The organism is Paenibacillus sp. V4I9 (assembly GCF_030817295.1).
Taxonomy (GTDB): domain Bacteria; phylum Bacillota; class Bacilli; order Paenibacillales; family NBRC-103111; genus Paenibacillus_E.
Genome location: NZ_JAUSZE010000001.1, coordinates 5,130,564 through 5,188,234, shown reverse-complemented (window position 1 = coordinate 5,188,234; position 57,671 = coordinate 5,130,564). Strand labels below are relative to the sequence as shown.

General features: G+C 44.0%; 51 protein-coding genes (2 of these 51 cut by a window edge). 41 read left to right on the top strand and 10 right to left on the bottom strand.

Translation table 11 applies throughout. The features are described 5' to 3' along the window. The 16 genes from QFZ81_RS24105 to QFZ81_RS24030 all read left to right on the top strand — a co-directional run. Positions 1-1,345 carry the 3' portion of a spore germination protein gene (locus tag QFZ81_RS24105; protein ID WP_307605118.1) on the top strand. Its footprint begins 95 nt before the window's first position, so only the last 1,345 of its 1,440 coding nucleotides appear in the window; its start codon lies beyond the left edge, outside the window; its stop codon occupies positions 1,343-1,345. Positions 1,346-1,375: 30 nt separating this feature from the next. After that, positions 1,376-2,560 (top strand): Ger(x)C family spore germination protein, encoded by a 1,185-nt coding sequence (locus QFZ81_RS24100; RefSeq protein WP_307605116.1) that lies wholly within the window; start codon positions 1,376-1,378, stop codon positions 2,558-2,560. A 2-nt stretch (positions 2,561-2,562) separates the two neighbouring features. Beyond that, positions 2,563-3,660, top strand: coding sequence for a GerAB/ArcD/ProY family transporter (locus QFZ81_RS24095; RefSeq protein ID WP_307605114.1), 1,098 nt, complete (start codon positions 2,563-2,565; stop codon positions 3,658-3,660). Then, a complete protein-coding gene (locus QFZ81_RS24090; protein ID WP_307605112.1) occupies positions 3,657-3,869 on the top strand; it encodes a hypothetical protein in 213 nt (70 codons plus the stop codon). Before QFZ81_RS24095 ends, QFZ81_RS24090 begins: the two co-directional genes overlap by 4 nt. Positions 3,870-4,087: 218 nt before the next feature. Continuing rightward, positions 4,088-5,413, top strand: coding sequence for a GTP cyclohydrolase IIa (locus QFZ81_RS24085; protein ID WP_307605110.1), 1,326 nt, complete (start codon positions 4,088-4,090; stop codon positions 5,411-5,413). A gap of 528 nt (positions 5,414-5,941) precedes the next feature. Next, on the top strand, positions 5,942-6,760 hold the full coding sequence (locus QFZ81_RS24080) for a carbon-nitrogen hydrolase family protein (protein WP_307605108.1): 819 nt from the start codon (positions 5,942-5,944) through the stop codon (positions 6,758-6,760). Positions 6,761-6,917: 157 nt separating this feature from the next. After that, on the top strand, positions 6,918-8,528 hold the full coding sequence (locus QFZ81_RS24075; protein WP_307605106.1) for an ABC transporter substrate-binding protein: 1,611 nt from the start codon (positions 6,918-6,920) through the stop codon (positions 8,526-8,528). A 72-nt stretch (positions 8,529-8,600) separates the two neighbouring features. Continuing rightward, a complete protein-coding gene (locus QFZ81_RS24070; protein WP_307605104.1) occupies positions 8,601-9,554 on the top strand; it encodes an ABC transporter permease in 954 nt (317 codons plus the stop codon). 24 nt (positions 9,555-9,578) lie between these two features. Next, positions 9,579-10,484, top strand: a complete 906-nt coding sequence (locus QFZ81_RS24065; RefSeq protein ID WP_307605102.1) for an ABC transporter permease — start codon at positions 9,579-9,581, stop codon at positions 10,482-10,484. Positions 10,485-10,515: 31 nt separating this feature from the next. Continuing rightward, on the top strand, positions 10,516-11,520 hold the full coding sequence (locus tag QFZ81_RS24060) for an ABC transporter ATP-binding protein (protein ID WP_307605100.1): 1,005 nt from the start codon (positions 10,516-10,518) through the stop codon (positions 11,518-11,520). After that, positions 11,507-12,496, top strand: a complete 990-nt coding sequence (locus tag QFZ81_RS24055; protein ID WP_307605098.1) for an ABC transporter ATP-binding protein — start codon at positions 11,507-11,509, stop codon at positions 12,494-12,496. Before QFZ81_RS24060 ends, QFZ81_RS24055 begins: the two co-directional genes overlap by 14 nt. Before the next feature lie 31 nt (positions 12,497-12,527). Beyond that, positions 12,528-13,715 carry a M20 metallopeptidase family protein gene (locus tag QFZ81_RS24050; RefSeq protein ID WP_307605097.1) on the top strand — a complete coding sequence of 396 codons (1,188 nt, stop codon included), beginning with the start codon at positions 12,528-12,530 and terminating at the stop codon, positions 13,713-13,715. 51 nt (positions 13,716-13,766) lie between these two features. Continuing rightward, positions 13,767-14,942, top strand: coding sequence for a MalY/PatB family protein (locus QFZ81_RS24045; RefSeq protein ID WP_307605095.1), 1,176 nt, complete (start codon positions 13,767-13,769; stop codon positions 14,940-14,942). A 68-nt stretch (positions 14,943-15,010) separates the two neighbouring features. After that, positions 15,011-15,343 carry a carboxymuconolactone decarboxylase family protein gene (locus QFZ81_RS24040; RefSeq protein ID WP_307605093.1) on the top strand — a complete coding sequence of 111 codons (333 nt, stop codon included), beginning with the start codon at positions 15,011-15,013 and terminating at the stop codon, positions 15,341-15,343. A gap of 70 nt (positions 15,344-15,413) precedes the next feature. Next, positions 15,414-16,760 (top strand): CapA family protein, encoded by a 1,347-nt coding sequence (locus QFZ81_RS24035; RefSeq protein WP_307605091.1) that lies wholly within the window; start codon positions 15,414-15,416, stop codon positions 16,758-16,760. 35 nt (positions 16,761-16,795) lie between these two features. Next, positions 16,796-17,677: a DMT family transporter gene (locus tag QFZ81_RS24030; protein WP_307605089.1), complete on the top strand. Its 882-nt coding sequence runs from the start codon at positions 16,796-16,798 to the stop codon at positions 17,675-17,677. A gap of 140 nt (positions 17,678-17,817) precedes the next feature. Here the strand turns inward: QFZ81_RS24030 and QFZ81_RS24025 are convergent, their stop codons facing one another. Beyond that, positions 17,818-19,230, bottom strand: coding sequence for an amidase (locus tag QFZ81_RS24025; RefSeq protein WP_307605087.1), 1,413 nt, complete (start codon positions 19,228-19,230; stop codon positions 17,818-17,820). 970 nt (positions 19,231-20,200) lie between these two features. Between QFZ81_RS24025 and QFZ81_RS24020 the strand changes: the two genes are divergently transcribed. Further along, positions 20,201-22,174 (top strand): amidase family protein, encoded by a 1,974-nt coding sequence (locus tag QFZ81_RS24020; RefSeq protein WP_307605085.1) that lies wholly within the window; start codon positions 20,201-20,203, stop codon positions 22,172-22,174. Between the two features lie 148 nt (positions 22,175-22,322). Here QFZ81_RS24020 and QFZ81_RS24015 read toward each other — a convergent pair whose 3' ends face one another. The 4 genes from QFZ81_RS24015 to QFZ81_RS24005 are packed head-to-tail and all read right to left on the bottom strand — an operon-like array spanning position 22,323 to position 23,708. Beyond that, on the bottom strand, positions 22,323-22,730 hold the full coding sequence (locus tag QFZ81_RS24015) for a methyl-accepting chemotaxis protein (protein ID WP_483874680.1): 408 nt from the start codon (positions 22,728-22,730) through the stop codon (positions 22,323-22,325). Positions 22,731-22,750: 20 nt separating this feature from the next. Next, entirely contained in the window at positions 22,751-22,954 is a 204-nt protein-coding gene (locus QFZ81_RS37485; protein WP_373463708.1) for a methyl-accepting chemotaxis protein, read from the bottom strand. Beyond that, a complete protein-coding gene (locus QFZ81_RS24010) occupies positions 22,911-23,189 on the bottom strand; it encodes a hypothetical protein (RefSeq protein ID WP_307605083.1) in 279 nt (92 codons plus the stop codon). The genes QFZ81_RS37485 and QFZ81_RS24010 overlap by 44 nt, the downstream gene beginning before the upstream one ends. Before the next feature lie 3 nt (positions 23,190-23,192). Then, entirely contained in the window at positions 23,193-23,708 is a 516-nt protein-coding gene (locus tag QFZ81_RS24005) for an acyl-CoA thioesterase (RefSeq protein ID WP_307605081.1), read from the bottom strand. A 641-nt stretch (positions 23,709-24,349) separates the two neighbouring features. On the opposite strand from QFZ81_RS24005, the gene QFZ81_RS24000 reads away from it, so the two are divergent. From QFZ81_RS24000 to QFZ81_RS23990, 3 genes are all read left to right on the top strand, one after another. Next, positions 24,350-25,699: an ABC transporter substrate-binding protein gene (locus QFZ81_RS24000; RefSeq protein ID WP_307605079.1), complete on the top strand. Its 1,350-nt coding sequence runs from the start codon at positions 24,350-24,352 to the stop codon at positions 25,697-25,699. A 74-nt stretch (positions 25,700-25,773) separates the two neighbouring features. Next, entirely contained in the window at positions 25,774-26,664 is an 891-nt protein-coding gene (locus QFZ81_RS23995; protein ID WP_307440913.1) for a carbohydrate ABC transporter permease, read from the top strand. Positions 26,665-26,678: 14 nt separating this feature from the next. Continuing rightward, positions 26,679-27,506, top strand: coding sequence for a carbohydrate ABC transporter permease (locus tag QFZ81_RS23990; protein WP_307440914.1), 828 nt, complete (start codon positions 26,679-26,681; stop codon positions 27,504-27,506). 389 nt (positions 27,507-27,895) lie between these two features. On the opposite strand, the gene QFZ81_RS23985 is transcribed toward QFZ81_RS23990, so the two are convergent. Then, complete coding sequence (locus QFZ81_RS23985) at positions 27,896-28,606, bottom strand: FadR/GntR family transcriptional regulator (RefSeq protein ID WP_307440915.1); 711 nt, start codon at positions 28,604-28,606, stop codon at positions 27,896-27,898. A 143-nt stretch (positions 28,607-28,749) separates the two neighbouring features. Between QFZ81_RS23985 and QFZ81_RS23980 the strand changes: the two genes are divergently transcribed. From QFZ81_RS23980 to QFZ81_RS23925, 12 genes are all read left to right on the top strand, one after another. Beyond that, the gene (locus tag QFZ81_RS23980) at positions 28,750-29,901 is read left to right on the top strand and encodes an ABC transporter substrate-binding protein (RefSeq protein WP_307440916.1); all 1,152 of its coding nucleotides are present in this window, start codon (positions 28,750-28,752) and stop codon (positions 29,899-29,901) included. Beyond that, the gene (locus tag QFZ81_RS23975; RefSeq protein ID WP_307440917.1) at positions 29,901-31,058 is read left to right on the top strand and encodes a CaiB/BaiF CoA transferase family protein; all 1,158 of its coding nucleotides are present in this window, start codon (positions 29,901-29,903) and stop codon (positions 31,056-31,058) included. Before QFZ81_RS23980 ends, QFZ81_RS23975 begins: the two co-directional genes overlap by 1 nt. A gap of 11 nt (positions 31,059-31,069) precedes the next feature. Further along, complete coding sequence (locus tag QFZ81_RS23970; RefSeq protein WP_307440918.1) at positions 31,070-32,236, top strand: CaiB/BaiF CoA transferase family protein; 1,167 nt, start codon at positions 31,070-31,072, stop codon at positions 32,234-32,236. After that, positions 32,229-32,753, top strand: a complete 525-nt coding sequence (locus tag QFZ81_RS23965; protein ID WP_307440919.1) for a MaoC family dehydratase — start codon at positions 32,229-32,231, stop codon at positions 32,751-32,753. The genes QFZ81_RS23970 and QFZ81_RS23965 overlap by 8 nt, the downstream gene beginning before the upstream one ends. 6 nt (positions 32,754-32,759) lie before the next feature. Continuing rightward, positions 32,760-33,593, top strand: a complete 834-nt coding sequence (locus tag QFZ81_RS23960; protein WP_307440920.1) for an amidohydrolase family protein — start codon at positions 32,760-32,762, stop codon at positions 33,591-33,593. A gap of 22 nt (positions 33,594-33,615) precedes the next feature. After that, positions 33,616-34,056 carry a MaoC/PaaZ C-terminal domain-containing protein gene (locus QFZ81_RS23955; RefSeq protein WP_307440921.1) on the top strand — a complete coding sequence of 147 codons (441 nt, stop codon included), beginning with the start codon at positions 33,616-33,618 and terminating at the stop codon, positions 34,054-34,056. A 17-nt stretch (positions 34,057-34,073) separates the two neighbouring features. Beyond that, positions 34,074-35,201 carry a Gfo/Idh/MocA family protein gene (locus tag QFZ81_RS23950; RefSeq protein ID WP_307605077.1) on the top strand — a complete coding sequence of 376 codons (1,128 nt, stop codon included), beginning with the start codon at positions 34,074-34,076 and terminating at the stop codon, positions 35,199-35,201. A gap of 629 nt (positions 35,202-35,830) precedes the next feature. Then, complete coding sequence (locus QFZ81_RS23945; RefSeq protein WP_307605075.1) at positions 35,831-37,141, top strand: ABC transporter substrate-binding protein; 1,311 nt, start codon at positions 35,831-35,833, stop codon at positions 37,139-37,141. 72 nt (positions 37,142-37,213) lie between these two features. Continuing rightward, positions 37,214-38,098, top strand: a complete 885-nt coding sequence (locus QFZ81_RS23940; protein ID WP_307605073.1) for a carbohydrate ABC transporter permease — start codon at positions 37,214-37,216, stop codon at positions 38,096-38,098. Further along, positions 38,095-38,910, top strand: a complete 816-nt coding sequence (locus QFZ81_RS23935) for a carbohydrate ABC transporter permease (protein ID WP_307440925.1) — start codon at positions 38,095-38,097, stop codon at positions 38,908-38,910. Before QFZ81_RS23940 ends, QFZ81_RS23935 begins: the two co-directional genes overlap by 4 nt. 169 nt (positions 38,911-39,079) lie before the next feature. Continuing rightward, on the top strand, positions 39,080-40,792 hold the full coding sequence (locus QFZ81_RS23930; RefSeq protein WP_307440926.1) for a sensor histidine kinase: 1,713 nt from the start codon (positions 39,080-39,082) through the stop codon (positions 40,790-40,792). Between the two features lie 36 nt (positions 40,793-40,828). Further along, positions 40,829-42,436, top strand: coding sequence for a response regulator transcription factor (locus QFZ81_RS23925; RefSeq protein ID WP_307440927.1), 1,608 nt, complete (start codon positions 40,829-40,831; stop codon positions 42,434-42,436). A 258-nt stretch (positions 42,437-42,694) separates the two neighbouring features. On the opposite strand, the gene QFZ81_RS23920 is transcribed toward QFZ81_RS23925, so the two are convergent. Next, positions 42,695-43,036 (bottom strand): helix-turn-helix domain-containing protein, encoded by a 342-nt coding sequence (locus QFZ81_RS23920; protein ID WP_307605071.1) that lies wholly within the window; start codon positions 43,034-43,036, stop codon positions 42,695-42,697. A 1,184-nt stretch (positions 43,037-44,220) separates the two neighbouring features. Here QFZ81_RS23920 and QFZ81_RS23915 point away from each other — a divergent pair. Then, on the top strand, positions 44,221-49,752 hold the full coding sequence (locus tag QFZ81_RS23915) for a beta strand repeat-containing protein (RefSeq protein ID WP_307605069.1): 5,532 nt from the start codon (positions 44,221-44,223) through the stop codon (positions 49,750-49,752). Beyond that, positions 49,718-50,308 carry an S-layer homology domain-containing protein gene (locus QFZ81_RS23910; RefSeq protein ID WP_307607015.1) on the top strand — a complete coding sequence of 197 codons (591 nt, stop codon included), beginning with the start codon at positions 49,718-49,720 and terminating at the stop codon, positions 50,306-50,308. Before QFZ81_RS23915 ends, QFZ81_RS23910 begins: the two co-directional genes overlap by 35 nt. A 974-nt stretch (positions 50,309-51,282) precedes the next feature. Here QFZ81_RS23910 and QFZ81_RS23905 read toward each other — a convergent pair. Together QFZ81_RS23905 and QFZ81_RS23900 are read right to left on the bottom strand one after the other, a co-directional pair. Further along, positions 51,283-51,528 carry a hypothetical protein gene (locus tag QFZ81_RS23905; protein ID WP_047672745.1) on the bottom strand — a complete coding sequence of 82 codons (246 nt, stop codon included), beginning with the start codon at positions 51,526-51,528 and terminating at the stop codon, positions 51,283-51,285. After that, positions 51,515-52,279: a ParA family protein gene (locus QFZ81_RS23900; RefSeq protein ID WP_307440930.1), complete on the bottom strand. Its 765-nt coding sequence runs from the start codon at positions 52,277-52,279 to the stop codon at positions 51,515-51,517. Before QFZ81_RS23900 ends, QFZ81_RS23905 begins: the two co-directional genes overlap by 14 nt. Before the next feature lie 467 nt (positions 52,280-52,746). On the opposite strand from QFZ81_RS23900, the gene QFZ81_RS23895 reads away from it, so the two are divergent. The 4 genes from QFZ81_RS23895 to QFZ81_RS23880 all read left to right on the top strand — a co-directional run bounded on the left by QFZ81_RS23895 (position 52,747) and on the right by QFZ81_RS23880 (position 55,161). Next, a complete protein-coding gene (locus tag QFZ81_RS23895; RefSeq protein WP_307605066.1) occupies positions 52,747-52,953 on the top strand; it encodes a VOC family protein in 207 nt (68 codons plus the stop codon). A gap of 14 nt (positions 52,954-52,967) precedes the next feature. Beyond that, complete coding sequence (locus QFZ81_RS23890) at positions 52,968-53,633, top strand: VOC family protein (RefSeq protein WP_307440932.1); 666 nt, start codon at positions 52,968-52,970, stop codon at positions 53,631-53,633. Between the two features lie 28 nt (positions 53,634-53,661). Beyond that, positions 53,662-54,153, top strand: a complete 492-nt coding sequence (locus tag QFZ81_RS23885) for a lipocalin-like domain-containing protein (RefSeq protein WP_307605064.1) — start codon at positions 53,662-53,664, stop codon at positions 54,151-54,153. Between the two features lie 339 nt (positions 54,154-54,492). Next, entirely contained in the window at positions 54,493-55,161 is a 669-nt protein-coding gene (locus QFZ81_RS23880) for an NPP1 family protein (protein WP_307440934.1), read from the top strand. A gap of 122 nt (positions 55,162-55,283) precedes the next feature. On the opposite strand, the gene QFZ81_RS23875 is transcribed toward QFZ81_RS23880, so the two are convergent. After that, on the bottom strand, positions 55,284-55,937 hold the full coding sequence (locus QFZ81_RS23875; protein WP_483874670.1) for an aminotransferase-like domain-containing protein: 654 nt from the start codon (positions 55,935-55,937) through the stop codon (positions 55,284-55,286). Positions 55,938-56,252: 315 nt separating this feature from the next. Between QFZ81_RS23875 and QFZ81_RS23870 the strand changes: the two genes are divergently transcribed. The 3 genes from QFZ81_RS23870 to QFZ81_RS23860 all read left to right on the top strand — a co-directional run. After that, positions 56,253-56,759, top strand: coding sequence for a glycosyltransferase family protein (locus tag QFZ81_RS23870; protein WP_307440936.1), 507 nt, complete (start codon positions 56,253-56,255; stop codon positions 56,757-56,759). A 359-nt stretch (positions 56,760-57,118) separates the two neighbouring features. Beyond that, complete coding sequence (locus QFZ81_RS23865; RefSeq protein ID WP_307605060.1) at positions 57,119-57,541, top strand: DoxX family protein; 423 nt, start codon at positions 57,119-57,121, stop codon at positions 57,539-57,541. 80 nt (positions 57,542-57,621) lie between these two features. Further along, a protein-coding gene (locus QFZ81_RS23860) for an ArsR/SmtB family transcription factor (RefSeq protein ID WP_307440939.1) crosses the window boundary here: on the top strand, positions 57,622-57,671 show its 5' portion. The gene runs 280 nt beyond the window's last position; the window shows 50 of its 330 coding nt (coding positions 1-50); its start codon is at positions 57,622-57,624; its stop codon lies off the right edge, out of view.

Below are 57,671 nucleotides of genomic sequence, written 5' to 3'. Positions count from 1 at the left end.
ATCTTGTATGTTTATTGAAACCCTAGTGGATAGAGACAAAATTGAACGCCTTATACTACGCCCTCTTCTTTCAATAAATAAGTTAAAGGCCGAAGTATTGATACCCCATTCAGATTGGCTCAAGACGCTAATTCCAGTTCCAGGTATTACTGAGGCAAATGATCTCAATGAATGCATACAGGGACTACTTAATGGGCGTTGCTTGTTGATGTTCGAAGAATCGGAGAGCTATGGATTCTTAATAGATGTTCAAAAAGTGAATCATCGAAGTATGTCGGAACCTACATCGGAAGCAACGATTCGTGGTCCTCAGGAAGGATTTAACGAGGATTTGTCGATAAACATCTCTTTAGTACGTAAACGCATTAAAAATCGGTCTTTACGAGTCGAATCTTTTCAAGTTGGAGAAACCACATGCACAAAGGTGGTTATTGTTTATCTTCAGGATCTCACAGCAAATGAAACTGTCGTTGAAATTAGGAAAAGAATTCAATCTATAAAAACAGACAGTATCTTGGAGAGTTCTTATATTGAAGAATGGATTCAAGGCCGCATCTTTAACCCGTTTCCAACATTACTTAATACTGAAAGGCCTGATGTTGTATCTGCCAACGTTCTTGAAGGGCGTATAGCCATATTGACAGATGGTACGCCAATTGCTCTAATAGGTCCTATCACTTTTTCTCAATTATTTAGCTCTCCTGAGGATTATTACCAAAAACCAGAAATCGCTTCACTGCTTCGATTATTGCGATTTTTATCATTTATGATCGCTTGTTGTACTCCAGCGGTTTATATTTCTGTTGTTACTTTCCATCAAGCACTGCTCCCTACTTCGCTACTAATTAGCTTATCGGCACAAAGAGAAGGGGTTCCTTTTCCTGGTCTTATCGAAGCCTTGATTATGCAGATTACATTTGAAATATTACGTGAGGCTGGATTGAGAATGCCTAGAATTTCTGGACAAGCCATATCGATCGTTGGTGCTTTGGTACTAGGGGAAGCAGCAGTACAAGCGGGTTTAGTCTCTGCATCCATGGTGATCGTTGTATCTGTAACGGCTATAGCCAACTTTGTAACCCCATCTTATAGCTTTGGAATTACCCAACGATTAATCCAATTTTACCTGATGATGCTAGCAGGTTTTATGGGATTGTTTGGAATATTTTGTGGTGTCTTATTGGTGGTGATTCATTTAGTATCACTAGATTCATTTTCTATCCCTTATATGTCTCCATTTGCACCGACAGTCCTATCCGATTGGAGAGATACTTTATTTCGGGTACCTCAACAGTGGATGCGAAAGTTTCCAAAGATGTTTCATATCAAGCAGAAAAAGAGGTGACATAGTATGTGCAGTTGGAAGCGGAATGTAATGATTACCGTTTTTTCTATGGGGTGTCCCTTTCTGCTTAGCGGTTGCTGGGACCAAAAAGAGATTAATCAATTAGCCATTATTAATATGCTTGGAATTGACATGACGAAGGATAAAGCTGGTTTGGAACTTTATTATCAATCCATCAACCCTTCGGGACTTGCAGTAAAGCAAGGTGGTGGAGGGACCTCTCCAGTTTATACTTATAAAGTCGCAGGAAGCAGTACTCATGCAAGTTTTGGATATGAAGTTTCCGACATACTTCCACGCAAAGTATTTCCGGATCACTACCAAGCTTTGGTTGTCTCGGAAAAATATGCCCGTGAAGGATTATCTGTTTTACTTAACTCCTACGAACTGCAGATCAGTCGCCGAGCAAATGTAGAATTAGTAGTTACCGATTCATCGATGCACAAGGTAATGAATACGTATATCCCCTTTGAAAAAATGCCTGGTAAATCGCTCTCATCTATCATAGATATTCAATCAAAGGAGTCGTCCAGGGCGATCAAAAATTCCAGATTCAAAGACATACTTGAGAATATTGAAAGTTCGAAGGCTACGATTGTAAATTTCATACGTTTAAACGATGAGAATTCGGATAATACAACTAAAAATTTTGAGAAAATTGATGCTTATCAACGAAGCTTTGTATTAGATGGGGGAGCCGTATTTCTGCACGATAAGATGATCGGTAAAATACCTATAAACGAAATCAAATGGCATTATTTTCTAAATGGTAATGTTGAATCCTTTCTTCAATCCCTTACGGTTGGCGGTCATTCTGTGGAAATTGAGGTCGGAAAATCAAAGGTGAAAAAATCTTTGACTATTTCTAAGGGGGTTCCTATCTTATCATTCCATATTACTTCTGATTTAAGATTACGAAGCGACAATATTCCTGAAGAGACGGGAATAGATAAGCTTCACCAAATCGAGACAACATTTAATAAAGCAGCTGAAAAAGAAGCTGGGGAGTTTATTGAAGGAGCAACACGAAAAGGATGGGACCTGTTGGGGATCAAAGATCGTATTTCTTATCAAGAGAAAAAGGATTGGAAGCTTGCTATGCAAGATGATACGGAGTTATGGAAAAAAACCCGATTTGTCATACATGTGAAGTCTGTTTTATCTACTGAAGGTACATTGTTAAGTCCTTATAACTGGAATAATAAGGAGGAATAAAGGTGGAGCAAGCACGTCTTACAGGCTGGCAAACCTTTTTATTGGTGCTATCGTATACCTTGGGTACAGCATCAATTATCTATCCGGGTCGCTTGATTGCATCCGGTAGTCAGGATGCGTGGATGATACCATTGTTTGCTGGGATTTACGGAATGGTGGTGGTGGCTCTTTGGATTTATTTGTATTCCTTGCATAACGGATTAAATATTATTCAAATCAACATGAAAGTTTTTGGGAAAATAATTGGCGGCTTTTTTGCTCTAGTGTATATTTGTTATTTTATTCAGCTGTCTAGTTGGATAACTCGAAATTTGGGCGATTTTATGCATATCACTCTAATGCCAGAAACACCAATTTCCATGTTTCATATCATGTTTTTGACTATTGTCTGCTATGCTTCCTTTAAAGGCATTGTGACAATTGGAAGAGTAAATGAAATTATGACTCCATTGATCTTTTTGCTCTTTTGGGCTACTTATTTGGTAATGCTTGGAGAGTGGAACTGGGAACGGTTCATACCGTCGTTTCGATTAGACGTGATAAAGACGATGAAAGAAACATCCAGCTTTCTTGCGTTTCCATTCATGGAAACCATTTGTTTTACCATGATCTTTCCTTTTATTAAATCTAAATTAAAAACTTCTCTAATTAGTGGTATTGGGGTAGCGGCATTGTTGTTTAGCTTGATTGTATTTTTAATGATTGGACTTATTGGCGTCACAAGAGCTTCCCACCTTACATATCCGTTATTCACTCTATTTCAAGAATTACGTCTTTACTCTTTTATTGAGCACGTTGAAGCTATAGTTTCAATAGCATGGCTGTTTACAGTTTTTGTAAAACTCAGCATCTCTTACTACTGCGCTGTTTTGGGAATATGCACAATATTCAATATACAAAATAGAGCAATCATCGCGATACCCCTAATTTGGGTAGTTGCAGGGATTGCTTTATCTAATCATAGCAGTTTGATTGATGTTCTCGATTGGGACAAAAAATATATGTTTATTTATACATTATTATATGCAGTCATCATACCGCTACTACTGCTCACCGTAACTGGAATTAAGGGTTATAAGGAAAGGAAAGTGAATTCATGATTTGGTTAGTTCTTACTTATATAATAGTTATTTTAGTCCCATTTCTTTTTAAAAGTAGAATAAAGAGCACTAAAAAAGAAAATTTTTTGTATATTGTTATAGCAACTATTGGCTTATTGGTATCGCTTTCCATTGCAATAAAAAAACCTTTTAGTCCTGATCACATGATCGCTACGATGATTGATTTTATGTTGGGCAATGGGAAATAAATCTATTTTACAAGAGTGGCGTTTGGACTCAACAGCAACATAAATATTGACATGAAAAAAGGGGGATGATACTATTTCTTCATAAAGCGACATTATAACGAAATATTTAAAAATAATTATTATTGATATGTTGACGAGGAAACAAACTGAATAATGGTTGTATTTGATTGATAGCGCTAACATGGATTTAGGAAGTTGAATATTGGGGGATAAATATCATGAATATTCGTATCGCAGCCTTTGGATCGGAAAAATTAATTCATCAAGTACTTCAGTATGAAAAACAATTTAAGAACATACAAATTATACCGTATATTTATAGTAAGCCTGAAGAAAGTGCAGAGCTTGTCAAGTATGCAAAAACTTGTGATGTATTATTTTTCACAGGGCTAATTCCGTATATTATTTCTAAAGAAGAAATTAAGAATAAAAATTTACCAGCAGTGTTTATTCCTTTTAATGAGTACTCGGTAATTCTTTCTTTCTATTATGTTCGTTATGGTCTAAATCAAAACTCTGATCGTTTATCAATTGATTTGCCTTTTTCTAAGCATGCTTACAAAGTATTTGAAGAACTTGAAATTGATACAGAATCGATTTATGTAACGGATTTTCAGCAGGTTCAATCAGGGATGAGATTTGATATGGATAAACTAGTAGAATTTCATTATAATCTTTGGGAGCAAAAGAAAGTTGACTATGTCTTAACTAGTGTTTCCTCTGTTTATTCCAAGTTACTACATTTAGGTGTTAACGTTTATCGCATGTTATTTCCTGAAAAAAACATTAAAAGTGCTATTCGGAATGCGGTTGCACAAGGAGAGTTATTAGTTAGTAAAAATTCTCAAGTTGCTGTAGGCCTTGTTTCGATTGACCGATTTACAGATAGTAATGTAAGTGATATGGATTCTACTTCACAAGAAATAGTGCTAAAATTACATCAAATTTTAATTGCGTACTTCAAAAAAATAAATGCTTCTATACAGTATTTGGGCCAGGATAGATTCCTAATTTACGGAACTAGAGGAAGTGTGAATTATATTACAAATAATGGGGCTAAAATCCACGTTTTAGATGAGATTAGAGAAAAGCTAAATATTACCGTCAGTATAGGGTTTGGATTTGGATTGACAGTAAATGATGCAGAGCAGAATGCCCAAATTGCCCTCTTTCACGCTAAAAAATCAACTGGACAAGCTTATGTTGTAACTAACGAGAAAGAAGTAATCGGCCCATTAGGCGACGAACCACAAGATAAACTTCAGAGCTACAGTCTTAGAAGTGAAGATAAGAACATATTATCCATTGCAGAGAAAACAGGGATCAGTGTTGCTAATTTAAGTAAAATTATTGGATTTCTCGAAATAAGAGGCACTGATGGATTTACTTCTGGTGACCTTTCAGATTTTCTGCAAGTAGGTCGAAGAAGTGCTGAAAGAATATTAAAAAAACTTACGGATAATGATTTTGCTCGGATTATTGGAGAAGAACAGCCTTATCAAAAAGGAAGACCGCGGTCTATATATAATATTACATTTCTGTAGAGAACCGTTCCGTATTCCGGGTCGTAATCGAGATTACAAGTCCACGGGGCATATACTACTTGCTATGTTACTGCAGATCAAATTTTTCTCCTGCAAGGGGGGGCTTGCCATCTTCCCTGAAATCATGCTGTTAATAAATATTGACGAAAAAAAAAGTTAATGATATTATTCATATAAAGCGACTATATAACGAAATTGCAGTAAATAGATGATATTTATTTAGAAAGGGAGGGGAATAATGCTATGAAACTGTAATCCTTATAAATTGGACTAGAAATTCTATTTTCTAACGTAAAATTGCAAACGCTTACAAATATATTCTGCAATATTATTGTTATCCCCAGAATCTCAATAATACGAGATTAATGATACAATTCAAAGAAAATAAGTGATGTATACGCTTTAATGGAAGAATAAAGATATTGCATTGAAACCTCACATGGTATAGAGTGAAAGCTATATTCGCGTAATGAATAGTTACATAAACATGACATCAGTATAGACTTTCAAATGTCAGGAGGTGATAATATGGCTAATATTAAAAAGATCGGTATCTGTCAATTGCGTGTATCCAGCGACAAGCCCCAGAACATTATTAATGCGGAAGCTTATGTGAAGAAGGCATCGCAAGCAGGATGTCATCTAGTTATTTTACCTGAAATGTTCAATTGCCCCTATCAAACCGAGTTATTTCCAAAGTATGCAGAGTATTATCCGGATGGAGAAACTATAGCTTGGTTGTCCAAAATAGCTGCACAGGAGGGGATTGTGGTAGTTGGGGGATCAATTCCGGAACATGCAACTGACAATAAGATTTACAATACCAGTTTTATATTTGATGAAAAAGGTACTTTGGTTGGTCGGCATAGAAAAATGCACTTGTGTGATGTACATGTTGACGGGAGCCCAGCAGTTCAAGAGTCGTCAACATTGGAGCCTGGTGCTGATATAACGGTTGTTAATGCTGGTGGATTGAACTTCGGGGTAGGGATTTGCTACGATATTCGTTTTCCCGAATTGTCTCGGTCAATGGTTTTAAATGGAGCAACAGTCCTAATCTTTCCGGCGGCGTTCGGGATAGTTACCGGTTCGGCACATTGGGAGTTATTGATGAGATCGAGAGCAGTTGACAATCAGGCCTTTGTAATTGGCGCGGCTCCAGCTCGAACAAGCGGGGCGGAATATCAGACGTGGGGGCATTCAATGATTGTTGATCCATGGGGGAATATAGTTGCTACAACTGATGAAAAGGAAACGCTGCTAATTGCTGAAATTGATATTGAAATGACTAAGGATATAAGAAGCAAATTGCCTCTATTAAAGCATCGTCGTCCTCATTTTTATTGATAATTTTAATGGAATATTTTTTTGGTTATTTAACGACTATATGGCGACATTCCGAATCGAGTATGAAGGAGGTGGGAGAAATGATTGTAAATATTTACTCCCAATAAATGGTAACTGCGGTTTTAACTTAGAAAAAAATTATAAGGGAGCGATGACTTTGAAAACAAAATCTGCAATTGTCATTTTAATTATCGTTTTGTTTGCCTTGAGCGCTTGCAGTTCTAAGACAAATGATCCATCGAAAACGCCAGCGTCCAACAATGTCCAAGCTTCCCCGACGGCATCCGGCGGAACGTTAAAGATTGCAGTGGGCGCATTGCCGGCAACGCTTGACCCGCATTCTACGACCGCTGCTATCACAGGGTACAGTGCGAGACAAATTTATGAGGCGCTTGTTACGGTCAACAGCAGATTTGAAGTGGTACCTATGCTTGCGAAGTCCTATGAAATTAGTAAAGACGGCAAAATCGTTACCTTTATATTAAGGCAAGGAGTCAAGTTCCATAACGGCAAAGAAATGAAAGCGGAAGATGTTGTTGCCTCCATGCAGAAATGGCAGAAAACAGCCACTGCTGGGAAGACCAGTCTTGGAAATTCGACCTGGGAAGTGAAAGACGATTACACGGTTGTGCTTCATGTAGAGACTCCATCGTACGTTCTGATGTTTTCTCTCGCCGAAATGATACAATTTGCTGCGATCATGCCGAAGGAGGTCGTTCAGGGTGCGGATGCAACAGGAGTCAAGGAATACATTGGGACCGGTCCGTTCCAATATAAGGAATTAAAGCCGAACCAGTACCTTCTACTGACAAAATTTAAGGATTATCAGCCGCAATCGGCGACATCTGCAGAAGTGGGGACTTTTCTCGATGGATTATCAGGCAAGAAGGAAGCTCTTGTTGATGAATTATATATTTACAATGTCCCGGATAGTTCTACAGCCATTAATGGCTTGGTAAGCGGACAATACGACGTTGTTCAAAATATTAATTTGGATGCCCTTCCTCAAATTGATAATAATAAAAATATAGTCCAGGTCATATATCCAGCTGGAAACACAAACTTATTATTTAATAATAAACAAGGATTGTTTGCGAACGTCAAAGCGCGGCAAGCGGTGAATATGGCGCTCGACAAGAAGGCAATTATGGCAGCTTCCTTTACTAAACCCGAATATTATCGCCTTCATCCCGGTTTGATGGGAAAAGATCAAACCGCTTGGTATGTGGATTCAGGCAAAGAGAACTATAGCAAGTATGATGTCGGGCAAGCGAAACAACTGCTGAAGGAAGCCGGGTATAACGGGGAAGAAGTAAGAATCATAGTGCCTACTGGATACCCGGTTATATATAATACATCAGTTGCAACGCAGCAGCAGCTTCAGCAAATTGGTATGAAGGTCAAGCTTGATGTCATTGATTTTTCCACGTGGCTTGAACGTCGTGCCAAACCAGATCAATGGGAAATGTTCGTTTCGCAATACAATGTAAAATCCACTCCAGTGGAGTTTCCGTTTCTGGACTCAAAGGCGAATTATCCAGGTTGGACGAACAGCCCTGAAATCGACAAGCTCTTGACGAAGATTAGAGCCTCGACTTCACAAAGTGAAGCAAAAGTTGCCTTTACAGAATTGCAAAAAGTATTCTGGGATGAATATCCGGTTCTCGTGATAGGCGAAACCATGCAGATTGACGCTATTTCAAATAAAGTAAAGGGATACAAAAATTTTAACGGCCCTCTCTACTGGAATACGTCCATCACAAGATAATATCAAGCGATCGCCCTTCTTCATGTCTCGATATGATATGAAGGAGGCGGTCAAAAGAAAGAGGGAATTGGTTTGAAAATTTATATTTTATGGCGGCTTCTTTCCCTGATACCGGTTATGCTGATCGTGGCGGTTGTAGTTTTTTTAATCATCCATTTAACGCCAGGTGATCCCGCTGCTGTGATGCTTGGGCAGGATGCGAGCCCTGACATGGTCGAAAAACTGCGGCACGATCTTGGTTTTGACCGTCCATTATGGGAGCAATTCGTCAGCTGGTTTTTAGGTATATTTAAAGGTGATTTAGGTATGTCTATTTTTTTGAAGCAACCCGTATTGAAGCTGTTTGTGGATCATCTCGGACCTACCCTCTCTTTAGCGATTTTAGCTCAGGGTATTTCTATTCTGATTGCGATTCCTATGGGGATTACAGCGGCCAGAAAGAGAGGGACAGCCATTGACCAAGTCTTTATGATGATTTGCTTGCTCGGTATTTCCTTGCCGAGCTTCCTTTTGGCCTTGCTATTATCCTTGCTCTTTGCCGTGAACCTTGGCTGGCTTCCAGTTGCCGGATACGGATCACTAAGTGGCGGGTTGTGGATGTATTTCAAATATCTCATTCTTCCTGCCATATCCTTAGGGGTTATACAAGCTGCTTTTATAGCCCGGATGACAAGATCGTCCATGCTGGATGTATTAAATATGAATTATATGAAAACTGCATATGCCAAAGGCGTTAAAGAGTTTGTTCTTGTTTATAAACACGCATTAAGAAACGCATTTATTCCGATTTTGACCGTCATCGGGCAAACCTTTGGCGGCTTGATCGCCGGAGCTGTTGTGACCGAGACGGTGTTTAACATCCCTGGGATCGGTCAATTGCTCGTTCAAGCGATGCATCAACGGGATATTGCCATCATTCAAGGCGTTGTTCTCTTGATTGCCGCCTCATACGTGTTGATAAACCTTTTAGTCGATTTGCTTTATGGCGTGGTTGATCCAAGAGTACGGTTAAGCCGAAAATCATGATGCCGGATAGAAAGGAATGTTTGGATGGATACAAAAACAGTTTTAGATGGAACGGTCTTTCACGAGGCAAGGAGAACATTGCAAATAGAGCGGCGAGCTCTGCTGATACGGCGCTTTTTATCAAACCGCCTGTTAGTCATTGGAAGCATCATCATTGTATCGCTTTGTTTAATTGCCTTGCTTGCGCCTGTCCTAAGCTCGCATACCCCGTATGAGATGAAAACAGCTGAACGTCTTCAAGCACCGAGCGCGGAACATCTTTTTGGCACAGATAATTTTGGCAGAGATGTATTCAGCCGTGTTGTATACGGTACAAGGGTATCATTGTTCGTAGGCTTTTCAGTCTCTCTTCTCTCTATGATTGCGGGAGCGTTGATTGGTTTGTATTCATCGTATTATAAGCTTCTCGATCACATCCTCATGCGAATTTGCGACGGCTTAATGGCGTTCCCCGGTATTCTTTTGGCAATGGCTCTCACGGCAGCTTTAGGGTCGAATATCATCAATGTCATCATCGCATTATCGATAATAAGCATACCTGCCAAAGCTCGTGTTGTTCGCTCCGTCGCGATGGTTGTGAAAGAACAGGGATATATTGAAGCGTTAAAATCGCAAGGGGCCAGCTCTCTGAGGATCATCTGGCGTCACATCGTTCCCAATACGTTATCGCCTCTCATTATACAGATTACGTTTACGTTTGCTTCATCTATTCTGGTTGAAGCGGCACTCAGCTTTCTTGGGGCAGGGATTGCACCTCCGAATCCAAGTTTAGGAAACATTTTATATGACGGTAAGGTCGTGATTTTCTCTGCTTGGTGGATGACGATTTTTCCGGGCCTATTTATTTTGCTAGCCGTATTGGGATATAACCTGTTTGGTGACGGACTGCGTGATTTACTCGATCCCCATACGAATAAGGCTCGTAAATAAGGAAGGTTATCAATAGAAGGAGGAGCCATCCATGCAGAATGAATACTTATTAGAGCTTAAAGATCTGAGAACAACATTTCTCACGGAAAACGGTCCGCTTACTGTAGTTAACGGTGTATCTTTTGGGGTTGTCGCAGGGGAAACACTTGGCATTGTCGGAGAGTCCGGCTGCGGCAAAAGCGTTACCTCCGAATCTATACTTCGGCTGTTAAACGAGAAGTCGACAAGATACGCAGGAGAAATTAATTATAAAAACAACAACTTGCTGGTGTTATCTAAAGAAGAGATGAGAAAGATTCGGGGAAACGAGATATCGATGATTTTTCAGGATCCTATGACCTCTTTGAATCCGGTGTATACTATTGGGGATCAAATTGCCGAATCGATTATCATTCATCAAAAGCTCACCAAAAAAGAGGCTTATCTTAAAGCGATTGAAATGCTAAGGTTAACGGGCATTCCTTCGCCGGAAAAAAGAGTGAACGAATACCCTCATGAATTGTCAGGGGGAATGCGCCAGAGAGTCATGATTGCCATCGCCCTTGCCTGTGAGCCGAATCTGTTGATTGCGGACGAACCGACAACGGCATTGGATGTAACCATTCAATCGCAGATTTTGGACTTGATCCAGGATTTGAAGCAAAAGTCGAATATGGGGGTCATCCTGATTACCCATGATCTTGGCGTCGTTGCCGAAATATGTACGCGAGTAGTGGTCATGTATTTGGGAGAAATAATCGAGGAGGCTCTGGTGGGCGACTTGTTTGACAATCCTCTACATCCGTATACGAGAGGGCTGTTGAAGTCTGTACCACAGTTGGATGGCGACCGTACGCAGAAATTGCATGTCATTAAAGGTACGGTTCCTCATCTCTCCAAGGTTCCCCAAGGCTGCCGATTCGCGCCAAGGTGTGCTTATGCGACGAAGACGTGCGAGGAATCGTCTCCCGAATTAATTGGCACGGGTCATAAAGTGCGATGCTGGAACTTTGAAGCAATTTTGCAGAAGGAAGGCGAACTTTATGCAGCACAATAAGGTACAAGAGGATACTCCACTATTAACCGTTAAAAACTTAAAGACCTATTATGCGGTTTCCGGCTCACCTTTTGGACGAGTGAAAGGGTATGTAAAGGCTGTTGACGATGTTGAATTTACACTGAGCGAACGGGAGACGCTCGGGCTAGTTGGAGAATCCGGCTGTGGGAAGAGTACTACTGGAAGAACGATCATGCGTTTGACGGAGCCAACGGATGGACAGGCTTTTTATAAAGGCAAGGATATTTTTAAACTGAAAGGTCAAGAGCTGCAAGCTATTCGACAAGATTTTCAAATGGTGTTTCAGGATCCTCATTCCTCGCTGAATCCGAAGCAGTATATTGGTCATGCGATCGAAGAACCGTTAAAAATTCACCAGATGGGTACGAAAAGAGAACGAACGGAACGAGCAATGGATTTGCTTCATAAGGTGGGGTTGAGAGAAGATCAATATTTCAGATATCCACATGAATTTTCGGGAGGACAAAGACAAAGGATCGGTATAGCAAGAGCCTTGGCGGTAAATCCGAAAATAGTCATTTGCGATGAGCCGGTCTCTGCTCTGGATGTCTCCATCCAATCGCAAGTCATTAATTTGATGCAGGAATTGCAAGAACAATATGATTTGTCTTATATATTTATCGCTCACGATCTGAGTGTTGTTAGGCATATAGCAGATAGCATCGGAGTGATGTATTTAGGCAAAATAGTGGAAAAGGCGCCTACAGATGATTTATTCTCTGAGCCGTTGCATCCTTACACGCAGGCTCTGTTATCCGCTGTTCCAATACCGAATCCAAATGTCAAAAAAAATAGAATTATCCTTAAAGGTGATATCCCTTCTCCTTTGAATCCACCTTCGGGATGTGTATTTCAAACAAGATGCCCTCACGCGACAGTACGATGTAGGACGGAAGTCCCTCAGTTGAAAAATCGTGGCTCTCATCACTTGGTAGCTTGCCATTTATATGATTAAGTAAACATAATTTCTTTAATGGGAGGTTATCATGATTACGAGATTACATCAGAAGCTGGATGACATGTACGAACAAATGGTGGAATGGAGAAGACATTTCCACCAGTATCCAGAGCTTTCTTTCGAGGAAGTGGAAACGCCGAAGAAGATTGCTGAGGTTTTAACAAGCTTTGGCATTGAAGTACGCACCGGAGTTGGCGGGAGAGGGGTCATCGGACTGATTCGAGGAAGCAAACCCGGCAGGACCGTAGCGTTGAGGGCAGATTTTGATGCTCTTCCGATTCAGGATGAAAAGGATGTCCCTTACCAATCCAAGGTTCCAGGAGTCATGCACGCCTGCGGACATGACGGACATACTTCTACCCTTTTAGGCGTGGCTAAAGTTTTAAGTGATATGCGTGAGCAATTGACTGGTAATATCGTACTCATCCACCAGCATGCGGAAGAATTGTATCCCGGAGGGGCATCTGCGATGATTGAAGATGGCTGTTTAGAAGGAGTAGACGCGATTTTTGGTTCACATCTTATGGCTACCATGCAGCTAGGGTACGTAGGGACAAGAAAAGGGCATTTGTTGGCAGCTTCCGACAGATTTAAAGTGACGATCTGCGGCAAGGGCGGTCATGCTTCTGCTCCTCATCATACGGTCGATTCTATTATCGTTGCGACGCAAGTGATCAATCAGCTTCAGTTGTTGGTCAGCCGAAAGGTCGATCCGCTTCAGTCAGCCGTTCTATCCATTGGGACTTTCCATGCGGGGCAAGCGGTAAATGTAATTACGGAAAGAGCCGTTTTTACAGGGACGATACGAACACTGAATGCGGATATTAGAGACCTGATGGAAAGAGAGTTAAAGTCGATTGTAGATGGGGTGTGTTCCGCCCATCATGCAACCGCGGAAATCGAATATCAGCGTGGCTATCCTTCGTGCATTAACCATGATGGGGAAACTGAGTTTTTCAATAAAGTGGCGGCAAATGACCTCGGCCCAGATAAGGTCTTAGAGATACCGCCTATAATGGGAGGAGAAGATTTTTCCTATTACCTTCAGAAAGTACCTGGTATGTTTTTCTTCACTGGTGCAGGAAAGGCCAATCCCAAAGCCAACTATCCACTTCATCATCCACGCTTTGACTTCGATGAACGCGCGATGCTCGTTGCCGGAAAAACCTTACTTAGTCTTGCGTGCCAATATCTGAATGAACAGCAAGGGAAATAACGAAGAATACATGCTATGGCTTCAGTCAATTACAGAAGTAGAGGTGGCACTATGAAATATGACTTTGACGTACCTGTTGATCGTGGCCAAACATCTACGCTCAAGTGGGGAATGTTGGATAAAAGGTTTGGTTCACAAGACTTGATCCCAATGTGGGTGGCGGATATGGAATTCAAAGTTCCTGAACCCGTTATAACGGCACTTCAAAAACGCGCCGAACATGGCGTTTTTGGTTATACAACCTTACCCGAATCTCTGTATAAAGCCGTTATCGGCTGGATGGACAGAAGGCATGGCTGGTCCGTACAAAAGGAATGGATCTGTCATAGTCCAGGAGTGCTTCCAGCTTTAAGCTTGATCGTTCAGGCATTTACAAATCCGGGTGATAAAATTGTGGTTCAACCGCCGGTATATCCTCCTTTTTACAAGGTAGTCAAAGAAAACGATCGGGAAGTGGTGCTTAATCCTCTGCGGTTGGATAACAATCGGTATGTCATGGATTTTGATGATCTTTGCAGCAAGATCGACTCGAGTGTTAAAATGCTAATTCTATGCAGTCCTCATAATCCGATAGGTCGCGTATGGAGGTCAGAGGAACTGAAGAAATTGGGCGAAATTTGCTTGAAACATAATATAATCGTCGTTTCAGATGAGATTCACTGTGATCTTGTTTTTAAAGGTTACAAGCACCATCCATTCGCCTCCATATCTGAGGAGCTTTCACAGATCAGCATTACATGTGTGTCTCCGAGTAAAACGTTTAATCTGGCGGGCTTGCAATCCGCTTTTGTTATTGTTCCTAATTTGGCGTTACGTGAGAAGTTAAATCATATTTATTTTCGAATGCACCTGTCCGCCATTAATGCTTTTGCCGCAACAGCATCTGAATATGCTTATAACTATGGTGAAGAGTGGCTGGAACAATGCTTGGATTATATATACGGCAATTTGGCTTTCATTCGGCAGTTCTTGGCTGACAAACTACCTCAGATCAAACTGACCGAACAGGAGGGAACGTATCTTGCTTGGCTTGACTGCCAGTCGCTGGGAATGAGCAATGAAGAACTTAAAAGATTTATGGTAGCAGAAGCAAAGGTTGCTATCAATAATGGATTTGAATTTGGTCAGGGGGGTGAAGGGTATATTCGCGTGAATACAGCAGAGCCGAGGTCCTTGCTTGAAGAGGGGTTGTTACGTATTCGGAAAGCTGTTCTCGGCATGCAATGATTGATAAGTAATGAAATGGTTAATTGAACTTTGTGAAATAAAAAAACGATGAGATGGGGAAAAACAATATGTCAGAAGAAAGTTTATATCAATCATCTTACCTAAAAAGATTGAGTGAAATGCATAAGCTTGCGCCCGAAGGGATGAAAGCATTTAGCGAATTTAGTAAAAAGGCTACGGCACCTGGTTTATTATCTGAAAAAACGAAAGAATTAATTGCTGTTGCATCGGCACACATTACTGGCTGTGCTTATTGTATTGAGTCACATACCACTAAAGCTAAAATAGTTGGAGCTAGTAAAGAAGAAATAGCAGAAGCGGTGCTTGTGGCAGTAGCACTAAAAGCTGGTTCTGCTCTTGCGCACAGCGTCAACGCATTAAATGCTTACGATAAACATTAATAGAAGTATATAATTTTTTAGTTAATTAACGAATATATAGCGACAAAATTGTATGTAGGAGGAGAATTGGTTGAGTGACCAGATTGAAACATTTCGCATTGCTCTTACAGGTGACAGCATCATTGCTCGCCGTATCTCGAATTATACGGATCAACCGACAAAAGAACTTATTCAACTGATCAAAGGAGCAGACGTTGCTTTCACTAATCTGGAAGTGCTCCCCAATAATTTTAAGGGTCACCCTGCTGCCCGCAGTGATGGTGCCCACTTTGCTGCTCACTCATGGGTTCTTGAAGAACTCCAACAAATGGGTTTCAATTTGTATTCTTGTGCTAACAATCACGCTCTGGACTACGGCGTTGAAGGCCTACTTGCAACCATGAAGGAGTTAGAAGATAGGGACATCACTTATGCTGGAATCGGACGGTCTCTTACTGATTCACGTATGCCAGTCTATATGGATTTTAATGGCGCAAGTGTCGCAATGCTTGCATGCACGTCGACATTTTTTGAAGAACAGTCTGCAGGGGAACAGAGACCAGATCTACAAGGTAGGCCGGGTGTCAATCCTTTGCGATACGACACCACTTATGAAGTGAAAAAGGATCAACTTGAAGAATTACAAAAGATTGCTCAAGATCTTGGTTTAGAACAACAGCGAAAGGAGTTCGTACAACTCGGGTTCGCTTCTGATCCGAAAAATCCGGCTATATTCCCATTCGTTGATGTTAACCTTGGTCGTGTAACTGGTTCCCTAAATGCGAGCTTCCGCGAGGCGGAGTCTCCTGCTGTTCGAACAGAGCCAAATGCACAGGATATCAATGAGATTATCAAATGGGTAAAGGAGGCCAAAGCGAGGGCGGATGTAGTCATCGTTAGCTTGCATGCCCATGAACAGGGGAAGACTCGCGAACATCCTGCCGAGTTCATTCGAACATTTGCGCATCGCATCATCGATGAAGGTGCAGATATCATTGTTGGGCATGGTCCGCACTTGTTGCGGGGGATGGAAATGTACAACGGTAAGCCGATTTTCTACAGTCTAGGTAACTTGATCGGTCACAACGAGTCGGTCTATAAACTTCCTGCCGACACTTATAAAAGATTTCAAATCGATCCGTCGCTTACACCTAGCGAAGTATTCCGAATACGCAATAAAGGTGGTGAAAAAGGATTTCCAGCTGACGAGCTTTATTGGCAAACGGTCATGCCGATATGTCATTTTGAAGCGGGGAAATTAAGCAAAATAGAAATCGTTCCAGTAGCTCTAACACATGGTCAGGAACCTTATAAAAGAGGCCGGCCATACTTAGCCAAAGGTACCAAGGCGGAAGAAATTCTGAAGAAATTCAGCGACCTATCAATGGATTATGGAACGAAAGTATCACAAGAAGAAAGAGGTTGGGTCGTTCTGTAATCAGAAACTGGAAGAAATGTAGGGTGTTATAGTTAATGAAACATTATTTATACGGGTTCCTCGTGATCTTGACGACATTTCTAATGGGTTCTTCCTTTTCAATAGGAAAGATGGGATTGGAATATATATCTCCGTTGCTTCTCGCCGGTCTTCGCTTTTCCATCGCGGGTATCCTTATGGTGCTTTTTATTATTCGCAAACCGCTTCCAGAGAAGCTCATGGATTGGGGGAAAATCGCATTGGTGGGATTTTTCCAGACCGCGGGTGTCATGGGCTGTGTCTTCATAAGTATGCGGACGATTTCGGCAGGCGAGATTTCCATATTAACCTTTATTAATCCTCTTTTGGTGGTGGTATTGGGTACTTTGTTGATTGGATACAGGTATCGATGGTCGCAGTGGCTAGGGGTTGTTATTGGATTCGCGGGTGTTTTTATTACACTCGGCTTCCACGTGCGAGTTAACATAGGTACGGTTCTTGGTCTGGCTTCCGCCATATCCTGGGCACTTGCCACCCTTATTGTGAAAAAATGGGCTAAACAATTTAATATCTGGGTGCTGTCGGCTTGTCAAATGATGTTTGGCGGTGTGCTACTGCTTCTCATGAGTGTTACATTGGAGAAACCCGTGTTGACCTTGAATGCGATGTCGATATTTATTGTGCTATGGTTGGCGGTTATGGCTTCCATTGTTCAATATTCAGCATGGTTTTACTTATTGAATCGGGGAGATCCGGGGAAAACGAGCGCTTTTCTATTTCTGGCTCCGCTCTTTGGCGTATTGTCTGGTTGGATTTTATTAGGAGAAGTAGTCAAGTGGTACGTTTATCTCGGGGGAACATTCATATTTATAGGCATTTTCTTTGTAAACTGGACATTTCCAGCTCAGAAGGAGTCGGTAAACCCATGGTTACTTTGACTAAAAAAGTGTTAGACTAAACCTACAAATAATAAAGAGCAGTCGAACTAAAAAAAGTTTTGAGACTGCTCTTTGTCTTTTAGAACTCGTTTCCCGTTAGCCCTCCATAATGCGCACATGATATCTATTAAAATCTCTCACTAGGGCATCGGTTGTATGGAATGCCATATCGTGGCAGCCTCAAATGCTCTTGCAGCTCGAAAAATAGTCGCTTCATCAAAGGGGCGTCCCACCAACTGCAGACTGATTGGTAACCTCTCAGCAGTAAATCCACAAGGAACAGCAATTGATGGCTGGCCAGACAAATTAAAGGGACAGGTATAGCGGAACATGGCATCGTTTACACTTTCTAATTGACCGTTTAGCACTACGGTGTTCTGACCGATCTTCACTGCCGGTGATGGCACTGTCGGAGTAGCGATAACGTCCACATGTTCCATGACTGAATGGAGGCTTTGTTTAATAATGGTACGCAGTCGTTGGGCCTTCAGGTATTTGGTAGCGCTTAATGCATCACCTGCTTCCAGGTACAACCGGACGTCGGGCGAGTACCAGTTAGCCCAATTCTGGAGCAATGGCTCATGGTAGCTGGTCGCCTCTGCAAAAATGATTGTGTACGTGCAGAGCAGTGATAGCTCCACATAGGGTAACGTAACTTCAACGGGTACAGCTCCCAAGTCAATAAGCGCTTTTATCGCCCTCTCAACCTGCATTTTCACTTCGGGATCAATACGCTCAAAGAAGTAGTTACGTGGTATCCCAAGACGGAGGCCTTTAATTCCATCCTCAATCCCAGCAGTATAATCCGGTACAGGAAGTAAACTGGTGGTCAAATCCATAGGGTCGTACCCTGCGATGATTTGTAACATCATGGCGGCATCCTTCACTCTCTTTGTCAACGGACCGAGGGTATCCAGCGACCAGCTGAGGGGAAACGCTCCAAATGTACTTACCCTACCATAAGTTGGTTTGAGTCCCACTATGCCGCAGCAGGCTGCAGGATTACGAATTGAGCCGCCAGTATCTGTACCAATGGCGGCAATGCATTCGGATGCTGCTACCGCTGCCGCAGATCCGCCGCTGGATCCACCGGGAATATATGCTAGCCTCCAAGGATTACGAGTAGGACCGAATGTAAGATTGTTGTTCGTCGATCCATAGGCGAACTCGTGGCAATTCTGCTTACCAATGATGATAGCACCGGCTTGACGGAGCCGAACGACAGAGGATGCATCATAATTAGGAATACTATGAGCGAACATCGCTGAGCCTGCAGTGGTACGAATACCTCGGGTCATCAACGTATCTTTAAGGCCTATCGGAATGCCGTGGAACGGTCCTAAATAATTACCCTCGAGGATATTACGTTCTGCGGCGTGGGCGTCAGTTAGCGCCTGATGCTTCAAAACGGTTATATAAGCGTTTAACTTAGGCTCTATGGCCTCGATTTGTTGTAAAACCTGCCGTGTCACTTCTACCGGGGATATCTGTCGCGAGTGTATGAGTGGCGCAAGTTCTGTCACTGGGAGGAAAGCCAAGATCTTTTCCGTCACTCGATATTTCACATCCTTCCATGAAACTATGGGTAGACTGAAATACCAAACTTGGCTGTACAAACATAGCAGGTTCAATAGAATTCAGTTCGTCAATAATTGGGGAGAGTAGATTCGCTAATTTTTCCGCCATAGCCGGATCCATTGGCCGTTTGACTTCTTCACGGAAAAGATTCAGAATACTCTCCTTGGATATGGGCATTTACCTCACTCCTTGCAAACACTGGAAACGTTGTATTTGGGATAGGGAAATCCGACGAATTTTAATAATCCTATAGTAAAATATTTCTCTTATGGATCATATAGAACCACTTCATGCTGTTCTTATCCAATGCGAAAAATTGGCAGAACTAAATACCCGAATCGCTTTGGATCATGCTAAGAAATTAGCCCATTAACCGACAAATGAGAAGACAAACTACTAAGAGTAGCCTATCAAAATGGTAGGCTGTTTTCTGTATATAGAATCATATTTTATAGAGTTGTATTGCAAAGTAAGCTAACATCGTATAGACTAATAATCAAGTTATGTTATAAATAGTGACATTAATGCGACATGAAGGATTGGACCTGTCAAATCTTAAGGGGCAAATTTGGAGGTGATGATGTGGACAATATTCATAAGACTGGATTCTATGAAGTATATATAGAATGAGCGATGTTTACCCGTAATCTAGTGCATAATATTTTTTTCTTCATATTGCGACCATATAACGATATTAAATAATACGAGGTAATGGGGTTAAAAATAAGACCGGCAGCTGGAATTTATATTCGATTTCATGTCATGTAAAATAACATAACTTTTTTTATTTATAAAGCGACTATTTAGCGACAAATGTAAAGTGGAGTTAGGTATGGGCACAACCTCAAGATTTCAGAACAGCACAAACCGACTAAAGAACTTATCCAACTCATTTAAGAAGCGGGCTGTTAGGGTTGTAAATAAAAACATAGAAGGAGAAGAAACATGAAACGAACAATACTTAATAGATCTCTATCCGTGCTTACGGCCGGGGCGATCCTGTTAGCATCGCAGATATATCCCGTCGCCAACGCCGCTTCACCCCCTTTAGGAGATGTTTCCGGGGATTTGGCCAAGGAAATCGCCCAATCCTACGAACTGAAGCTAGTAGAAGGGTTTTCGGATGGTACATTCCGGCCCGATCTCGAGGTCACCAAAACCGAATTCGCCCTGATGATCGGAAGGGCATCCGAGCAGGCGAGCAAACCGTCACAGGTGAAACTAGACGGTTCGGACCCCGTCACAAGAGAAGAAGCCGCAGTTGTATTAAACGGGGTTCTGAAATTAGACCGGGCAAGCGAACCGTTTGCCGATGTTCCGGAAGACAGTGAATATGCGGGTGCGATCGGAGCCATCTCAAAAGCTCAGCTCATGACAGGTTATAGCGCACAAAAGTTCGGTTATGGGGATACATTAACCCGGGGACAGGCAGCCACGGTTGCGCTACGGCTTTATCAGTACATAAAACCATTTTATATCCTGGAAGCTTCAATTCCCGAAATTCAGCAAGCGATGGAAACCGGTAAACTCACTTCACTGCAATTGGTTCAAATGTATCTCACTCGGATCGAGAAATATGACAAGGAAGGCCCGAAACTGAAGGCCATCATTACCGTCAATCCGAAAGCTCTCGAAATTGCAGCAGAACTTGATGCCGAACGGAAGAAATCCGGACCGAGAGGTCCAATGCACGGGATTCCCGTTGTCGTTAAGGATAATTTCGATACCGCCGATATGGCTACCACCGCCGGCTGTGTGTGCTTGAAGGATTCCGTTCCGCCAAAAGATGCTTTTCAAATCAAAAAATTGAAAGAGGCCGGAGCGATCATTCTGGCGAAAGCCAACCTTCACGAATTCGCTTTTGGCATTACAACTCAAAGCTCCCTGGGCGGCCAAACGTTGAATCCTTACGCACTGGATCACAATCCGGGAGGATCAAGCGGCGGCACCGGAGCGGCGGTCGCGGCCAATTTTGCCGTCGTTGGCTTGGGGACCGACACCGGAGGATCGATCCGGATCCCATCGTCTTTTAACAGTCTGGTAGGCATCCGGCCGACGATCGGATTGTCCAGCCGAAATGGCATTATTCCATTGGCTCTTACTCAGGATGTCGGCGGACCGATGGCGCGCACGGTTATGGATGCGGCAATCATACTGGATGCAACGGCGGGATACGACCCGGAGGACGTCGTGACGGCATGGAGTATCGGGCGGACTCCGGACAGCTACACGCAATTTCTGCGCAAAGACGGTCTGAAAGGAGCCCGGATCGGTTTTATTACGCAGCTGCTCGGTTCCGCGCCTGAGACTGCAACGGTCAACAGTACTGTTTACGCCGCCATCCAGGATATGAAGCAGCTTGGGGCGGAAGTCATTCACGTAACCGTTCCCGAATTCGATGAAATTACGAAGTACCCGAGCTTGAGCGGTTGGGAGTTTAAATTCCAGCTGAATGATTACCTGACTGAACTCGGACCGAAAGCACCTTATCATTCCTTGACGGAAATCATTCATTCCGGCAAATTCGATCCCTCCCAAGAAAAGGCGATGATCGCCAGGGATGCTCGAAATTCGTTAAACGAAGGGGAATACAAAGATATCGTTCTGTTCCGGACAAAGCTGACGCAGCAGGCTCTGCTTAAGGTGATGGCCGACCAAGATTTGGATGCCTTCCTCTACCCGTCCAATTCGCAGCCGGCCACCTTGATCGGACAACCCCAACCGTCAGGAGGAAACAACCGCTTGAGTGCGTTTTCCGGATTTCCTGCCATATCCGTACCGGCAGGGTTCACCAAGGACGGACTCCCTGTCGGAATCGAGTTCCTGGGCAGGCCGTTTGATGAACCGACGCTGATCAAGTTGGCGTATTCCTATGAACAAGGGACCCATCATCGCAAGCCGCCCGCTTCAACGCCATAACCGCCACAAGATAAGAAAAACCGTCCGGAACATCGCTGGACGGTTCTTTGATTTTCAAACCCATATGTTTGTGCATTCGATGGGATGGTTATATGAAGGAACATGTGGAATCAAGCATTAGAAATTATGAAATTATAGCTTGAATTTCTCAACTAATAATTTTCAATTCTCCCGCCATATGCGTAAGAGCTGATGAAGAAGATGATATTTCCTCCATAGAGGCCAGTTGCTCTTCTGTAGCAGCAGACACATTCTCCGTTCCGGAAGCCGTAGCTTTTGCAACCTCAGCAATCCCTTCGAAGGCGTACACCATTTGTGTGGTTCCATATGTAATTTGTTGGGCAGATTTTGAAACCTCTTGCACCTGGTTGCTGACTTCTTTGACAAACTGTTCAATCTCAAAAAATAAGCTGCCTGCAGCCTGTACAACTTCTGTTCCTATACTCACTTCGTTCGTCGCCGATAGCTTTGAGCCTTGTGCCATGTTGATTTCATCACGGATGGCATCAATCAGTTGCGTGATCTGTTCCGCTGATTTAGAAGACTGTTCCGCCAGCTTCTTTACTTCATTCGCTACTATAGCAAATCCGCGTCCATGTTCACCCTTCGTGCTGCCTCAATTGAAGCATTTAACGAGAGCAGATTCGTCTGCTGGGTTATCGGGGTTATTACTCCCGTGATTTGACCGATCTCTTGAGAAGTATGTGACAGATGGGTAATGACCTGCGCCAATCCCTTAACAGAACAACGCAATTTTCTGTATTTTTGCCGATAGTTCATTAATTGTCTGGGCGCTTCCTTCTACTATGAATACTTGCTGCCTGGCCCCCTCTGACATTTCTTGGGCGCTACCCGCAATATGTTCGGTCACTTTGGAGGATTGCTCTGCACTTGCCGTCAGCTCTTCGGAAGAAGCCGCCAATCGATTGGAGGATTCGCTCACTTCAACCAAGACCGAACGCAACGAGTCCACCATGAGGTTAAAGGTTTCTCCCAATGCTTTAAATTCATCCAAAAATCAATATTCCCAAGGATATTTCATAGTGAAAAAGCTTGCCAGTCTCTTGCTTTCTTCTCTGCGTATTCGACGTATTTCCGCTCTCTTCGGAGCTGACTCGTGCAATTTAGTTTCTTCCTCTGTTTCTGGAACAACGTGGGGAACTTCCACTGGTTTTTTGTTATCATCCAATGCAACAAATGTTAGAAAAGAGGTAGCGGCTATTCTTCTAGCTCCGGTTTTCAAATCCTCTGTTACAACCTTTACAAAAACCTCCATCGAGCTCGTGCCTGCCCATGTAACAAATGATTCCAAACAAACGGAATCCGATGTATGAATCGGGTACAAAAAATCAACGGAATCAGTAGAGGCTGTTACTACGGACCTACGGCAGTGTTTGTGTGCAGCAATTGAAGCAATATCGTCAATGTAAGACATTAACTTGCCTCCAAACAACGTGTTGTGATTATTCACATCTGTGGGGAATATTCTTGACGTTTTGAAGCATCTGGATTCTCTGGCAAACCTTAATTCCATATATTTCGATCACTCCTATCTTATAATTAACTTGTTCATAAAAGACTTAATGTCGGTGGTTATAACTTGATTTGCAATTCGGACAACTTGTCCTTATTGCATTATAAAATAGTTTGGCATGTAATAGCAATCATTAAAGTATGGTAAAAGCTTTTCAACCGTATGTTAATTCTTTTTAAATTCGACAGACTCGATAAGCAATGTCAAAGGCAATCGTCCAGTACAAAGGACAGCAAGTATAAATGAAGTCGCAGCCTTTACCCACCATATTCTCGCATTTTTCGAACCGGCTGGATGCCCGCAGGAAGCGCGATTGAAAGATCGAAACGATATCATCCATAATCACTAGACCATCTTATTCATTGTCCATTTCATTACAAGTCTCGAATTTTTGCGGCTTTTTTTTACCTTTAATCTAATCATTATTTTGGATTAACTGAAGAAGATAGAAATTTATGCTAAGAGGCCTAAGAAACCGAATACGACAGGGAAGAATGGCCGTCCGAATGAAAATTGTCCCCTGAAAAACGGGGGATTTGTACGCAATAATGCGTAAACGTACCTTATGGCGAAAGCGATTTTCCCCTAGAATCAGTCATGTAAGCGCTTCAAAAATCTGATAATTATTGGGGGTATTTATAGTGAAGAACTGGACGAAATTGAGCAGCATCGCACTCGCATCAATCATGACAGTTTCACTTACAGCGTGTGGATCGGAAACGAAGAATGACGCAATCTCAAAAGCATCGCCTGTCGCATCTGCTGCGGCGACTCCTACTGCACCTGCAGCGACAACTCCTGCAGCGCCAGCCGATCCTGTTGTTAAGCTTAGCATTTTTACCAATCATTTCGACGATGACACTTCCAAGCCTTACGATTACGCGGTCGCCGAGCTGAAAAAAGCGATGCCGAACATTGAAGTTACTTTGGTGCCTGGGCTGCAGGATAATGGTCAAAAAATCAAAACGCAAATGGCGACAGGAGACTTGCCTGATATCATCGACACCTCTTGGGATATCATGCAGATCGGCAGCAAGTCGAACAATATTCTAACGTTAGATGATGCCCCGGAAACGGCGCAATTCAAGAAAGATTTGAACAAAGGCAACGAAGCTAAATTGATTGCGCCGGACGGCCACGTGTACGGCTATCCGTATGCCGGCACTGAATTTATCATCTTGTATTATAACAAGAAACTGTTTGCGGAAGCAGGTGTACAGGCGCCGATCAAAACGATCGATCAATTGAAGGATGCCGCTAAAAAATTCAATGCGAAGGGAATCATTCCGCTCGCGATCTTCTCAAAAGAAAAATGGATTGGCAACGCACTATTGCAAGGATTCATGACTCGCGAGGAACCGAAAGGCTACGGCGCCCTCAATGGCGCAATGGAAACGCCGGCTGCTCTGAAGCTGGCCGCTAAGCAAGTGGAGGAGCTGCAAGCCGCAGGATTATTCGCGAAGAACGCGACCCAGACGAATTACGATCAAGCCTCTTCGCTATTTTACCAAGGCAAGGCGGCAATGTTCGTCAATGGCCAATGGGAAATTCCGAGCTCGCAAAAAAATCTGGGAGACAACGTAGATTTCATGAACTTCCCGGCGAAAGACGAAGCCACCTATGAAAAAGCAAAGTTTGCAATGAACGGAGCGGGCGGTCCAGGAGGCTTCGCAGTTTCCGCAAAAACGAAAAACAAAGAAGTCGCGATTAAAGTAGCTGCGTTCATGGCACGTAAATATGCTGAGTACAAGTACACGCAAGTGGGCACGCCGATTGTATCGATCAAGGTCGATAAGCCAATCACTGCGCAAGTGCCTGCGATGCTGACTCGTCTCGGAAAAGAAGTGATCCCGAATATTACGAGCTTCGCGACCGTGCAGAATGATACGAACGTAAATCTGAGTATTGACGACAACTCGCAGAACCTGATAGTCTCCGGATTTACGGCGAATCAATTCGTAGCAAATCTCAATAAAACGCTGAAGAAATAAATCCTTACAGTAGCTTATGACTCACATCGACGTGTAAGTTGGTGTGAGTCTTTTTAAAGAAAGGGAGCATGGAGATGAAACAATACCTAGGAAACAAACGGGCAATCTTAATTTTTTTAACACCGGCGATTGTTCTATATAGCGTAATCGTGTTTTATCCAATTCTTCAGACATTTTACCGCAGCTTCTTTGAATGGGATGGCCTTAGCGAAGCGACTTTTATTGGCGTCAGAAATTATATCGATCTTGCCCAAGATTATTTATTGACCACTTCACTCCGGAATGGACTTTTATTCGCCCTTGTTCTGGTCGTTTTCCAAATCGGTCTAGGCACGTTGTTGGCGCTTATTTGCTCGGACCCGACGGTGAAAGGCCGGAAAGTGCTGAAAACCGCTTATTTTATTCCCGTTGTGCTTTCGGTCACCGTCGTGTGTCAACTTTGGCTTTCCATGTATGACCCGGTTAACGGACTCATCAATAAATTGTTTCAAGCACTCGGGATGGATTACCGCCAAGAATGGCTGAACTCACCAAGCGTCTCGATTATTGCGATTGCCTTCGTCAACGCTTGGCAATATATGGGGTTTCAGTTTGCCTTGCTCTATGCTGGCGTAAAATCCGTTCCTGAGCATTATACGGAAGCAGCTCGAATCGACGGGGCGGGTAAATGGAAGGCGCATTGGCACATCACGCTCCCGCTGATGAAGGAAACGTTCAAGTTTTGCTATATTATTGCCATTACAGCAGGGATAGGTGCTTATGTGCAAATGGCTATTATGACGAATGGCGGCCCAGGCACGACAAACTATACGATTACGTTCATGATCATCCGGAACGCATTTTCGGGCAATCAATACGGGTATGCTTGTGCCATTTCGGTATTGTTGATAGTGATTAGCCTAATCGTCACCATTATCATCAACAAAGTGTTTGATAGCAGAGAAACCGGATTGGAACAGGGGTAAAGGAGAGTCATGGTATGAACAAAATCGTCGGAATCGTCCTGCAGTCCTTTTTATGGGTTTATTTCGTGATTTCCGTATATCCGTTAATTTGGATGGTCTTCTATTCGTTGAAAAACAACGATGAAATCTTCGTAACCAATCCTTTCGGAATACCGACGCACTTCAGATTCGAGAATTACGTGAATGCCTGGAATAAATTCAGTGTCCCCACCTATATCGCCAATAGTATGGTTGTCTCTACGATTACGACGATCGGTGTTGTCCTCTTCGCCGTCATGTTTGCATATGCAATTGCCAGGCTTCGGTGGAAATTTCGAGAAGCGGTGCGGATTTACATGATTATCGGCATGTTTATTCCGATTCAAGTCATCATCATTCCCTTGGCGATTATCGTGAAAGATTTTCACTTGACGAATACTTACGGCGCTTTATTGATCCCTTACGTGGCGTTCGGGCTGCCCTTTGCGTCGATGATATTTTACGGCTTCCTGCGAGGGATTCCGCAAGAGCTGGAAGAATCGGCTTGTATGGATGGCGCCTCGATTTATCTCGCTTTCTTTCGCATAATTCTGCCGATCCTCACTCCGGCAGTCGCAACCATTGTTATTCTTCAGTTTATGGGGACGTGGAATGAGTTTTTTTTGGCGTCGATATTGATTACAAAAGAACAATTTATGACCTTGCCGATTGGGCTCATCTATTTTCAAGGCCTTCATGCGACCGACTGGGGCGGAATGGGCGCTGTCATGACGATCGCGAGCTTGCCGATGGTCGTGTTATACCTGATCTTCACCGAACAAGTAGAAAGCGCTTTGACGGTCAGTTCTGCTGTGAAGGGTTGAATAGATAAATTCGCAGTATTAATCAAAAATACGATATTAGGAGGCAATTTATGTCGAGAAGGTTTTTTGGCAAATTGTTACTGTAACTTATGCTCTTGACTCTCGTGTTCGCGTCGGGGTGGCCGGTCGGAAATCAGGTTTACGGTGAGTCGGGTACTGTTTATTACGATGACATAAGTGTTCAGTCAGAATTACCTTAAAAACCTTAAAAAAAGAAGCAACATGTGTACAGTGTGAACAATTAGCTCAAATGAGGACAATTCTGAATAAATAAAGCGGCTCCGCCTCGCGGAGTCGCTTTATTATGATCAGCTTCATCGAGCACAAAAGTTCCCCCAATCGGGTTAAGCTCAAAGAAAATTCAACCACTTTTGTGCCGTTATAGTGAACTATGCTTTGCCAATAATATTGTCATAGAACCGTTTCGAATTTTCGAAAAAAGCATGGATTGAATCTTTGATTCGTTTCTCATCCTTGGAATGAATAGCAAGCATCAACGAACTACGTATTTCAGTGCTGCTTTCGATCGCTCCGGGTACCTTCAATAGCTTCAAACTTGTTTCTCTACGTAAATGAACAACGGTTTGCATCAATTTGGCATAAATGCGATTGCCGCAAATTTCTCCCATGTAAATATCAAACTGATCTAATAGATCTAAAAACTCAGCTGGATTATGCTCATTTTTTGCTTGGACAAGCGCATCAAGAATCAGGAGAAGATGATCTTGTTCATCTTGTGTTGCTCTACCCGCAGCAAGGAGATATACCTCGGATTCGATTAGTTTTCGAGCGGCATACACTTCATCCAAGTTATGAATTTCGCTATAAAACATCCAAGTAATCGTTTCAGGTGAAAAAGGGGCTTGTTGTTCGTTTACGAAGCTGCCTTCACCTGCTTTTATGGTAAGCAAACCGACAAGAGACAAAGCGCGAAGTGCTTCACGAACGCGGCCCCGAGTCACCTTGAATTTATCAGCAAGATCTCTTTCATTTGGGAGTTGATCACCAGGCTTAAGTTGGCCTGAAGTAATGATACCGGCAATTTGCTCCATAATTTGCTCAGTAACGGTAACTTTTTTGACTGCTTTTATATCTAACATTCGGTAGGACCTCCAATAAATCATGTTTAAATCATTCGTAATAGTTAAACTATACTGAAAATGATTGAGGGTAACAAGGTTTTATGATATTGTAATGATAATGGTACTCTGGTAGTACCAATGAAGATGGAGAGGTTTAAACTATGACTAAGAAGCTTCGTGGTATTACTTGGAACCATACAAGAGGTTATGTTTCAGTTGTAGCTGCTTCGCAACGATATATGGAGCTGCATACAGATGTGGAAATTACGTGGGATAAACGTTCACTACAGCATTTTGCGGATTATCCGATTCAAATGTTAGCCGAGCAATACGATTTATTAATTATTGACCATCCATGGGCTGGGTTTGCTGCTGATAAAAACATTTTGGTTCCATTGGATCAGGTGCTTCCACGCAAGTTTATGGCCGATCAAGCCGTAAATTCAGTAGGTAAATCACACCTAAGCTATAATTTTGACGGTTATCAAAGTGCTTTAGCTGTTGATGCAGCAACGCCTGTAGCATCATATCGACCGGATTTATTTGCAAATGATGGACTTAATTTGCCAGCAACGTGGGAAGACTTAGTTGGGTTAGCTAAGCGAGGTAAGGTTGCTTTTGCTGGAATTCCCATTGATACGCTTATGAATTTTTATATGCTTTGTTACACGCAAGGCGAAGAGCCATTTTTCAATATAGAAAGCGTTGTCAGTACAGATATGGGGCTTAAGGTGCTGGATCAGCTTCGAGAACTTACGAATTACTGCACAAAGGAAATGTTAGATTGGAATCCAATTAAGGTTATGGAAGCAATGTCTACGCGTGATGATCTTTATTATTGTCCTTTTGCTTACGGATATTCTAATTATGCCAGACGAGGTTACTCCAAATATGCGGTGCGTTCTACTGACATGGTGTCTATCGGGGGTCATGGAAAACTAAGATCAACCTTAGGCGGAACGGGGCTCGCTATTTCAGTCAACTGCATGCAAATGGATGATGCATTAAGCTTTGCAATGTTTACAGCTAGTGCTGATATCCAAAAAACAATTTATTTCGAGAGCGGCGGTCAGCCAGGACACAGAGATGCATGGTTGGATGAAGAGGTTAACCGTCAAACACAAAATTATTACAAAGACACTTTGCCTGCATTGGACCGCGCTTATATGCGTCCTCGTTACAGCGGATATTTTCATTTTCAAGATCATGCAGGTGATTTAGTCCGAGATTATATTCGTCATGGCGGTAATCCAAAAGAAGTATTGGCAAGGATGGATATTTTATATCGTGAATCACTAAAGGAGAATCTTTGATGAAACCTCTTGAAGGACTTTTAGTACTGGATTTCAGTCAATATCTTTCTGGACCATCTGCTGCACTGCGTCTTGCGGATCTTGGCGCGCGAGTGGTTAAGATAGAAAGGCCTGAAACCGGTGACTCTTGCCGCCAATTGTCCTTAAATAACTTATTATCGGATGGTGATAGCGTATTATTCCATACGATCAACCGAAATAAGGAAAGCTATCAAGCGAATTTAAAAGACCCCGAAGATCTCATTAAAATAAAAAAGTTAATTGAACATGCGGACGTAATGATAGAAAATTTCCGCCCAGGAACGATGGAAAAACTAGGTTTAGATTATGAAAGTGTGAAACTAATCAATCCGAAAATAGTCTATGGCAGTGTTAGCGGATATGGGAAAGAAGGACCTTGGAAAGGAAAGCCAGGTCAAGATTTGTTAATCCAATCGTTATCCGGCTTAGCTTGGCTCAATGGAAATGCGGATCAACCTCCGGTTCCTTTTGCACTTGCTGCAGTAGATTTATTTACAGGTGCACATTTAGTTCAAGGCATTCTTGCTTGTCTTGTACGTCGTGGGAGCACAGGTATTGGCGGGCTGGTGGAAGTTAGTCTGCTCGAATCGATTTTGGATTTTCAGTTTGAGGTATTGACCACGCATCTGAATGATGGCGGACAACTTCCTGTGCGTAGCTCCTTAAATAACGCGCATGCCTATTTAGGGGCTCCATACGGAATTTATGAAACGGCGGATGGGTATCTTGCGCTTGCCATGGGCTCGATTATCAGGGTTGGGGAACTCCTGGAATGTGATGCATTAGTGACATATAGCGATCCGAAAACCTGGTTCACGCACCGAGATGAAATCAAGAGTATCTTAGTAACTCACCTTAAGACGCGAACAACACAAGCATGGCTTGCGGTACTTGAACCTGCTGATTATTGGTGCGCAGATGTTTATACATGGGATCGATTGCTTGAACATGATGGATTTAAAACGCTGAACATGATTCAGGAAATCACTAGACCCGGATCCCCTAGCCTACGAATGACACGATGTCCGATTCGGATTAACGAAGCCCTACTTGAATCAGACAAATGGGCCCCGCGTATCGGTGAAGATAACGAAAGATTGGATAAAGAATTTCTTCTGAGCGAATTGAGCCTATAGGGAGTGACAGCATGACAATAACTACTACGTACAAACCGCTGGATGGTATTCTCGTACTGGACTTCAGTCAGTTCCTCTCCGGACCTTCTGCTGCTTTGCGATTAGCCGATCTCGGTGCAAGGGTGATCAAAATCGAGCGTTCCGGAACAGGTGATATATGTCGAACTTTATATATTTCCAATATGGAGTTGGACGGAGATAGCACGTTATTTCATTCCATTAATCGGAATAAAGAAAGCTTCGCGGTAGATTTGAAAAATCCGGATGAACTTGAAATCGTTAAAACCTTAATTCGTAAAGCGGATGTACTTATTGAAAACTTTCGACCGGGCGTTATGGAACGGCTTGGACTGGATTACAAGCGAGTTAATGAAATAAACCCTACACTCATCTATGGTGAAATTACAGGTTATGGCCACGAAGGTCCATGGCGCGACAGACCCGGGCAGGATTTGCTCGTACAATCGTTAACTGGTCTCGCATGGCTTAACGGTGATGCAGGCCAGCCCCCTATGCCATTTGGTTTAGCTGTTGCAGATATGATGGCAGGCGCACAACTTGTGCAAGGTATTTTAGCTTGCTTAGTGCGACGTGGAGTTACTAATGAAGGGTCTTTCGTTCAAGCAAGTTTGCTTGAGGCTACACTGGATTTTCAATTCGAAGTGCTGACAACGTATTTGAACGATGGCGGAAAGCTTCCCGAAAGAAGCGGCATTCATAATGCGCATGCTTATTTGAGGGCCCCTTACGGTATCTACAAGACCAAAGATGGCTTTGTCGCACTGGCAATGGGGTCCGTTCTAGAACTTGGTAAGCTGCTTGAATGTAAAGCTTTATTGACCTATACCGATCCAAATGAATGGGCAACTAAGCGAGATGAAATTAAGCGAATCCTTGCGGAGCATCTAGAGAACGAATCAACACAGCAATGGCTATCCGTCCTTGAACGCGCAGATTATTGGTGTGCTGACGTGATGTCATGGGATAAGTTATTGCTGCACGAAGGATTCCTATTATTAAACATGACACAACAGGTCACTCGTAATAATGGCACAAGCCTCTTAACTACAAGGTGCCCGATCCGAATAGACGGGCAAATTTTCACATCATCCATAGGCTCACCGAAGCTCGGTGCGGATAATAACTCAATCATGAAGGAGCTGGTAGGAAATGACTGAAATTAAAAATGTTAACCGTCCACATCAAGATATCCCTTTGTTTAATACGGAAGATTGGATGTATGAGGAGTTTGAGGTAGGTAAAAAGATTCGTTCCATGCGCCGTACGCTATCAGAAGGGGAGAGTATGCAATTTAACGCTTTAGTGATGGATATGCACCCGTACGTAGCTGACGAAATCTTTGCCAAAGAAGAAGGCATTTTTCAGCGTAGATTAGTTGCCGGGGCTTTTGTGTTCAGCGTAGGTCTAGGATTGATGGCACATAACAACATTCATACTTTTAGCTATGGTTATGATAAGCTTCGTTTCATTAAACCCGTATTTATCGGAGACACCATCTACACGGTGCGTACGCATTTGGAGAAGCGTCCTAAGTACAAAGAGTTAGGATTAGTCAAAGTCAGTTACGAAGTGTATAAAAATGAAGGCGAGCTCGTCCTCTATTGTGAACATTTACAAACGGTAAAGTACCGAAATCCGGAACAATGGCAAGATCAAATCGAAAAAAAGGGATGATGAGAGATGAGAATCGATGCCCATCAGCATTTTTGGAATTTGGATAAAGTTGCCTACCCGTGGCTAGTACCTGCATATGGACCTTTATATCGCACAATTGAAGCAGCTGAGCTCGAACCGCTAATTAAAGCGGCTGGGATCGATAAAACGGTCCTCGTACAAGCGATGGATTCATATGAAGATACCGATTATATGCTTGAAACCGCTGCCGTGCATGATTGGGTAGGGGGTGTAGTAGGCTGGGTACCGCTGAATAAACCGCACGAAGCTGCGAAGAAGCTAGAGCTGTATACAAAAAATCCTTTATTTAAAGGCGTCCGCCATCTGATTCATGAGGAGCAAGATCCAGATTGGGTCGTGCAGGATGATGTCATTGAGGGATTGAAGGTGTTGGCATTATTTGGATTGAGTTTTGATGTCGTGGCCGTTTTACCAAGACATCTAGAGCATGTATCGACACTTGCTGAAAAAGTACCTAATCTAAAAATCGTCATTGATCATTTGGCAAAACCGCCAATTAAGGATGGGCTGATGGAGCCTTGGGCAAGTCAGATGAAGAAAGCGGCTTCTTACACGAATGTATATGCCAAATTATCTGGGCTTAATACGGCTGCAGATTGGGAAAACTGGACGGCAACAGATATTAAACCATATATAGATTTTGCTTTCCAGATATTCGGAGCGGAACGTCTCATGTTCGGCAGTGATTGGCCTGTAGCGAATTTGGCCGGTGATTACGCTAAAGTATGGAATGAAACAAACAAAGCGCTAGAAGTTCGCTCGAAAGCCGAAATTGATGCTGTGCTTGGACATACAGCTGCACAATTTTATCGATTATAAAAGATGAATGGAGAATAATAAAATGATCCAGACTCTATTTTTCGAGGATTATGAAGTAGGCTCTTCACGGATGACCTTAGGTAGAACGATTACCGAAACAGATATTGTTATGCACGCGGGTCAAACGGGTGATTTTTTCCCGCATCATATGGATGCCGAATGGTGTAAAACGCAGGATTTTGGAGAGCGCATCGCTCATGGCACTCTCATATTTAGTGTAGGGATCGGAATGTCTGCCGGCGTAATGAATCCAGAGGCATTCTCGTATGGTTACGATCGGCTTCGGTTTGTTAAACCTGTGCATATCGGGGATACGATTCGTGTTCGCACTACAATTTCCACCAAAGAAGAATATCTGAAGCGTCCAGCTTACGGACTCGTAACCGAACAGGTAGAAGTACTCAATCAACAGAATCAAGTAGTCCTGGCTTGCGCTCACTTATTGTTGGTGAAGAAGAAATAGGCGAAGGGGTGATCACTATGGAACTGAAGCAAAGTGCTTTGCTAGATCTAGATTTAGACTACAAACCCAAGGTACCTCGGAATAAAAGCAAGGGAATCGGTATTGTTGGTGCAGGCGCTATTGTTCAAGCCTGCCATCTGCCCGCCTATCGGATGGGTGGTCTGAACGTTGTCGGGATTTATGACACTAATCGCGCTCATGCAGAAAAAGTCGCAGGTGAATTTGGACTCAAAAACATATTCGGAACACTAGACGAGTTATTGGATCATCCCGAAATCGAAATTGTTGATATTGCCATCCCTGCTAAATTTCAACTTGAAGTGGTAGAGCGTGCAGCAGCTAAAGGCAAACATGTACTTTGTCAAAAGCCGCTTAGCGAATCGTATGCAGATGCCAAACGTATTGTGGAAGCATGCGAGTCAGCGGGTATTAAAGGAGCCGTTAATCAGCAATTGCGCTGGGCACCGGGTATTCGCGCTAGCCGTACAATCATTCAAAGAGGTTGGTTAGGGCAGGTTACACAAGCCACGATTCAAGTAAATGTGAATACAGATTGGTCACTTTGGCCATGGATTACGAAAATTGATCATCCGGAGTTGATGTATCACAGCATCCATTATATTGATGCCATTCGCTCCCTATTGGGAACGCCAGAATACGTTTACGCTGACGGAGCCAAATTTCCAGATCAAGTATGTAAAGGTGAAACCCGCACGTTGATTCATATGAAATTTCCTGGTGACGTGACAAGAGGACTCATTCACGACAATCATAACAATATTGCTGGACAAGATGATTGGTATGCTACCTTTCGTTTTGAGGGAACTGAAGGCGTGATCAAAGGTACCAATGGGGCTTTGTATAATTACCCAATCGGCCAGAAAGATACATTGAGCTTTACTTCTCGACAGATCGATCCAGCCTACTGGTTTACACCGGAACTTGAAGGCAGATGGTTTCCGGATGCATTTTTAGGCACGATGGGAGAATTATTGTGTGCCATTGAAGAAGAGCGCGAGCCGGAAAATAGTGTTCAAGATAATTTGCTGACGCTGCAGACGTTGTTTGCTGCTTATCGGTCGATGGAAGAAAATCGCCCAATTTGGCTCAAGGAAATTGATTTAGAGAAATCGTTTTTTAATTAATTCTTACACCACTACCATATTATACGACATGTAATTTGTGCGAAAAACCAGTTTAGCAATAACTACTGCTGACTGGTTTTTTCATATATGACGTCATATGTAAAGTTTTATTTATGTGTAAAAAATGGTGTCAATTATGTTTCGGTATATAATTGATTGATCGAGTCGATCGAGTCATTCTCCAATTCGCTACTGTGATATTCAATCGGCGAGGTAGGCCCAAGAGGGAGCATGCTCGGAGGAGTCGGGCTTGCCATATCCGCGGGTACCGGGCATGCCGACCTGGCGGCACAATTTCTCGAGATCGGCCGACAGAGCATTTCAACGCACAGCCTTTTTCTTGAATGGGGGGCAGCCAGGGCACCATAACGTCTGGCTGGATTCAGAGGTCAACCTGATGTCCAATGGCTTTTTTGCTCAGACACAGCGTACGCTTGACATGGGCTCCATGCGGCCCAGATTCGACGGGTATATCGCATTTCAGGGCAGGCGGGCACTTTAACAGGAGGTATGCAGGATAAAAATGGATATATATATCTTAAATTATTGCTATATCCTTCCGTCCAACTCAATTATAAAATGAAAATTGTAAACAGGATAAAAAAGAAGCAGACGAAAGGGGTTTACCAATGAACATTCGGAAAACAAGCGAATTGTTGGCCTTGACGCTTGTAGTAGCGTTGACCACCTCAGCATGTAGTCAGAGTGACAATAAGGCAACCACGTCAACAGCATCAAAACCTTTTGCAGGTCAAAAACTATCTATTTTTGCTCTAAACCATCAATGGACGGATTCGATAAAAGCTGCGCTACCTCAATTTGAAGAGTCAACGGGGATGAAAGTAGACGTGCAGGCGTTTGCTGAGGACCAATTGCAGCAAAAGCTTGCGGTTCAGTTTACTTCGAATTCGGAAACACCTGACATATTTATGTCCCGCCCTTATATGGACAAAATATTGTTCTATAAAAACGGCTGGACAACACCGCTGGATAGTTACGTGAAGAAAAATGCCAGCTACGATTTCAACGATTTTTCCAAGGCGGCAATAGATGCATCCAGCATAGACGGCAAGCTCATGTATATCCCTATATTTACGGATCAGTTTGTTCTGTATTACCGGAAAGACATCCTGCAGAAAAACAATATACCGATTCCGAAAACATTGACTGAATTGGAAGCGGCGGCCAAGAAGCTGCATGACCCTGGGAAAGATTTCTACGGTATTGTCGGCCGGGGGCAACGCAACGCCCTGGTTACCGCCGTAGCCTCGTTCGTCTTCTCCGAAGGAGGCGACTTTATGAAAGGCGATAAGGCAGCTGTCAACACGCCAGAAGCGATACGCGGGTTCCAGATTTACGCGAATCTGCTTAAAAACTATGGTCCCCAAGGAACGCTGAATATGAGCTGGCCTCAAGCAGCAGGGTTATTTGCACAGGGCAAATCGGCATTTTATGCGGAAACAGCTTCCATTTACAAAAATACAACGGACCCAGAGAAGTCGCTGGTCAAAGATAATGTCGGTTTCGCTGTATTTCCAGCGGGATCCGCCGGGGCCAAACCTTACAGCATCGCAGCATGGTCGCTGGCGATGAATCCGAAAGCGAAAAATAAAGATGCGGCTTGGGCATTTATGGAATGGGCCAGCAGTAAAGAGAATGTGCTCAAGATCCAACGCAGCGGTGTGTCGGGAGCCCGGAATTCGGTATGGGCGATGAAGGAAGGCACCGAGACTTATCCGCCAGATCTGGCTGCAGCCATTCAGGAAACCATGAAGATCGGCGTCGGTTATAACGTACCGCAGGTCATTAGTGTCGGTGAAGCGCGGGATGCCATCGGAAGCATAGCGGTTAAAGCCATGCTTGGCGAAGATATTAAAGGTGCTGCGGATCAAGCGAATCGCGAATTCCAAGCCATTATTGATAAAGATAAAACGAAGTAACCACCAATCAATTGAACGAGGGCAAGCCTTAGATCGCTCTTAGGCTTGCTATTTTATTAAAAAGGAGTCGGTATGGTGTTAATGAATTGGTTGGATCGTCATCTTAGATGGGTGTTTACTTTACCGGCTGTTCTTTTTATTGGATTGATGGTTGCTTTTCCGATCATTTATACGGTCAAGATCAGTTTGTATGAATGGAGCATGTCAGCCATTTCGCCGCCCAAATGGGTGGCACTCGATAATTATACGTCTCTTTTGGCTAATGCTAAATTTTGGAATTCGGTTCGACTTACCTTTTATCACACCTCCGTCAGCATGGTTTTGGAAACGGTGTTAGGAGTAGCCGTCGCTTTGTTATTCTCCAGATCTTTCGCCGGACAGAAGGTCGTCAAGACGATCATGATGCTTCCCATGGTCGCAACGCCTGTATCCATCGGGTTGGTCTGGCTGCTGATCTATGAGCCTTCTATCGGTCTGGCAAACCAAATGATGCGAAAAGTCGGCTTGCCGACGAACGAGTGGCTTGCCTCGATCACGCAAGTGATCCCTTCGCTCATCGTCATTGACGTTTGGGAGTGGACGCCGTTGATCGCATTGATTGTGATCGCGGGGCTTGCCACGCTTCCTTCGGACCCGTATGAATCGGCCGATGTGGATGGAGCTTCTTCGCTGCAGAAACTAGTTCATATCACACTGCCGCTGCTCATGCCGACCATATTAACAGCCGTCATTCTGCGAATGATTGACTTGCTTAAAACCTTCGATACCATCTACGCGACGACCCAGGGCGGACCTAATTTTGCTTCGCAGACACTTAACTTGATGATCTTCGATTTGGCGTTCGTTAATTTTAAGTTAGGCTCCGCGTCGGCCCTGCTGATTATGTTCTTTCTCCTCATCATGCTCATGATCCTGTTACTAATGGCGATTCGGAAAAGGCTGGGTGGACTCCAATGAGGCAATCGACTGTGGTGCGTATAAACTTTACGCTTGTGAATATCCTGGTACTTCTGTTTTTTCTGTTCCCTTTCTTATGGATGCTGTCCGCCTCATTTAAAATGCAAGTTCAGGTGTTATCCTCACAGCACTTGTTTATGTTTACACCGACGGTTAAAAACTATATCACCGTATTTAAAGAATACGACTACTTGAAATACATTATAAACAGCTTCTCCGTAGCCACCGTTTCTACCGCCGGGTCGCTTCTGCTTGGACTGCCGGCCGCATACGCCATTGCCAGATACCGGATGCAATATTTTGCAGTGACCATCCTGATCGCCAAAATTATTCCGGGTATTACCTACTTGGTTCCTTGGTATATTCTGTTCAATAAGCTCCATCTGGTGGATACGTACACGGGCCTTGTGCTTAGCCATATGGTGATCGGTCTGCCTTTTATCATGTGGGTCATGCTTCCTTTTTTTGAGACGTTTCCGAAGGAAGTGGAAGAGTCCTCGTGGATCGACGGAAACTCCAAAATCCGCACCTTTTTCCAGATGGTTCTGCCAGTTTCCATGCCAGGCATAGTGACATCGTCGCTGCTGGCGTTCATTTTCTCATGGAACAACTTTATGTTCTCGCTGATTTTAGCAGGGGAAAAAACAAAGCCGCTTCCGATTGCCGTGTTCAACTTCATCTCCGGCAACGCCATCAACTGGGGGGCATTAATGGCAGCGGCTTGCATAATCACGCTTCCGGTCGTAGTGATCGCCTTATTTGCGCAAAAATATATCGTTAGCGGATTATCGGCAGGAGCCGTGAAAGGATAGTTAACGTTACAGACGATACGGAAGCTATAGTGAAAATTTAATGCCAGGCGCCTCCAAAGAGATCGTCCTGGATTGCTTCGAGACTTACCGCGTGAAATAAGCTCATTGTGCTCCCATCGTTTCACTTGTTCAAGTATAATAGATTCACAAGGAATGAGGAGCGTTGGGTATGAAGCACAGGTGGAATACATTTAGTAAAATGGTTTTGCTGATTGTCTTATTATTGATGCCGATCGGGTTGATATATAGTTACACGAACCATACTTCCGTTAAAGTCATCGAACAAGAACTACTTGAGAAGAGCTTGAAGCGGCTTTCCTTCCTAACAAGCCAGATGGATAATATCGTAGACCAGCTTACCATTTCATCGATTATTGTAAGCAGAGACGCTTCGATAAATGCGCCGGGGGCTCTTGGAAGCAGCTCCGATGCGTTTAAACAGTTGGAACTGCAAGAGGAAATTGTCCAAAAATTAAATTTGCTGAGCGCCTCCAGCAGGTGGGACAATCGGTTAATCATCTACTTGCCGAAGGCCAAGCAGGTACTGTCGAACGATTATAAGACCGTCTACAACGACGAATATGTAAAGAATCTATCGACCAGGTTCTGGCAGTACCATCCCGATCCTACTGGGGGCAATGCCTACTTCACTAAGGCGGTCATGAGTCCGCTTCTTGTGAATAAAGGCTTGTTGGAAGCCGAATCCGTGGTTGAGGTTCAGTTTACCGAGAGCAACCTGGTTCGGGTGCTGAAGGATTATCAATATGACGGTAGGTCCAATCCATTTTTTTATAAGCCGCTATTCGAACCGATTATGGATAAAACGGGAGATTCCAGTGTAACACAGCAAATCATCGCCATATTAAACCGGGAACCGCTTGATGAAGACGGTCATCGTATTGTTGAAATTAATCACGAACAATATATGGTGTACTACGTGCGTTCGAAAAGTCTGGGCTGGCATGTCGTTGATTATTTGCCGCTTAAAGAAGTGCTTGCTCCGATCACCAAGAGCCGAAATTGGTTTTACGCGACGATTGTCTTGATGCTGTTGATCAGCCTCTTGGCTACCGTATTTCTGTACAGGCAGGTCCAACTCCCGATCCAATTGCTGCTGCGTGGGGTTATGAAGCTGCAGACGGGATCGTTCTCCCATCGAATTAATTATCATCCGAGGAATGAGTTTGATTATTTGTTTAACCGATTTAATGAAATGGCGGAGGAAATCCAACGACTGCTCGAAAATGTATACGTGGAAAACATCCGGTTTCGAGACGCTAAATTGAAGCATTTACAATCGCAGATTAATCCGCATTTTTTGTCCAACTGCATGTTTTTCATTAAAAATATGATCGCCATCGACGATAAACAGGCTGCCACCTCTATGGTTTTGAATTTGTCGGAATATTTTCGTTACATCACGATGCTGGAGCATACGCTTACAACCCTTCGCGAGGAATTGAAGCTGATTGAAAATTATTTAACGATCCAAAATTTGCGTATGGAACGATTTCATTACGAAATCGATATTCCGGAGGAAATGCTTGACCTGCAAATTCCAAGACTGATGGTTCAGCCTATCATTGAAAATACAATTATCCATGGGATCGAGAAAAAGGAGCAATACGGAATCATTATTATTTCCGGCGAGTGGTCCGAAGGTGTCTGCCGCATCCATATCGATGATAATGGGGTAGGGCTTTCTGATCAGCAGTTAATTGAGCTGGAACAAAAGATGTCAAGTCCGCATGATCAGGAAGCTGGATGCGGGTTATGGAACGTTCACCAAAGGCTTGCCTATCAGTTTGATCAACAATCTGGCCTTATGTTTTCGCATTCTACGCTCGGAGGACTGAGAGTTGCTATCCAGTGGAATGTTTGAGCAGAGTAGGCACCAAAGGAGGAGGATGTTGACAACATGCTGGAATTACTTTTAGTAGACGATGAGATGAGTGTAGTAGAGACCTTGGCTGTCACCATTCCTTGGGCAGAGATAGGGATTGGAACGATACATAAAGCTTATTCGGCTTCGGAAGCGCTCGACATTGTCAATATTCATCCGATTGATATTGCGATAACCGATATCGGAATGCCTGGAATGGACGGGCTTGAGCTAACAAGAAGCATCTATAAGCATTGGAAGCATATCAAATGCATTTTGCTTACGGCACATGCGGACTTCAAATATGCCCAGACTGCGATCAAGAACAACATTTGCGATTATTTGCTAAAGCCGGTAAGCGACAAGGAATTAATTGAGAGAGTGTCTTCGGTTGTTCAAACGATTCGAACAGAACGGGAAAGCAATAACGCCTATCAACGGGCGATGAAAGCGATGCGCGATCATTTGCCTCGACTTCGAGGGGAGCTTCTGTACGATCTGCTTCAGGGAAAACGGGTATCTACAGAAAAGTTGGTTGAAAAAATTCATTTGCTCGAAGTGCCGGTTCAGGTAAATGACAGTATAGTCATGATCATGATCCGGTTCAAGGATCAATTCTCTGACTTAGATCCGTTTGAAATGTCCTTGATGGAGTTCGCGATCGTGAATATGGCGCAGGAAACGTTGGAGGAGTATTTTAACGTTTGGTTCTGCAAGGATGTGCATGAATATCTCGTGCTGGCCGTGACTCCCAAGTCTTCAGATGATCCGCAGTCTCATGTGAATCGGCTTACGCAACAGCTGCAAAGGAACATTGAGCATTTTTTGAAAAAGAAGGTGTCCATCCTTCTGGGACAATGGGGTGTATTTCCAGAGGACATCACCAAATTATATAACCACATGCTCCAAATTTTCAGTATGAGACTGGGCCAAGAGAAGGACCTGCCGGTTTATATTATGGACGATTCAGAGGTTCCCGAGGTCAGAACCCTGTTAAGTCTTTATGAGCCTCCTGCGCTCCTGCACTTAATGGAAGCCGGACATTGGGAAGTTGCCTCGTTAAAGATCTCCAGTATTATAGAAGAACTGGAAGCGGATTGGAGCGATTCTTCGGAGCACATGTTGGAAGCTTTTTTTGCTTTTTTTGCAGCCTTTTCTTATCTTGCTCACAAGAATGGCAAGAAGCTAGCAGACTTGATCGATGATGACTACGTGCGAGGAAAAGAATTAATACCTGCCAAAACAGTGAAGCATTTAACCGATTGGACCTTGAGAGTATTCGAGAAATTCAAGCAACAAGCCGTGAATGAACATCGCAGCGCCAGAATGGTTGCCGTGAAGGAGGCACAAAAATTTATTTTGTCTCATCTCTCGGGCGATATTTCTTTGCAAACCATTTCAGAGCATCTGCAGATGCATCCTGCTTATTTATCCCGGATTTATAAATTGGAGACAGGTGAAAATCTGAGTGATTACATCACAAGGTTGAAAATGGAATATTCACAGCGATTGCTCAAGCACAGCTCTAAAAAAATTTATGAAGTGGCGATTGAAGCGGGCTATCAAAATCCGCATTATTTCATAAAATTGTTCAAAAAGCATTATGGCTTGACCCCGCAAGAATACCGAAATTCGACAGTATAGGAGTGTTGGGAGTAGTAGCATTGCATTAAGGTAACACGTGCTATGAAGCTAGACGAGAAGATGAATACAATCCCTCCGACCGCATCCCAGATTTACAAGCATGAAACCCTTGATATATTTACGTTGATTCGTGTTCACATCGTCAAAAGGTTGTGTACAACAAGCAACGCGCTCATAAATTTGAATTGAATTTCATCAAAGTAAAAGTAATAAATGCTAAATAAAAAATAACCCCATTCTTTTTTGAGGATGGGGTTATTAATCTTTAAATACTTCTTTAATAATAACTTTCGCTTTCTTCACATCACGTATATTATGCCTCAAGAGGATATCTACAATTTCCTGAATTTCCTCTTCTTTTTCACTTAATTTGGTTTTGATATTTTTAGAATAACTGAATAACTCGTGGACTTCGATATCTAACGCATCTGCGATCTTTGCTAAATTAAGCATGGAGATATTTTTCTCAGCTCTTTCAATACCACCGATATAAGAGAAATGGAACCCTGCTATTTCACCTAGTTGCTCTTGGAAAAGCCCTTTTTCCTTACGATAATCCCTTATCCGAGATCCAATATATTTCAAAATGTGATCAGACATTTATACACCTCTTATATGAAGTGTAGACAAAGAAAAAAAGAAGAGACATACGTTGTTTTATATCAAAACTTGTAATGATATTCATATGTATCAAATCTATTGGTTGAGTCAATAATATTACAAGATAGATTAATAGATTTAAGATAGAGAGGTGAAGAAAAATGATTTTAGAAAAATTACTACCGCTGGATACTGCTAGGATAACTAGTGAGGGATTTAATTACAACGGTCAGATTTACACGACTCCGATTGCAATTAAGGAGCTTAGCTGGGTCTAACGGTAATATTTAATTTATAATGAAACAAAATAAACGGAGCCACGCGGGTTTGCGGGCTCCGTTTTACATTTAATTATGAAACATCACATTTATTTTTTTTTTTTTTTTGTGGTGTCAGAATTATTGAGAAATTTATTAAAATCGATGAGAGAGCAATTTCAAAATTGTTGAGAAATTGTGTGGTGTCATATTTATTGAGAAAATTTTCAGAATTTGTGAGAACGTAATTTCAAAATTGATGAGAAATATACAATTATGCATGAATATACATTTAAAATATTTAGGGTTGATATAAGAAAAATAAGGCATGGGCTACTGAAGAAATGGAGCAAATGTTGTACGTCTGCTTATGACGATAAGCGAGCAGACCGGGGGCAAAAAAGGATTGACTATTGCATAGCCGGTTATGTTCGGCTTCTCAGCCGGTAGCTCGGCGTTCGTCCTTCCGAGGAACTAATTCACTTATACGATTCGTTGGTGAGAGGGTTCGCCGACAGAAAACAAATAATTTAGTCAGTTAAAAAAACCGCGAAGGCTTGATTCTACGCGTTTTTTTTCTAGTTATGGACATTTCTTTCATTATTCTTTTATTTGGCTTTAGTAAACTTATAAAAGTGATGATTTGAAATTTATTAAAGCTAAGAGGGGTAAAACAACGATAAAGCTGATTCCAAAAACGTATATGTTAGTCTATAGTTCTACGGTTTATGGTGTATTTTGCGGTGAAAGCGAGTTTGCTCATGTAGAAGGAGATCCGCGAAACGGGTTCAAACTTTTTGTCATGTGAAGGTTGTCACGAAATACGGCAAGTACATATCGTTACAAAGGCAATTTTTTACGGCTCTTGGCAAGGTTGGACATAAGAAAAATTAATTTTGATTTATTATTGATGGGAGCGAGTTGTAAATGAATCGAAAAGCAAAGCAGACTTATCGTAAATTAGTAAGTATCATACTGGGAATGCTGATTTTTTTGTCAGGCGTACCCTACATGGGCGCGCCAATGGTTGCCCAAGCGACGGCTGAACAATGGGTCGATGTAGGCTCCGCCGGTGTTACGCAATCTAGTGGAGGTAATACAATGATAACCATCGATAACAGCGGCACGCCCTATGTTGCGTTTAGTAATGGGGGTAATCCAGCCGTCAAGAAATATAACGGAAGCGCGTGGGTGAATGTAGGCTCCCTCGGTTTTGGTGGTTCAATTAATATAAGTATAGCCATCGACAGCAGCGGTACGCCCTATGTTGCGTTTGGGGATGGGGGTTACAGCCAAAAAGCAACCGTCAAGAAATATAACGGAAGCTCGTGGGTAAATGTAGGCTCCGCCGGTTTTTCGGCAGGTGTTGCAAATTATACTAGTATAGCCATCGACAGCAGCGGCACGCCCTATGTTGTGTATAGTGATGGGAGTAATAGCAATAAAGCAACCGTCATGAAATATGACGGAAGCTCGTGGGTGAATGTAGGCTCCGCCGGTTTTTCGGCTGGTGTTGCAAGTAATACAAGTATGGCCATCGACAGCAGCGGCACGCCCTATGTTGTGTATTGGGATGCGGGTAACAGCTATAAAGCAACCGTCAAGAAATATAACGGAAGCGCGTGGGTGAATGTAGGCTCCGCCGGTGTTTCGGCAGGTAATGCAGATTATACAAGGATAGCCATCGACAGCAGCGGCACACTCTATGTTGTGTTTAAGGATTATATTAACAGCGAAAAAGCAACCGTCATGAAATATAACGGAAGCTCGTGGGTGAATGTAGGCTCCGCCGGTTTTTCGGAAGGTCCTGCAAACCAAATTAGTATAGTCATCGACAGCAGCGGCACGCCCTATGTTGTGTATCAGGATTGGGGTAACAATGGTAAAGCAACCGTCATGAAATATAACGGAAGCTCGTGGGTAAATGTAGGCTCCGCCGGTTTTTCGGCAGATCGCGCCGAGTCTACAAGTATAGCCATCGACAGTAGTGGCACGCCCTATGTTGTGTATTCGGATGGGGGTAACAACTATAAAGTACCCGTCAAGAAGTTTACAATGACATGCACGGTGACGTATAACGGCAACTTCGCTGCGTCCGGAAGCGCGCCGACGGACAGCACCATCTATCAGTCGGGATATACGGCCACGGTTCAGGACAACACGGGAGGCCTAGTGAAGACGGGTTACACATTCGCGGGTTGGAACACGAAGGCAGACGGAACCGGAACGGATTACGTGGCAGGTGTCCCGATCACCATAGGTTCAACCGACGTGACACTGTACGCGAAGTGGACGGCGACGAATGCGGCAACGCCGAACATCGGCACGCAGCCGACGGGCGCAACGGTGAATGAAGGCGCAAGCAGCCCGGTCTTGAGCGTAGCAGCAACGGTGAGCGATAGCGGAACGCTGAGCTACCAGTGGTACAGCAACACGACCAGCAGCAATAGCGGCGGCACAGGGATCAGCGGGGCAACGAGCGCATCGTATGCTGCGCCGACGTTAGCGGCGGGAACGATGTACTACTATGTCGTGGTGACGAACACCAACAGCAGCGCGACCGGCAGTCAAACGGCGACGGCGACGAGCAGCGTGGTGTCAGTAACGGTGAACGCGCTGACCAACGCGGCCACGCCGAGCATTGGCACGCAGCCGACGGGAGACACGGTAAACGAAGGCGCGAGCAGCCCGGCCTTGAGCGTAGCGGCGACGGTGAGCGACAGCGGAACGCTGAGCTACCAGTGGTACAGCAACACGACCAGCAGCAATAGCGGCGGCACAGCGATCAGCGGGGCAACGAGCGCATCGTATGCAGCGCCGACGTTAGCGGTGGGAACGACATACTACTATGTCGTTGTGACGAACACGAACAGCGGCGCGACGGGCAGTCAAACGGCCACGGCGACGAGCAGTGCGGTGTCGGTAACAGTGAACGCGCTGACCAACGCGGCAACGCCAAGCATCGATACGCAGCCGACGGGAGCAACGGCGAACGAAGGAGCCAGCAGCCCGAGCTTGAGCGTAGCGGCGACGGTGAGTGACAGCGGAACGCTGAGCTACCAGTGGTACAGCAACGCGGCGAATAGCACGACTGGCGGCACCGCAATTAGCGGCGCAACGAGCGCATCATATGCAGCGCCGACGTTAGCGGCGGGAACGACATACTATTATGTCGTGGTGTCGAACACGAACAGCAGCGCAACGGGCAGCCAAACGGCGACGGCGACGAGCAGTGCGGTGTCGGTAACGGTGAACGCGCTGACGAACGCGGCAACGCCGATCGTCGGCACGCAGCCGACGGGAGCAACGGTGAACGAAGGCGCGAGCAGCCCGGCCTTGAGCGTAGCGGCGACGGTGAGCGACAGCGGAACGCTGAGCTACCAGTGGTACAGCAACACGACCAGCAGCAATAGCGGCGGCACAGCGATCAGCGGGGCAACGAGCGCATCGTATGCAGCGCCGACGTTAGCGGTGGGAACGACATACTACTATGTCGTTGTGACGAACACGAACAGCGGCGCGACGGGCAGTCAAACGGCCACGGCGACGAGCAGTGCGGTGTCGGTAACAGTGAACGCGCTGACCAACGCGGCAACGCCAAGCATCGATACGCAGCCGACGGGAGCAACGGCGAACGAAGGAGCCAGCAGCCCGAGCTTGAGCGTAGCGGCGACGGTGAGTGACAGCGGAACGCTGAGCTACCAGTGGTACAGCAACGCGGCGAATAGCACGACTGGCGGCACCGCAATTAGCGGCGCAACGAGCGCATCATATGCAGCGCCGACGTTAGCGGCGGGAACGACATACTATTATGTCGTGGTGTCGAACACGAACAGCAGCGCAACGGGCAGCCAAACGGCGACGGCGACGAGCAGTGCGGTGTCGGTAACGGTGAACGCGCTGACGAACGCGGCAACGCCGATCGTCGGCACGCAGCCGACGGGAGCAACAGTGAACGAAGGCGCGAGCAGCCCGAGCTTGAGCGTAACGGCGACGGTGAGCGACAGCGGAACGCTGAGCTACCAGTGGTACAGCAACACGACCAGCAGCAATAGCGGCGGCGCAGCGATCAGCGGGGCAACGAGCGCAACATATGCAGCGCCGACGACAACTGCGGGAACGACATACTATTATGTCGTAGTGACGAATACGAACAGCAGCGCGACGGGCAGCCAAACGGCGACGGTGGCGAGCAGTATTGCCACGGTAACAGTGAACGCGCTGACCAACGTGGCAACGCCGATCATCGGCACGCAGCCGACGGGAGCAACGGTGAACGAAGGCGCGAGCAGCCCGAGCTTGAGCGTAGCGGCGACGGTAAGCGACAACGGAACGCTAAGCTATCAGTGGTACAGCAACACGACCAGCAGCAATAGCGGCGGCACCGCGATCAGCGGTGAAACAAGCGCATCGTACGCAGTACCAACAGCAACAGCGGGAACGACATACTACTATGTCGTAGTGACGAATACGAACAGCAGCGCGACTGGCAGCCAAACGGCCACGGCGACGAGCAGTGCGGCGACGGTAACGGTGAACGCGCTGACCAACGCGGCCACGCCGAGCATTGGCACACAGCCGACGGGAGCAACGGTGAACGAAGGCAACAGCAGCCCGAGCTTGAGCGTAGCAGCGACGGTGAGCGACAGCGGGACGCTGAGCTACCAGTGGTACAGCAACACGACCAGCAGCAATAGCGGCGGCGTAGCGATCAGCGGAGCAACGAGCGCATCGTATGCAACGCCGACGTTAGCGACGGGAACGACGTACTACTACGTCGTGGTGACGAACACGAACAGCGGCGCAACGGGCAGCCAAACGGCCACGGTAACAAGCAACGTAGCCAAGTTGACCATAAATGCGGCAAATTCTTCAGCACCTACGGGGCTTACAGCAATAGCTGGGAATGGGCAAGTTGCGTTAACTTGGAACGGTGTATCTGAAACAGTCACCTACAGTGTCTATAAGGGAACAGCTTCCGGCTCCTATGGCTTAACCCCCATAGCGACAGTGAGCGGCGTGACATACAGCTACACGGCAACGGGCCTGACGAACGGCACGACCTATTACTTCGCGGTAAAGGCGAGCAACGCAAGAGGAAACAGCGGCTACTCCAACGAAGTCATCGCAACACCTCAAGCCGCAATACCGAGCGTATCCAGTAATGCGAATCTGAGCAGCATGGCAGTATCAGGACTAACGTTGAGTTCATCGTTTGATACGAGGACATTTTCCTACACAGCGAGCGTGGGGAATGGTGTAACGTTGGTGACAGTGACGCCAACAATATCGGATAGCAACGCGACAGTGAAAGTGAACGGAACGGCAGTGACGAGCGGTCAAGCGTCGGGGGCGATCAGCCTGAACGTGGGTAACAATCCGATCACCATGGCAGTGACGGCTCAAGATGGAAAGACCACGCAGACCTACACCGTGATCGTGACTAGAGCCGAAGCGATAACGGCCAGTTCTACTGCACCGATTCAGGTGACGACTAAACCTGTATCCATTACCGTCGCAGAGAGTGTAACGAATGCCGAGATTGCGGTCGCAACGACAACGGCAGGATCGAACAAAGAAGCGACGCTCCCGTTAGTGGAAGTACAAGCGGCTACAACTCTGGGCAATGTGAGTGTAACGATTCCAGACGGAACGAAAATTACAGCTCCCGCCAATTGGGATGGCGCGATCAAGCTGCCGCAAGTGCAAAGCAACAGCAGCGTAACGGTCAATAGCGGCAACGTGAGCGCCGTCATTGAAGTCGGATCGACGGATGTATCGTTAACGTTCGATAAGGCGGTGCGTTTGCTCTTCCCGAACCAAAAGGGCAAACAGGTTGGTTTTGTACGAAATGGCGTATTTACCGAGATCACGGGCACGGTATCCGCAGACACCCAAGCAGCGGCAGACAGCGAAATTGCCGCAAGCGGAGACGCCAAAATGACGGTTGGAAGCGACCTTGTCATTTGGACGAAACACTTTACCAAATTTGTCAGCTACACGCAAGTCGATACTACGAGCACAAGCGGAACCAGCGGTGGAGGCGGCGGTGCCGCAACCAATTACGCAACGATTACGGCTGCCAGCGGCGGAACGGCAACGCTGAACGGAGTTACCATCGAAGTTCCGGCTGGAGCGATGGCTAGCAACATTCAAGTTATGGTAGATAAAGTGAACGACATCTCGATCCTGCCCGTAGACAGCACTTTGCAATTGATCAGCGAGGTGTACGAGATCAAGAAAGACAAGGATGGCGACTTTAGCAAGCCGGTCGTTATTACACTACCTTTCGACAAGACGAAGGCGGACTTTGCGAAGTCGACGGCAGGCGTATATTGGCTGAACGAACAAACCCATAAATGGGTGCCATTGGAAATCATGAAAGTCGACGAAGCGAACGGGACGGCATCTGGATCGGTGAGCCATTTTAACGAAATTTGCCGTTCTGGTAACGGATAAAGCGAAGACCGTACAGCCGCAAACGAACGAAGCGGACTTTGCCGATATCAAAGGACATTGGTCTGAAGCGAACGTGCGGGAACTGGTGAAGCTCGGCGCGATTAACGGCTATGCGGACAACACGTTTAAGCCAAATGCGAACATCACAAGAGCGGAATTCGTGACTGTCATCGTCAAAGCGTTCCATCTTGGGGCGCAAGACGGCAAAACCTTTGTCGATACGGAAACCCACTGGGCCAAGAGCGCTATTGCGACTGCCGCAGAGTCAGGCATTGTTGCAGGGTATAGCGACAACAGCTTCGGACCGGACGATCTCATTACCCGCGAGCAAATGGCAGCGATCGTCGTTCACGCCGCCAAGTTGGCTGCGATGGATAAGAGCATCAACTTCCCGGACAGCGCCGATATATCCGACTGGGCGCGAACGGCTATTGCAACGGCGACAGCCAAAGGCTTGATCAACGGTTATGGAGACGGCACAGTGAAACCGAAAGTGAACACGACCCGAGCTGAAGCGGTCACGGTCATTCTTAGAGCTTTACAGGCGAAACCGTAGTGGTTCTGATGTGGGGCTGCTATCACGGAGCGCCAAATTAATCTCAGATTAACGCATGAAAAAGGGACTATCCGCAGGCATAAATGATGCCGGATGATAGTCCCTTTTTTTGCTATAAATTAACAGTTCTTGTTGCTATATTTTAAATTTTTAAATTTCGTCTTTCGTCAGCCCGGTTACCTCCATGATAGAGTAAAGTCTAATTTCTGGTACAAGATCATTGACATTGCTCTGGAAGATAAGAAAAGACGTGCGTGAACATTATGCCAACTGAAGGACAAAATCAAGTCTCTCTCAATGTTACTAGATTCGATAGAGCAATAACAATAACTTTGGATACGTCAATGTTTAAGCACTTTTTTTGTTCAGGGATGTAAGTAAAACAGTTCTTAGACATTATGTATTGTTGTGCATGAAAATTCATTTAGCTCTTTGCGGATATTCTCATCAATTATGAAAATGTGTGATTGAAATAACTACCTCCGGAAGTTACTTTCTCATTAATTTTGAAAATGACACTTGATAAATCAACGTTTATAACTGGTGTTTTCTCAACAACTATGACACCATACAGAAATTTATTAAAATCGATGAGAGAGAATTTAAGGAGGTAATTAGATTGCTAAGAATCTTAAAGCGACCAGATCCTTTATTAAAATCCGTTTGAAACTCGAGGGGGTTCTTGTTCCAGATCAAATTAAATATAAAATGTTCATACTCAGCCTGCCGCTTCGCCAATGGTCGATATGTTGAGAAGTCATTCTAGCATTATTGAGGATGAGTCATTAACAAGATAATAACCATAATCGAAAATATTGAAGTCGAATGAGTTATTATTAGGGCATGGAAGTAGATGGTATCGAGCGATAATTAGATTTTATCTTGATCGTCTTTGTGACAGCAAATTGGTCAATGATTATCAGTCCGGTATCTGGTGTCGGGCAGACTGTAAAATGAACGAATCCCCACTGGCCCTACTCGACTGGTGGGGTATTTTTATGTCTTCGCATATACTCTTTTACGGCCTCTACCACAACATCAACCATCTTCTTATTCTGTTTCGCGGCGAATATCTTTAACTCAGTATGGAATTGATCATCGAAATCAAATGTTGCTTTTTTCTTATTTACAGGTTTCTGTATACCTGTATTTACAGTTTCCTGTATTTCTTGACTCCGCCGTTTTCCTAATAACTGCTCAATCGCATCACGCTTGGACACGCTGCTCCAGCTCCTCGACAAAATTTCTATAATTGCTTAGTGCCGATGTATCCGAATTACTGTATTCCTGTATTCCTGTAATAGAAAACTCCTTGATTCTATTTCTTCGCTTTATTTCCGATCGAAACACAACTCCCTCGTATTCTCTCCTTACCCTATCAATGATTGTTTTATCAATGATTGTTCTAGAATCGATCATTGTTGGCAATATGCCGCATAAAACAAGGTCCAGCTTTTTAACCTCTTTGATGTGAATCATTGTTGCGATGTATCTGTCCAGCGCGTCATAACACATTGGTTCGCATTGTAGCATGACGATTGCATAGTCGGAAGCCACTAAACCATTAATAGTGTGCTCTCCGAGATTTGGAGGTAAATCAATAAGTATGTAGTCGTATCTGGCCTTTACTTTATGTAGTGTATCTCTCAAAATGGTCGAACTCATTGAAGGGTTTTGATGGATAAGCATGGGCAGAGTTGCAAGCATTTCATCAGCCGGAATGAAGTGAAGGTTGTAGGTTAACTTGCGGATGTAGGGGGTGGGATTCATGTTTTTACATGCCTCAAAAATAGTCATTTTGGAGTAATCGTGTATATCTCGTTGAGTAAGAAACTGTGTCAAATTGCCTTGGCTATCGAAGTCGACACAGAGAACCTTGTACTTCTTAGAGAGAAGATACCCCGTGATGGCCGTGGTTGTCGTTTTGCCAACGCCGCCTTTTTGATTACCGATTGAAATAATGGCTCCCATAACCCATTCCTCCTTATTTCTGTAAACCTTTATTCCTGTATATAGTTCTACAATAGATCTATTTAAAAGGGGGTCATGCACGGTCAAGTCGAGAGTGTATTCAGCAACCATAGCGCCAGGAATTTCTCTTTCAAATCAATTTTCTGTATATTTATCCATAAGGTCACTTTTCGCCAAAATTTTTTTCTAACGAATTTTGCAACAAATCGTCAAATTCGCTGTCATGCACAACAAATTCCAACGAATTCTGCAACAACAAAAACGGAGCCATGCGGATTAGCGGGCTCCGTTTTCTATTTATTTATGAAACATCACATTTTTTTTTGTTGTATTTGAAGTCCGGAGATACGATTCGTTGTGCGATATATAGCTCGGATGGAACCATTAACCTTGGTGAACAAGTGAATAAGGTAGTAGCTGCTTCAAAATAAAAATCGTTATAGCATTAATGAAAGGATTTGATGAACATGGCAAAAGTATTTAAATTGGCGTATGCGGATTTCGCAAGTAAAGACGTAAGTAAATTAGCCGATTACTACACGAGAACGATGGGGTATGCTTTAGCCCATCGTGGAGAAGATGGAAGCGCATACATGTCAAATGGATTCGACCATCATTATATCGTTATTACTCCCTCTGATATAGCGGGGTTCGGGTTTACGGGTACCAATTAGATAGAACAATTTCTTTGAAGGAAGTACAGGAACAGCTTCGTAAGCAAGGCGTTTCATCTGTCCTTTTGACTGACGCTAAGCCGGGTATTCAAGAGTTTCTGGAGCTTTCAGACCCGGACGGCAATGTGATTCATTTATTTAATGAAATGGAACAGCCTGCTATTGGATTTGGCACTTCGGGCATCGTCCCGTTAAAGCTGGGACACATCGGCTTCCATTCGAACAATTTTCGCAAAACAGTGGATTTTTATACAGATGTACTGGGATTCACAGTTACGGATAAAATCGGAGCAGATCTTTGCAACTTCTTGACCTGTAACAACGATCACCATGTTCTGAATATTGTAGGGGCGGACCGACCCAACAAAATGCACCATATTGCCTTCCAACTGAAGGATGCCTCTCATCAAAATATAAGCTCGGATATTCTCGCCAGACATGGAATCGATGTATTGTGGGGACCTACCCGGCATACTTCCGGACACAATATCGCCACTTACCATTACGACGCGGACGAGAACTTAGTGGAGCTGTTTATCGATCTGGATGTTTATATTCCGGAGCTCGGTATTTTCGAACCGCGCCCTTGGCATAAGGAACTGCCGATGAAACCTAAAGTTTGGGACGCTTTGAGTTCGTGGGGAACAGATTTTGCATTTGATCTGGCTAATCTGAAATAAGCCCTGCGGGAGAAGGAGATGATTACGTATGACATTAAGGGAACAGGTTACCGGCGTATGGTCGTTGGTTTCATATCAATCACAAGATGAAACGGGAAAAGTTATTTATCCGTTTGGTAAGGATGCAACAGGCTTCCTTATGTATCACCCGGAAGGATATGTATCTGCAAATTTCATGCGCCAAGGGCGTCCGGCTTATTCATCGGGTGATCCGCATGAAGGAACGAAGGAAGAAATGGCAGAAGCGGCATTCGGATATTTAGCCTATGCAGGGAAATTTGAGGTCAATGAAGAGACAAACACGTTAATACATCATGTGGAAGTGAGCATGAATCCAACTTGGCTAGGAAAACAACAGCCGCGAGTAGCTTCAATTGAAGGTGATATACTAAGCATATATAACGGTTTAAAACCAAATCAAAGGCTTGTGTGGAAACGCGTTGGAAGCATCATCTCAGGCCTTTCGGCGAACAGGTGGTGCTTCTTCTACAAAAGTAAATACAAATGGAATAAAAAATGATTTAATGTAACTAGATTGGATACATAAAATCGAGAGAATTACGGAGTAGGTGGGTACATACGTGTAGTAATTGGGTTTATAATACACAATGGAGAAATGGGATAAAAGAATCATTTGTTGTCAGTCATGGTATTGTTGTTCGTTCGATTTTATCATGAAAACTACATTTGATATTTTTCCAAAATGGCGGGGCCTGGAAAAGTCCGCTGAAAGTACCTTCCAAAACCGAGCTTATATGTTTCATGGGCGGAATCATCGCCATTGGTAATCTTGGCTTTCAAAGTCATAGCCTCATCACAAGCAAAATTGCTACTCAGAATTGAAAGGATGAACCTTCCTATGGATATGCGGACCATTCAGGCTTATGCGCCTTATCTTTACTTTGACGAGCATGAGCCCTTTTTCCCGGTTCGAGTTGGGGTGACGGTTTTCGAACAGGAGGAGATCTCTCCTTCGTTTCGAAGATCGTTTTCTTTTCGCGATCCTCGTCTGAAGCAGATTATTGAATATGCGATTTATTGGGATTACGATATTCAGCACTTATACGAACTGGAGCATGTATGGGTATTCATTGACCATGAGGGTGAAGTCATAGATTGTGAGGCGAGCTTTCACGGCAAGTATTTAAAGGGACTGCTGAAAGACCGCAGTAATGTGCTGGATGGGACGCATGTACGTTTGTTTTCCCAGCCTGGGAAGCATGCGTTTTCCCCAGTTGCTGAATTTCTCGAGCTAGTTCCGCATTTCTGGACTGCAGTGAATGAGGATGCTGGAGCTGATGGCTTGACGGTCCCTTATTTTCTAGAGGGCATTGTTGCGACGAATGAAGAAACCAACAGGATAGTCGAAACCTATTTGAAATCATGCGCGTTTACGCCAGCTTTGGCATATAAGGAATACCGATTGGATAAGGAGCTGTTCGTACCCTGGACTCAGCTGCTGGAGGAGATACCGAAACGGATTCAGGAGAAAATCAAAGAGCTTACGGAACGGTATGGGCAGTTATGATTGATGGGATTTTAATTACCATGTATTATCTTAGCATTCATGCAACACCTCGTGAGATTGAGTTCATTGAATAAAGAAAGAAGCCCGGAAACATCACGCTTTCCGGGCTTTTCTATTCTCTTTTATTCGATAGGCTTTATAACTTCAGCAAATCTTCGAATGCCCTCCTCAATCATGTGATCATCAACTCGACTGTAGGTGAACCTCATGTACCGATCATTTGAACCAAGCGTGCTTCCTGGAGCGAATACGATTCCGTTCTTGACACATTCTTTGAACAAATGCTGTTCGTTCAATTCCTCCTTCAGCTTGCACCAGAGATGTATCCCGCCGCTTGGAATCCCATACTCGATATTGTCTTTAAATGCAGATTGCAAAGCATGCAAAGTTATATCTCGCTTCCGTTTCAACCTGAGAACTGAACCGTCTTGATCCATGGATTTTAACGAGCGTATGGGCTCATTGTCATATCCAGTAACACTATAGGGATCGTCTTCAACGATCGCAATTCCGTATTGGGTGGAAATTTCCAATACCTTTTTCCGTCTTTCATAGGACATCGTAGTCCCTGTTGGATTCTGAAAAATGGGATTTAGGAAGACCATCTTAATTCTGTGTTTTTTATATAAAGCAACGGAATCTCCTGGCTTGAGAAGACATTGGATAATCAAATGCAGAGCTTGTTGGGCACCGGAGGTAATTAATATTGATGAGGCATTCGTTTCTACGTTTCGATAGGTCTTGAGGTGAGAAGTGATCGCTTCACGCAGTTTCATATTCCCCTGCATATGTTCATAGCCCAAGTATTCACTGATTCCATAGAATTGTGAACTTCTTGCATCAATCGAATCGGGAGCAAATCGGGGCTTAGTTCGCCAATGGCAAAGTTGATATGATGATCGCCCGATTGGATGATTTTATATATCTGCTGATTCAAAGGATTATTCGATTGAAATACCCCGCTTTTCACATACTCTTCCCAGTTTGGAATGCGTTTGAAGGTACCTCCTGCTTTATTATCGATCTGACTACGGTACCAATCCCTTTGACCCGTTTAACGAGTCCGATCGCGTATAGTCGACGCAAATGTAATGAAAAGTAACATCATCAAGAGGAGGGGTAGAATAAACCCTACAAAGCAAATCAAAAGTGTGGATGACACGTCATCTTTTCAAGACGATGCAAGCTGGTTAGTAGATCTTCAGAATAAAGGTTTACGTACTTCCGGATTAATTGAGGGAGGAAGACGCGGGGGAGCAGGTCCTTCTGATGATCGTGCATTTATGCTGGGAGATCAAGCCGTCATGCTTCCGACTCTAAATGGTCCTGCTGAACATTCCCTTTATTCCTTAGTATGCACTTTAGAAGACCTTGCCGAGTATTTCCGGCAATCTGCGGTAGTGTCTTCTGAAAAACCCGGAATATTTCAATTTCAAACAAGCAACAATGTGATTCTTTCGGACAGCGTGCCTGTTGCTTTAATTGATGTTGAAGATTTGATTATTGTTGCATCAAAAAATGGTATTCTAATATCCAAACGAGGATCTTCACACAAAGTGAAACATGTATTTAATCAGAATAATTTGTCACAGCGCTAATAAGTACTTGTAAACCTTTATAGGTATATAAGTGCTTTTTTATTATGATTGTTAAATGGAGGAGCTTGCTTATCGGGGCTCCTCTTTATTATTAAAATTATGGGCAGATTTTTAGAGGGAATTTTCCGTACTGAGAATAAAAAGCATTAATCCCAACAAAACTGAGTCATGATCATAAAGCTTCGATATTATCGCACTGAGGCTTTTTAACATATTGAGTTTAAAAATGCTGTTGACACGACACCAAATGGTGACCTATAATCAAAGTGTCACTAAATGGTGTCCAATTAGCAATTAGTCATTTGGAAAGTTTGGAACCTGAATAAGTTTCACTTGAAACAATTATGAGGAGGAAACAAATGAGTAAGATTATCGGTGCGGAAACAACAGCGAAAGTAGAAACCCAGCTCCGAGGAAAAATGATTGCTTATTGGACAGTCACATTACTACTCGCAGCAGCTGTTATGTTAAGTGGTATCGGGCAACTGATGCAATATGGGGGAAACCTCGAGTTAGTGAAGAATCTTGGTTACCCATTATACGTCTTGACCATTCTCGGGATTTGGAAAGTGCTTGGAGCCATCGCTCTTGTCGTGCCAGGTTTTCCTCGGCTTAAAGAATGGGTTCACGCTGGTATCTTCTTTTTAATGACTGGTGCGGCTGTATCTCATGCGTTTGCTAACGATTATGGTGATTACGGGTTTCATATTATCCTTCCGCTTTCATATGCTGCACTAAATATCGCCTCGTGGGCGCTACGTCCGAAGAGCCGCAAACTTTAAGGAGGTGGTGAAATTAACGGCTGTCCCTTCGTACATCAATAGATTTCTACCACAGAAAATAATATTTTGGAGGGGCTGTTGTGAGCGAGAACAACCAGTTACGGGATGTGTTTGACGCGATTGCAGATCC

Coding starts and splice junctions, on each gene's coding strand:
- QFZ81_RS23935 (WP_307440925.1), top strand. CDS start 38,095: ATGAGGCAATCGACTGTGGTGCGTATAAACTTTACGCTTGTGAATATC.
- QFZ81_RS23960 (WP_307440920.1), top strand. CDS start 32,760: ATGAGAATCGATGCCCATCAGCATTTTTGGAATTTGGATAAAGTTGCC.
- QFZ81_RS24030 (WP_307605089.1), top strand. CDS start 16,796: ATGAAACATTATTTATACGGGTTCCTCGTGATCTTGACGACATTTCTA.
- QFZ81_RS23885 (WP_307605064.1), top strand. CDS start 53,662: ATGACATTAAGGGAACAGGTTACCGGCGTATGGTCGTTGGTTTCATAT.
- QFZ81_RS24020 (WP_307605085.1), top strand. CDS start 20,201: ATGAAACGAACAATACTTAATAGATCTCTATCCGTGCTTACGGCCGGG.
- QFZ81_RS23895 (WP_307605066.1), top strand. CDS start 52,747: ATGGCAAAAGTATTTAAATTGGCGTATGCGGATTTCGCAAGTAAAGAC.
- QFZ81_RS23920 (WP_307605071.1), bottom strand. CDS start 43,036: ATGTCTGATCACATTTTGAAATATATTGGATCTCGGATAAGGGATTAT.
- QFZ81_RS23965 (WP_307440919.1), top strand. CDS start 32,229: ATGACTGAAATTAAAAATGTTAACCGTCCACATCAAGATATCCCTTTG.
- QFZ81_RS23995 (WP_307440913.1), top strand. CDS start 25,774: ATGAAACAATACCTAGGAAACAAACGGGCAATCTTAATTTTTTTAACA.
- QFZ81_RS24040 (WP_307605093.1), top strand. CDS start 15,011: ATGTCAGAAGAAAGTTTATATCAATCATCTTACCTAAAAAGATTGAGT.
- QFZ81_RS24050 (WP_307605097.1), top strand. CDS start 12,528: ATGATTACGAGATTACATCAGAAGCTGGATGACATGTACGAACAAATG.
- QFZ81_RS23980 (WP_307440916.1), top strand. CDS start 28,750: ATGACTAAGAAGCTTCGTGGTATTACTTGGAACCATACAAGAGGTTAT.
- QFZ81_RS23865 (WP_307605060.1), top strand. CDS start 57,119: ATGAGTAAGATTATCGGTGCGGAAACAACAGCGAAAGTAGAAACCCAG.
- QFZ81_RS23945 (WP_307605075.1), top strand. CDS start 35,831: ATGAACATTCGGAAAACAAGCGAATTGTTGGCCTTGACGCTTGTAGTA.
- QFZ81_RS24085 (WP_307605110.1), top strand. CDS start 4,088: ATGAATATTCGTATCGCAGCCTTTGGATCGGAAAAATTAATTCATCAA.
- QFZ81_RS23970 (WP_307440918.1), top strand. CDS start 31,070: ATGACAATAACTACTACGTACAAACCGCTGGATGGTATTCTCGTACTG.
- QFZ81_RS23915 (WP_307605069.1), top strand. CDS start 44,221: ATGAATCGAAAAGCAAAGCAGACTTATCGTAAATTAGTAAGTATCATA.
- QFZ81_RS23975 (WP_307440917.1), top strand. CDS start 29,901: ATGAAACCTCTTGAAGGACTTTTAGTACTGGATTTCAGTCAATATCTT.
- QFZ81_RS23990 (WP_307440914.1), top strand. CDS start 26,679: ATGAACAAAATCGTCGGAATCGTCCTGCAGTCCTTTTTATGGGTTTAT.
- QFZ81_RS24065 (WP_307605102.1), top strand. CDS start 9,579: ATGGATACAAAAACAGTTTTAGATGGAACGGTCTTTCACGAGGCAAGG.
- QFZ81_RS23925 (WP_307440927.1), top strand. CDS start 40,829: ATGCTGGAATTACTTTTAGTAGACGATGAGATGAGTGTAGTAGAGACC.
- QFZ81_RS24045 (WP_307605095.1), top strand. CDS start 13,767: ATGAAATATGACTTTGACGTACCTGTTGATCGTGGCCAAACATCTACG.
- QFZ81_RS23880 (WP_307440934.1), top strand. CDS start 54,493: ATGGATATGCGGACCATTCAGGCTTATGCGCCTTATCTTTACTTTGAC.
- QFZ81_RS24060 (WP_307605100.1), top strand. CDS start 10,516: ATGCAGAATGAATACTTATTAGAGCTTAAAGATCTGAGAACAACATTT.
- QFZ81_RS23950 (WP_307605077.1), top strand. CDS start 34,074: ATGGAACTGAAGCAAAGTGCTTTGCTAGATCTAGATTTAGACTACAAA.
- QFZ81_RS23875 (WP_483874670.1), bottom strand. CDS start 55,937: ATGAAACTGCGTGAAGCGATCACTTCTCACCTCAAGACCTATCGAAAC.
- QFZ81_RS23900 (WP_307440930.1), bottom strand. CDS start 52,279: ATGGGAGCCATTATTTCAATCGGTAATCAAAAAGGCGGCGTTGGCAAA.
- QFZ81_RS23985 (WP_307440915.1), bottom strand. CDS start 28,606: ATGTTAGATATAAAAGCAGTCAAAAAAGTTACCGTTACTGAGCAAATT.
- QFZ81_RS23870 (WP_307440936.1), top strand. CDS start 56,253: ATGAAAAGTAACATCATCAAGAGGAGGGGTAGAATAAACCCTACAAAG.
- QFZ81_RS24090 (WP_307605112.1), top strand. CDS start 3,657: ATGATTTGGTTAGTTCTTACTTATATAATAGTTATTTTAGTCCCATTT.
- QFZ81_RS37485 (WP_373463708.1), bottom strand. CDS start 22,954: ATGAACTATCGGCAAAAATACAGAAAATTGCGTTGTTCTGTTAAGGGA.
- QFZ81_RS23940 (WP_307605073.1), top strand. CDS start 37,214: ATGGTGTTAATGAATTGGTTGGATCGTCATCTTAGATGGGTGTTTACT.
- QFZ81_RS24080 (WP_307605108.1), top strand. CDS start 5,942: ATGGCTAATATTAAAAAGATCGGTATCTGTCAATTGCGTGTATCCAGC.
- QFZ81_RS24100 (WP_307605116.1), top strand. CDS start 1,376: ATGATTACCGTTTTTTCTATGGGGTGTCCCTTTCTGCTTAGCGGTTGC.
- QFZ81_RS23930 (WP_307440926.1), top strand. CDS start 39,080: ATGAAGCACAGGTGGAATACATTTAGTAAAATGGTTTTGCTGATTGTC.
- QFZ81_RS23955 (WP_307440921.1), top strand. CDS start 33,616: ATGATCCAGACTCTATTTTTCGAGGATTATGAAGTAGGCTCTTCACGG.
- QFZ81_RS24005 (WP_307605081.1), bottom strand. CDS start 23,708: ATGGAATTAAGGTTTGCCAGAGAATCCAGATGCTTCAAAACGTCAAGA.
- QFZ81_RS24055 (WP_307605098.1), top strand. CDS start 11,507: ATGCAGCACAATAAGGTACAAGAGGATACTCCACTATTAACCGTTAAA.